Source organism: Methanospirillum lacunae (genome assembly GCF_003173355.1).
Lineage (GTDB): Archaea > Halobacteriota > Methanomicrobia > Methanomicrobiales > Methanospirillaceae > Methanospirillum > Methanospirillum lacunae.
On the sequence record NZ_QGMY01000011.1, the window covers coordinates 114,673 to 170,294 of the forward strand.

Genomic DNA, 55,622 nt, shown 5'->3' on the forward strand with positions numbered 1-55,622 from the left:
TGTTGACTTCCCACCCCCTGGCTCTCCGTATATCTGGGTAATCATCTTCTTCGGGTACCCTCCCCCGATCAGTTTATCAAGCGGGATACACCCACTTGACTCATGATACCGGTTTACTGGCGGAAGTCCTGCCTCTGGTGTTCCTTCTTCCATGCTTCATCCTCAACTGTTCTCATCACCTGTGTTACCGGAAGATTATGCTGCCTGGCAAATCTGCATACATGTTCATACTCTGCCTTCAGGGTATAACAGGATCCCTCAATGATGCCGTACTTTACCGGAAATTTACCTGAAAAATTGTCAACTGTGATTTCTATCTCTTCAATCCTTCGGTCTGCTATGAACCGGTGAACTGCCGGGATGCATCTGACTCCAAGCGTTCCGGTCTCTCGTGCAATGAGGATTGAAAGTCTCTCAGCATCACCAGGTCTGCATATCACTCTGATAAGGTGGCCGGGTCTTCCTTTTTTCATGGTAAGAGGGGTGGCACTTGCATCCCTTGCCCCTGATTCCATGAGTTTTTCCAGGAGATATCCGATAACCTCCCCTGGGACATCATCAACATTGGTTTCAAGGATATCCACCTCATCTCCCCCTGGCTCTTCGGGAACTGTAAGAAGCATCATCCTGAGGACGTTTGGTGTGTGCGGGTCATCTCTATCACCGGCCCCATAACTGGTTACATCCAGCCGGGCTGGTGGCAGTGAATGGATCCCTGAAGAAAACTCTGCAAGCAGTGCAGCACCGGTTGGAGTGCAGAGTTCGCCATTACCTCCTCCCAGGATTACCTGCAGGCCACCTGCAGCAAGTATTGCAGCAGTTGCTGGGGCAGGGACAGGGTACATGCCGTGTTCCATCCTGACCATTCCAGTCCCTGTTGCAACCGGAAACACCCTTACAAGATCAGGAGATATCGTATACATCGCCATACATGAACCAAGGACATCTGCGATAGCATCGTCTGCACCAACTTCATGAAAGTGCTCCATTCTTCCATGTATTGATTGTTCTGCAGAGGCTATCCGCTGAAAAACGGCTTCAGCCCTGGCAATAACAACATCGGGGGCAGATGAAGACCTGACCCTTGCTATGACCTCTTCCAGCGTCCTTGATGCAGGACCTGCATGAGTATGTATTTTTATAGACTGGATCCCTGCCCGTGATACAACTTCTATTGTAGGGGTTGCAACAACTGATTCCATCACCCGGATCACCGCGTCACGGTCAGCCCCAAGGCCGAGAAGAGCACCAAGGAACATATCGCCTGCAGCCCCGTGAAACGGGTCGATCGCGAGAATTCTCATGATTTGCTATACTTATAAATCCCCGGATATATGATTGTTAGGTAATAATGGTGGAATCATATCTTAAAGTTGATAGTGCATATCCCGGTGATCAGGGTGGAGGAAAAGCTCGCCTGGATCCTGAGACGATGCTCCAGCTCAGGCTCTCTCCCGGTGATATTATTCAGATCTTTGGGAAGTCCCCCACCGTTGCCAAGGTCTGGAGGGCCCAGCTCAATGACTGGAATCAGAATAAAATACGCATTGACAATTTTACCCGGACCAACGCAAACGTTTCAATCGGTGACACGGTAAAAGTCTCCAAAGTGGAAGAGGTTATACACGCAACAATGGTGGTTCTTGCCCCTCCAGAAGATCTTCCGAGAAATATCCCACCAGCTGATCCTGTCACGATTCATCACAATCTGATCGATTTTCCGATTGCCCTCGGGGATTCAGTACCCGTTCCTATCGGACTCCCGTTTATTCAGCCGCAGATGGTTTCGTACAAGGTTATCGAGATAGAGCCCAAAGAAGCCGTCATCATCTCACAGAAGACAGAGGTCATCCTCTCCGATAAACCGGTTAGTGGATTTGAGGGAATTAGTCAGGTTACATATGAGGATATTGGGGGTCTTCGGGAGGAATTGCAGCGGCTTAGGGAGACGATTGAACTACCGATGCGCCATCCCGAACTTTTCCGCAGGCTTGGTATAGAGCCACCAAAAGGAGTCCTCCTCTTCGGACCACCGGGAACCGGTAAGACACTCATTGCCAAGGCTGTGGCAAACGAATCTGGAGCACATTTTATTCCGATTGCCGGCCCCGAGGTAATATCCAAGTACTACGGGGAGAGTGAGCAACGTCTCAGAGAGGTCTTTGATGAGGCCGAAGATAATGCTCCAGCCATCATCTTCATCGATGAACTCGACTCCATAACACCAAAACGTGAAGAGGTTACCGGAGAGGTGGAGCGGCGGGTCGTTGCACAACTCCTGACCATGATGGATGGACTTGAGGAACGCGGTGAGGTCATTGTGATTGGAGCCACGAACCGGCTTGATGCAATCGATCCTGCCCTGAGGCGTCCGGGCCGGTTTGACCGGGAGATCGAGATCGGCGTTCCAGCTGAGCCTGATCGCCATGATATCCTGATGATCCACACCAGGGGAATGCCTCTTGCAGAAGATGTGAACCTTTCAGAGTTATCAGCACGGACACACGGGTATACTGGTGCTGACCTTGCCGCACTTGCACGAGAGGCAGCAATCCGTGCTCTCAGACGATATCTTCCTGATATAGATCTTGATGAAGAGGAGATCCCACAGGAGATCCTTGAAAAGATGGTTGTCACTTACAAGGATTTCAAACAAGCCCTTCGTGAGATCACCCCGTCAGGTATGCGTGAGGTCATGCTGGAGGTATCGCATCTCCAGTGGAGGGACGTCGGCGGTCTTTCCGGAGCTATAGAGGAGATCAGGGAAGCGGTTGAGTACCCCCTCACCCGGAGAGAACAGTTTGAGGATCTTGGGATCCACGCTCCACGGGGAGTGCTTTTATACGGGCCTCCGGGAACCGGTAAGACCCTTATTGCCAAGGCTGTGGCTAATGAATCGGGTGCTAACTTTATAGCTGTCCGGGGCCCCCAACTGCTTTCAAAATGGGTTGGTGAATCCGAACGTGCTGTCAGGGAAATATTTAAGAAAGCACGTCAGGTTGCTCCTGCTATCATCTTCTTTGATGAGTTAGATGCCCTGACACCGGCTCGGGGAACTGCAGGTGACAGCCATACGATGGAGAGTGTTCTCAACCAGTTCCTTACTGAAATGGACGGGCTTCAGGATCTCCGCGATGTTGTGGTGATGGGAGCAACAAACCGGCCTGATATTATTGATCCTGCCCTGCTAAGAACCGGCAGGTTTGACCGTTTGATCTATATCGGAGAACCAGATCTAAAAGATCGGGTGGAAGTGATGCAGATCCATACCAGGATGATGCCGATTGAAGGTGCAGCAATGGAGGATCTGGTCAATCTTATCGGAACTTATACAGAAGAGGATATTGAGCAGATAGCAACTGTTCTTAAAAAGGATTCGACTTATTCATCCGGTGAGATGGCAGAGATACTCAAGCAACATGGTTCTGGAGATGGATCATTAAGCAGAACTGTTCGGCGAAGAATGCTCCAGGAACTCTGGGTAAAACTTGGAGTACGGGTGAATGATGAGCCAGCGAACCAACTCTTCGCTGATATTGCTGCCAGAACTGCTGGTTTTGTCGGCGCAGATCTTGAGGGACTCTGCAGGGAGGCGGGTATCTTTGCAATGAGGGATCAGTCCGGGCAGGTCAGGAAGGAGCATTTTGAAAAAGCTCTTGGAAAGATGCACCCGACGATGAACGAAAACCTGATGGTAGCGTACCAGAAGATTCAGAAACATTTCAAGGGAGGCCTCCCGAAAGAAGTCCAGCCCCCTGAATACCAGTAATTTTTTCAGGTTGTCTTTGGTGGCCGCCAGATTACTGTATTTCCATCATGCCATATCGGAGTGAATCCCACCCCATAGTAAATATTGGGATTGGTGATGTGATATATACCATATTCTGGGTATCCTGTAATCAATAGGGTAGCCCCGTATTTTTTCATTACTTCTGCGGCCTCAGTGGGGTTTGTGGAGTATATTTTGGCCACATCGGCCACACGGGAGTCAAGGAGCGATTGATTCCGGAAGACAAGTTCCCTAGGGTAACTTCCCAGTATTGTTGGTATTCCGCTAAATGTTGAGACTCTTGAGAAGTATTTCTCAATACTGTCCTGATCCCCCACACGTGTAGTCACTCCTTCGGCAATAATCTCCCCTGGGGGCATTGTCTTGAGAAACTGAATTGCATGCATCTCTTCTGGCATATTTCTCTCAATCCACGATGCACCATCCAGTGTTATGGGATGTTCACCCGGGTTTGAAACTCCTAATATAAAAGCCGGTGTGAAAATAATCAGGAATATTAACCCGCATGTAATAATTTTCTTGCATATTCCTGCGTTGGTATCTGGATTCCACGTCTGAATTCTTGTTGCTATCATTATTGATGTGGAGATGGTCAGGAGAAACCAGGAGACAAAATAAAATTTGTAGGTGGTATTCATCCGATCAACACCTGTGCTATCAGCTATCGAAAAGAGATCGCAAAATATGAGGATAATCAGCCCTGCTGTTGCGAGTATATCTATCGGTGTGTGCATTTTCCTTCTAAAAAATCCAATGAGCGGGATTAATGCAATTGTAACCGAATAAAAACCAAATAATGCCGGAATAATACCTGGAATTAATAACAACGGGTGCTTTTTAAGCTCGGGAAATACTGCTACATATAATACAAATATAAAAAAACCAAAAACCAGCATAAACAAAAAAGGTTCTGTAGGGACTGGATTCCATATGATTCCTTTCGCTCCGTTATTCTCCATCATGAGCAGGAATGGGAGGTACAGAAGGATGGAACCCAGAGGGACCAGTATACATAATTTACAGGCCTGATCTACACAATCCTTGGGTATTGTATGAATGTTAAATTGAAAAATCCTAGTTTTACTTGAAACCTCCTCAGAATATCTGATAAAACAAAGTGTTACTCCAAACAGCACAAAAAGGGGAATATATATGAGAGCATCCCATGAGTGCATCGTTATCATACTTCCCAGACACAGAATGGAAAGTCCCATATATCCTATTTTTTCCTTTTTTTCCATGCTCCGATAGTGAAGGAAAAGATAGCAGAGTAAGAAGATAATTAACCCCTGATTTATCATTCCAAGGGCATATGCACGTGGACTTCCGATGAACAGTGCTGTAAGTGGGTTTTCGGTCACTGCTCCCGGAATGATCCGTAGTGTCTGATTTAAGAGTAAGATTAAAGGAAATTGTGCCATGCTCATCGGAATGATGAAGATGTACGTCAGAGGGTAGGAAATGAAAAGGGTGCTTAATGGGAGAAAACGATACCTGGTTAGAAAGAGGGAGGATGTTGCATAGATAAGGAGTGAAGTAATTGCAAAAACCGTGGGAATAATTAAGTTGTATACAACTGATGATGGTATCCCGGTGATAATACCAAGGCATGCATAAGGCCACTGTGAGAGATAATAATACCCGGTAAGCGTTCCACCAACATACCATGCATCAAGAGGGGGGATGTGTGGATTATGCATCATTGATGCAAGGTACATGTGGTCGGTGTACTTCTCAAATGAGATATCAATATCTGGATTATAAAGAACCTTGAGGGTTAGAAGAGAAAAAAAGAGGATTAAAAAGAAAAAGTACCATTTGCGGTTGATTGATAAAGCCTGTAGGGAGATTTTTTTCGAATAAATTCCCCCAAAAAATAGCAGAAGAAATGGAATTAATGCCAGTTGTATTGGAATACCGATAAGTGCAAGATACCAGGTAAAAAGTGAAAAAAGCAATATGGAAGAGGCAAATGAGATGGGAATTCGAAAACCATCCCCTATCCATCCCAGATATGGAATAAGAGATGATTGTAAGAAAAATAATAATAACAGCCATAGAATAATGGCCAGGATTTGAAGTTCAATTGGATAACCCATAATCAGGTGACTCTTTTTAAATATTTATGCCGTTAAGAGTATCCAGTATACTTTCTTCAGATGAATAGTCCAGAATTATATTCTTCATGCTGATGGGATTCTCCATATGGTCGTCTGGTTTTCATGGAATACTGGGGTAAACCCGTATGATGCATATATTCCAGGATTTTTCAGATTGTACAGGGTTATCTCCGGAATCCCGACATAAAGAAGTGTAGCATTATGTCTTTTCATTAATTCCTTTGCACGTTCTGGCTGAAGATACACTAAAACCGAATCTTCCCCACGTGAATTTGTAATCTCGGCTCCCCGGTACACTTTTTCCCTTGAGTAACTGCCCATAACTGATGATATTCCAGTGAATGCTGAAACACGCGAGAAATATTTTGCCGCATCATCCTGATCGTACGCAGAAGGGACAACTCCTTCAATAAGAATCTCACCTTGAGGAAGCGATTCGAGATAATCAAGGGCGTTGGCTTCTTCCTGCCCGATGTATTTACTTACAAACGCTGTTCCATCGAGAGTTGGAGTCCATAAAGGTCCGCTAGAAAGCAGTATTGCTGGGAATAATAGAATTCCTATGATGAGAAGAATTGATACTACTCTGTGTTGAATATCGGTGCGAATTATTGGGCATGTTTCTAGCATCTGGCCTAACAGCGTAAACGTTGAAATACCTAATAAAATCCAGGATGCAAAGTAAAACTTATAGGTGGTGTTCAATCGATCCGGAGATCCATTCTGCACCATCGCAAAAAAATCACAAAATACTATACAGGCAATTCCTGCTAAAGCCAAAATTTCTTCTATCTTTTCAAACCTTCGTGATATAAGGAAAATTGCCGGAATCATCACAATCGCTGCTCCAATAAAACCCGCCAGAGCAACGATAAGAGGGATCACAAGAAGAAGTGGCCTTCTGACGATATCATGTCTTAAATAAACGAGAAGAATCAGGATAAAAAATCCATGAACGAGGAGTAATTGAATAGGATCTGAAGGAGTCGGAAGAAAAGAGATCCCTTGCATTCTTTGGTTATTTAATTGAAATAAAAAGGGAAGGTAAACAAGTAATGAGGCAATAGGGGCGAGAAGGCTGATGAAACAGAATGCAGAGGCAGAATCATCCTTTCCTATTGTTAAATCCTTTAGTGATGAAACCAGGTGAAATATCCAGGTCTTTAGCCGTGTGTTGAAAGATTCTGAATCATGCAAATATTGTTGATACGAGATAAGAAAGCCTACAAAAACCGAAAGAGGGAGATATATAATTACGTCCCAACTGTGAAGAGGGATAAGAGTGCCCAGGCATAAGGCCAGGAGAAGGCCTATAGCGACTCTGGACCGTTCTCCCATATTTTTCCATGAATGGTACCCATAAATCAGTAAAAAAATGATCAGACACTGGATCATCATGGCTACCGCATACGGACGGGGACTTCCTATAAGTAAGGCAGCCAGAGGATTTTCTGTGACAGATCCTGTAATCATCCTGACGCTTCCGTCAAGAATAAACCTGAAAGGAGTATTATCTGCAAGAGCGATTGGGATAAGTGTGAAAAACCCGGGGTATGAGATTGCTAGAAGAGCGAGGGGAAGAAATCTATACCTGTTCATCAGCAGGGATGAACAGGAATAAATCATCACCGCTGACATCGCGAAAACAGTTGGTATTGCCAGATTGTAGATTACAGATGCAGGAATACCCAGTATAACTCCCGGTATCGCAAACATCCAGGCACCGAGATAATAATACCAGGTAAGGGTGCCACCTGCATACCACCCATCAACCGGTGGGATCTGAGGAGAATTCATCATCGATGAGAGAATCATCGAATCCATGAACTTCTCATACGAGATATCAATGGATGGATCATACCAGAGTTTTGCCAGTAGCGTCAGGATAAAGGTTCCAAAAAATATAACGTACCATATTCTCCCCGATATGAGATCCTGTAGACAGATGGTTCGTTTCCAGGCAGAGTACCCAATAAGCACAATAAATGGGATCAACATAAGCGAAACAGGAATCTGTAGTAACGCAAGATACCACGATATCAGTGTGGCAAGAAGCAATGATACAGGGAATGAAAGGGGAATTGAATGTTCTGGAAAAAATCTGCGAATGATTGGTAATACTGAAATCTGCAAAAGCAGAAGCAGGATCAGCCACTTAACAAGCATGAATAATTGAATTGATAATGGCAGGTTCATGGTTTTCTTTACTCCTCAATGGTATGGTTTTTAAAAAACAGAAGATATTTCCTCGTAGACTCCATTATAGCTCCAGAAGAAAGTTTCGAAGTTCAGGTTTTTGTGGATTGGATAGAACAATAACCTCATTTTTCTTAATAAGGGGAGTCCAGTTCTGGTATTTTCTAATATCAGCTTCGAAATAATTCGCGTATCCTGTTTTAGTTTCAATAATAACATAATCTGCATCTGGATGATATCCATACTGATATGCTTCCTTTCTCTGTGCAAGATGGGGTATCACATTATCCTGGGTTACAATGGCAGCATCGCCAGGAAGATGTGAGGTAATTGTATCAAGTAACTGAAACTTTTCTGAATGTGCCTGATCAAGGTAATCGGGAATAATCGTCGCATATGCAACGAACGGACTGACCACCACGAAACTGATGATTGACCCAACTAATAAGGCATAACCAATATACCGGGGCCAGTTCTCCTTTTGATCAAGATGAAGTCGCTTGTTTATCCGAAATAATCCATACAGAGTTGCGAGGATAATGATCGGCTGGAACATCCCCGGGTAGTGATATTGTAAATCAAGGAAAGAGTATGTGGGAGAGAGGAATACTTCGAGAAACTGGAATAATCCAACCAGCAACACTTCTGGAGCCGCAAATGGAATGAATAGGGATGGAGCAAAGGTTTCAGCAAATAATACTATCCGTTGTTTACCATAAAGAGGGAGATTCTCAATAAGGTTATGGGTATATTGCGATGAGAGTGTCGATGCAGGAGCGAAGTAAGGGATAATCACCGCCATTGAGAGTGCAGCAAAGCAAATGGCACAGATAATCAAAATAATATGACATGTCCTGAATGTGCCGGATCTATTTTCTGAAAAAAAGATTCCATACAGGCCTATCATGGCCGCCATAAGGGCCACATCTTCTCTAACAATAATGAGAAGAAGTCCCGCAATCAGGTACATCTTCCATCTGTCACTTATGAGTCCATACCAGCAGAGAAAAACAAGAAGGGGAACAAAACAGATTGTTGAGAAATTATACAGGTTTATTCCGTGTATTGCCGGGGATAACAGGTATATAAAAACAATAAGGTACGAAAATCGTTCACTCAGATATCTTCTTGAAATGTAATACAGTGGAATTGCAGCCAGACCCAGCAGGACGGTACTGATAAGAAGCAAGAAGAGTGGGCTTTGAAAGATCAGATAAAGAGGGAGCAGGAGAAAAAGGATGGGTGAATTATGTGCTCCGAATGAACAGTGATATATCGTATCTACAGTATTAGAAAAAAATTCACCCTGATGGATCGTTGTCCAGAATGATTGTTCAAAAATGGCAAGATCGTGAGTTGTGAGATACAGGGAATGAATTAAGGTCACAAGAATGCCCATTCCAATCACATATATTGCAACGAGAATCCCAACAATAATGAGAGGCGTTATTGCATTTTTCCCCGAAAAAAAAGGAAGATTTCCTGATTCCATTTATCTATTCATCCTGTAATTCGACTGAAGTATACATGTACCATGTTTCAGAATATATATTCTCAAGATCGGAGTATGAAAATATTATCCAAACTACAATGGATGACTCCTTTAATCATCAAGGTACAACTATGTATGGTCTGATATGTTCAATATCACTTCTTTTCTGGATATCCGTGTCCGGGAACATCCTGATAAAATAGCACTTATTCATCCGTCACGAAATATCACCTACTCCTGGAGAGAATTGCATGATGCAGTTCTCAGAGCAGCGGGGGGAATGAAAGGAATCGGATTATCACATGGTGATCGTGTTGTTCTTTTTCTGGATAGTTCTACTGATTACTTGATCTCATACTTTGCTCTCTGGAGGATTGGGGCAATAGCAGTTCCTGCAAATATTGTGTATCGTGAGGAGGAACTCCGGTACGTCATAGAAGATTCTGGTGCCCGGGCAGTAATCACCGACAGTAGTGGAAGGGAGATGGTTGAAAAATTAGCCCGAGTCCTTAAGATCCCTGAAATAATTATAGCCGGAATTAGTGGTGAGAATTCCCTCGATAATATTCTGCATTCTTCTCCTCTTCAGTATCCTCATCCATGTCATCCTGATGATCTGTCTCAGATTCAGTACACATCCGGGACTACCGGGAGGCCGAAAGGTGCCATGCTTACCCAAGGAGGATGGATGGCAGCACTGGAGGCGGAACGTGATGCACTCGAACTTACTTCAAGTGATATTTACCTGGGTATTTACCCGATGGGTCATGTTGGGATCAGCTGGGGAATCTCTGCTTTGAAACAGGGTGGGACATGGGTTATCCTTGAACGGTTCCAGTTAGAGAGATATCTGAATCTTGTGGAGGAGTATAAGGTTACAGTTCTTTCTGCCATGCCCCCTGTTATCCACAGTATCATGGAGACTTCCCGGGAAACAGATAAAAAAATTGCTACTGTGAGGAGGATAATCAGCGGTGGAGGACCAATGCACTCACCAACCTGGAGGGCATTTCACCAGAGGTTTAACATCCCCATCATCAATGCTTACGGTTTATCTGAAACAATAGTTGTTGGTTCAGGTACGGTTATCAGACCTGAACATTATCCTGAAGCTGATGAATATAACAGTGTGGGAACCCCTGTGGGATATACTGAAATTCGGGTGGTAAATGAGGATGATCCTGCGGTCACTCTTCCTGATACAAAAGCAGGTGAGATTGCAATTCGTGGTCCGGCTGTAGCACTTGGATACTGGCAGAAGCCGGAGGAGACTGCAGCAGTTTTTCTTTCTGACGGCTGGTTCCTCACCGGGGATATAGGATATATTGACAAGAACGGGATGCTGGTTATAACTGACCGTAAAAAGGATATGATCATCATGTCAGGCTGGAAGATCTATCCTACCGAGGTTGAAAATTCTCTGATTCTTCATCCTGATATCGCAGATATTGCAATTTTTGGCTGCCCTGATGAAGAAAAAGGGGAAATCCCGGCAGCAGCGGTTGTTCCAAAGAACGGACACACAGTCACCCATGAGAGTCTGGTGGCTTTCGCCAGGGAACATCTCGCGGGGTACAAAATTCCTCGAAAGACAGTTATTGTTGAGAGTCTTCCCCGGGTTGGGGGCTGGAAGCTGCTCCGCAGGCAGCTTCGTGAACAGTACTGTCTAACCTGATTCAACTGGTATTAGTTAATTTCGTAGTTTTTGGTGTCCGGTGAACCCTGACACCACTATCTGTCAGGAGATCATTGAAACTGACAACGAGGCCTGTGCTCCCCATTACATATGTCAGGTTTGAAGGAGTCGTGTTCTTTCCTGCCATTGACTGCATGATAAGAAAGTTCTCCAGAAGCTGGCTCTCCTGGCGAATTGGCTGATGGGAATCCATGATATAATTCCCAATACCGGCCATCAAGAGACCGCATATTACCAGGGCAGTTACAATTGCCACCCTTCCGGGTTCAATTCTCATGGTTACTTCAGGAGAATGATATTCCCCATTCCTCTTCTTCGTCTCTCGATCAGACCCATACTTTCGAGGATATCGAGCGTTCTACTAACATTTGATTTGGATAGTCCGGTCTTCTCTACGATATCGCTTTGGGGAATGAGCCCATCGGCATCCAGAATACTCTGGTAGATGAGCTGCTGGTCCTCTTTCAATGTGGGAAGTACTGCCTCCCATTTACGCCGTCGTTCCTCAAGAGGAGATGGTAATGGAACTTCTGGTTCTGGTGCTTTTGTCTGGACTGGCTGTGAAGAAGTGACAATATGAATCTGATCGTAAAAGAGCAGAGTTAATGCACTCGCGCAGACCACCAGGGATGCACAGATGATGATAGCAACATCGGTTATTGTGTATATATCACCGATATGTTCAGTCTGAATAACAAAGTCGGTTCCTGTACTCCAGATAACGAGAGGAGTAGGATTCAGGAGTTTCACCCCGAGAAAGAATACTGCTGATATTAGTACTGCTGCTGCTAGAACTTGCTGACCGTTCAGACCTGGGATATGCATAACTCCACCGATATCTCCTGTACTCAGACGTTACTCATGGGATAACATCAGTCTTTTCAAACAAGGGTAGTGACGAGTGATAATTCTTCTTCTCACTGGTGGTTATCAACGCCTGTTTCAGATCGTACTAGTGCTGCTGCTTCACAGAGCCGCGAAAGTTTGGCATATGCCACATCCTGCGGCAACATCCTGAGTCCGCAGTCTGGGTCTATAATGAGCCGTTCTGCTCCAAGCAACTCGACTCCTGTCCTTATCCTCTTAATGACGGTTTCTACGTCTTCCAGTTTTGCCGATGATGAATCCACGCAGCCAAACCCGATATACTTTGCGCAAAGATCACGGGATGAAAGAGATGAGAGGTTATCAGGGTCAACGCTCCCTTCAAAGTCAAGCACCTGAACCGGCATCCTGACATACTCATCGATGATCCGGGAGAGCGGACCACACACATGGAGACAGACCGGGACTGAAACCTGCGTGGTGATTCTCTCAATTGCATTTCTTCCAATGTCCAGGTCTGCTACCCCGGTTGAGAAGATTGGCTCATCTATCTGGAGCATTGTGATCCCGACCTCCCCGAGGGAGCGCGCTTCTACAGCAAGGGCTTCAGCGATATCCGGTACCAGTTCATCACGGGTCCGGTAATTCGGCGTGTCAAGATGGAGCCCGTAAGAAAGGGTGGAAGGACCGGTTACGATCCCTTTAACGTATGGATGCCGGGTTCTGGCGTACCTGGTATCTTTGACTGTTATCGGATGTCCGGATGGCATCACCTTTCCGATCACATCCTTTCCCCTGATCCCGGGGAGCTCGGATGCAAACGTTCCAATCATGTCTCCTCTCACCTGTCCGTCAGAAATTATTGTAATTCCTGCTGATATCTGTGCATCAACAGCCTGGCAGGCTGCTTCGTGGAATGGATCCAGCAGGCTCCTTAAGGTCCGCCGTGGCTCGGCAGGATAACTTCCGACTACTGTTGTCGGGAGGATCTGACCTGGGATGAAAGGTTTCATGATAGGTTTTCAGGGAACCACACGGTGGCGGTCACGTGGGAACAGTACTGCTTCTCTGACATTCTGCAGTCCAAGCATCGTTGCAACCAGCCGGTCTGCACCAAGACCCCACCCGGCATGCGGAGGCATACCATACTTGAATGGGCTTAAGTAGAATTCAAAGTTATCTGGATTCAGACCTTTCTTTGTGATCTGCGTGACGAGGAGATCATGCTGGTGAACACGTTGTGCTCCACTTGAGAGTTCCATTCTGGGGTGCATCATATCAAATGCCTTACAGATCTCGGGTTCGTTCTCGTATGGCATTGCGTAATATGGTCTGATTGAACTGGGCCAGTCTACAATGAAGTAATGACGCCCCATCTCTTCGCCGATGACCTTCTCCGCAGCGGTGCCGATATCATCGCCGAACTTGATCGGATCATTCATTCCCCTGCTTGCGATCTCGATGGCATCAGTATACGAAAGCCGGGGGAAGTTCTTCTCAGGAACAGCGAATGAGTCTATTTCAAGATCAGCAATCGCAGTACTGCAGTTCTTGTCCACGAAAGAGTAAACAGAACGCACAAGGTCTTCGAGCACCTGCATAACATCTTCATGGGTGGCAAACGAAACCTCGACATCTATTGAGGTTGCCTCATTCAGGTGCTTGGTTGTATTGTGCTCTTCTGCCCTGAATATCGGTCCGATCTCGTAGACCTTCTCAAATCCTGCAGCCATCATCATTTGTTTATAGAGTTGCGGGCTTTGGTTGAGAAACGCCTCTTTCTCAAAATATGCGATTGGGAAGAGTTCAGTGCCTCCCTCGGTTGCTGCAGCAACAATCTTGGAGGTTGTTATCTCGATAAAATCATTGTCAAAGAGGAAATTTCGGGTTGCGTGCTGGACAGCACTGCGGATCTTGAAGACTGCGCTCACACGGGGCCTGCGTGCATCAAGGAACCGGTTATCAAGCCTGGTGTCTAGTTCTGCAGGAACCTTCTCGGCAACATCGAGCGGGAGCGGGGTTGCAGCCTTACTGACAACCTCGATAGCGTCAGGAATAACCTCACGGCCACCAGGAGCCTTTCCTTCCGGTTTGACGGTTCCGGTGACCCTGACTACTGACTCACGGGAGATGTCCTTGAGTGCCTCAACAACCTGAGGTGTAGCCTTCTTCTTAGGTACAGTGACCTGGATGATTCCGGTCCGGTCTCTGAGGAGGAGAAAAGCAAGGCCTCCGAGATCACGGATCTCGTGTGCCCATCCGGTAATATCTGCTGAGGTTGACTCAGGAGTGATGGTATTGATAGGGACTCGCATATGCAACCCTAGTACTTGCACATACAGGGCCAAAACCTTTGGTGCCGATCCTGACCCGCAGAGACAGGGGATGATACAAAGCCCTTATGCGTTCATGCCAGCGAGGTACTAATGAGAACCATGAGTGCGTGTGTACATGACCCGGATCTCTTTACAAATAAGGGTTCAATCCTCATCACCGGAACCAGGATCGGAGATCGGAATGTTGACATTTTTATTGATGAGACCGGCACGATTCGCGATATTGGTGAAGGGGTATCAAAAAAGTGCAGGAGCGAGGCAGAACACCAGATATCAGCAGAAAAGACTCTTGCCATTCCCGGGCTTGTAAATGCCCACACGCATGCTGCCATGACCCTGCTTCGGGGATATGCGGATGATATGCACTTGCAGCAGTGGCTTTCTGAGAAGATCTGGCCACTAGAAGCGCATCTCACAGGCGAAGATGTGTATTGGGGAACAAAGCTTGCCTGCCTTGAGATGATCAGGAGTGGAACCGTTGCGTTCAATGACATGTACTTCTTCATGGAAGATGCTGCACGAGCGGTTGATGAAAGTGGGATACGTGGGGTTCTCTGCCATGGATTCATCACCTTCGGTCTCGCTGAAAAGTTCGAGTCAGAGGTGAAGGCAACAGAGAACCTGGTCTCCCATATCAGGGGGATGAACAATCCGCGCATCACTCCGGCAGTTGGGCCCCACGCCCCATACACCGTGCCACCTGAACATCTTGAGTGGTGTGGGTCGTACAGTAAGGATGAGGATATCATGCTTCACATCCACCTGAGTGAGACCGAGCAGGAGGTGATTGACTGCAAAAAAGCTCATGGGGTTACCCCTGCTGTCCTTCTTGACCAGTGTGGATGCCTGTCAGAGCGAACTCTCGCTGCTCATGGCTGTTGGCTTGAGGATGAAGACTGCCGGCTCCTTGCAGAACGAGGATGTCATGTGGCCCATAATCCGGTAAGTAATATGAAACTCGCAACCGGCCGGGCAATGCCATATCCTTCTCTTCGAAGTGCCGGGGTAAATGTGGCCCTTGCAACAGACGGGTGCTCCTCAAACAACAACCTGGATCTTTTCGAGGAGATGAAGGTCGCCGCAATAGGCCAGAAGTTCTTCTGGAAACAGGATACTCTCCTTCCTGCTGAAGAAGCCCTTTCCATGGCAACTTCATGCGGGGCTAAAGCCCTGGGAATACCTGGCGGATCGATAGTAGTGGGACAGGCGGCAGATATCGTGCTGGTATCACTAGATCATCCCTCAATGGTTCCGCTCCACAATCCGGTTTCGAACCTGGTATACTCGGCATCAGGATGTCAGGTCAGTACGGTACTCTGCAATGGCAGGGTATTGATGTATGAAAAGGAGATCCCGGGAGAAACCGCAATCCTTTCTGGCGCAGCAGATGCAGCAGCAGGTCTTCTGAACCGTGCAGCACAAAATACGTAAGGGTGCAGGCACTATCCTGCCAGATCCCATTTTACACACACATCACGACACGCATCAGACCGGCATCCGATCTAAAATGAGATCAATAATCCCTTTTGAAATGTCAGGGCTCGTCATCAGGGTATCACATCGTATGGCACCAGGTACATCAACCGGATCACGGATATCCTGAACAAAGAGATCGACAAATTCTGCATACGCTGCGTACACACCGGCTGAAGTCGGTTCAAATCCCCGGGCAACCATGAGATCCCTGGCTGGCCCGCTCACCGGTTTGTCGCCGATAAATGGACTGACCGCAACCACCGGTTTTTGTTTGAGCAGATCAATAATTCCGTTGCACTCGAGAATTGGTGAGATGCTAGTTATCGGGTTACTCGGGCCGATGATGATGAGATCGCTCTTCTTCATGGCTTCCAGTGCTCCGGTGGAGGCATCTGGTCTCCTCTCAGGAACCCTGAGCACCTTACTGATTTCCACACTTCCCCTGTGTTTGACCCAGTACTCCTGAAAATGAATGATCCCGTCTTTGGTTTCAATCATCGTGGTGTATTCCTGGTCTGTCATCGGGATGATTGTTGCATGAACTGACAACCGTGAACTGAGATCACAGGTTGCCTGCGAAAGTGTCATCCCTTCCTTGAGCAGTTCTCCTCTGAGAAGTTCAACAGCCCTGTCTTTGTCTCCGACTGCGAGGTATGTGTCAACTCCGATGGACCTGAACTGTTCATGTGTCACGAATGTATCCCCGTCAATTCCCCACCAGGTTTTGGTGTTGAGAATCCCGGCAAAGAGGTACATCACCGTGTCGATATCAGGAGAGATATGTCCGCCCTGGTACCAGAGGTCTTCTGCCGTATTGACGATGACAGCGATATCTTTGTCGTTCAGGGCCAGTCTTGCACCCTGTAGAAGTTTAGGTGTCCCCGTTCCACCAGAAAGAAATGTTACAGTTATAGTATCTTCCCATGATAGACTCATCCCGGAAGAAACTTAAAACTGCCATACGAATACCATCACAGACAAAGGCCGGTGAATTATAAAAGCGATCAAAGACCCGGTGCATGGGTACATCCAGGTCGAGCCTGAACTGCTCCCCCTTGTTGATTCACCGGAAATACAGCGGCTCCGGTATGTCCGCCAGCTCGGGTTTTCATTTCTGGTCTACCCCGGAGCACATCATACGCGGTTTGAGCACTCTCTTGGGGCCATGCATCTTGCATCCCTGATGTCAAAGCAGATTGAACTTGCAAAAGAGGATCATCTGCTTGTTACGACTGCTGCTCTTCTCCATGATATCGGTCACGGCCCGTTTTCTCATGCTATTGAAGGAATTGCATCAGAGTCACTAGGAAGATCACACACAGATGTCAGGGATCTGATAACTAAAAGCAGTCTTAATGATGAACTTGAGCGAATTGATGTAGATCCAGTCGAAGTCTGCCTGATGATAGAGGGAACACATCCCCTGGCGAGTATCATTCATGGCGATCTTGATGTGGATCGGATGGATTACCTGCTTCGTGATGCACATTACACTGGTGTTCCATATGGGACAGTGGACTCCGGGCGTCTGATCCGTGCCACCCGTCTTTCTAATGGGGAGATTGTCCTTGATGAGAGTGGTGTGCAGGCTGCTGAATCACTTCTTATTGCAAGAACCCTGATGAGGCCTGCAGTGTATTATCATCATGTGAGCAGAATTGCAGAGAAGATCTTTTCGACTGCGGTTTATGAACAAAGTAGAATTGATCCAACCGGGATCATGGAAAAGATGATACGGATGGATGATGCCGCATGCATGCAAGCCCTCCTTTGTTCTGAGTATTCTGATGTCAGGCACCTGGCTGAAGACCTTTATTACAGGCGTCTTTTTAAACGTTCACTCTATCTTGGCAAAGAAGAAGTATCAGCCTCTTTAAGACTCGCTAACGATTCGAATGAACGTGAACGAGAACTTGCAGGACGGATCGCTGAACAGGCAGGAGTAATGCCACGGGAAGTTCTTGTGGACATTCCTGCTTTTCCCCGTGATATGTCTATAAAGGTTCAGGTACAGGACAGAGACAATCTTCTGCCTCTAGAGGAGGTGTCTCCACTGGTAACAACCCTAAATGAGACCCGTCGTACCCAGTGGCGGGTTGGTGTGTATGCACCCGAACCTGTAATCAATGAAGTCAGAATGGCTGCCAGGGAGTTACTTCACATCAGGCCGCTGACACGTCAGAACCGGCTTATCTGATTTTTAAATAATTTAAAAATAGGGATTATGCAGCATTTGCTGCAAGAATTCCATCTGCTGACATGTACAACCAGTAACCGTTGTATGGTCCGAGCATGGTATTGTCGTTGCTTCCCTTGATGATCATTGTGTTATACCGCTGTGATGATCCATCAAATCCGACACAGTTAACCCAACTATTCTGTACTGATAAGAAGGTGTACTTCGCCTCAATTGGAGTTACTCCGGTAAATCCTACTCCGTTCCATCCTTTCTTCAGTTGTTTGGTTGGCGGGGTCTGAACCGGGTTTGTATCATATTCCAGTGGGATCTTATCGATTCCGCCTGAATAGATCCAGAATGCATCAAGCGGTCTGATGATTGTTCCCGGGTTGACAATATTCCATGCATGACTCATTGAATCATACTGAAATACACTGTGACCTTTGACATCCACATGACTGAAAATGCTTGCTGTATCAGATCCTGGTGCAAGTTTCTTCGGAACTGACACAAAGTTCCAGCCTGGATAGAGAGGTATTACCTCTGTTGGCTTTTTACCAACTGTGATGAATGCTGTCTTGGTTTCAGTATCTGTGCATCCCTGCTGGTTGCTTGCAGTAAGGGTCACCGTGTATGTCCCTGGATCTAGATAGGTGTGTATTGGATTTGCGATGTTATCGCACCCTCCACCCGAGCATGACACATCTGCATCCATTGGAATTGGACCTTGTTTATCTCCGAAGTCCCACTTCCACATGGTTGGGTTCCCTGTTGAGAGATCTGTAAACTGAACTTTCAGTGGAGCTTCTCCTGATACCGGGGTGGCGCTGAAGTTAGTATCAATGCTGCATGCCGGAACTACGACAACGAATGACTGTTTTGAAATTGTATCTGTGCATCCCTGCTGGTTGCTTGCAGTAAGGGTAACGGTGTATGTTCCTGGCTCGCGATATGTGTGAGTCGGGTTTGCGATGTTTCCGCATCTTCCACCCGAGCATGACACATCAGCATCCATTGGGATTGGTCCGTCTCCAAAGTCCCAGTTCCACATTGTTGGGTTTCCTGTTGACTTATCAGTGAACTGGACAGTGAGAGGTGCTGACCCGTTGGTTGGGGTTGCTACAAAGTCTGCTTTGATGCTGCATGCCGGAACTACAACAACAAACTGACTCTTGGATATTGTATCTGTGCATCCCTGCTGGTTGCTTGCAGTAAGGGTAACGGTGTATTTTCCCGGTTCTAGGTATGTGTGAGTCGGGTTTGCGATGTTACTACATCCTCCACCAGAGCATGATACATCAGCGTTCATGGGTATTGGTCCGTCTCCAAAGTCCCAGTTCCACATTGTTGGGTTTCCTGTTGACTTATCAGTGAACTGGACAGTGAGAGGTGCTGACCCGTTGGTTGGATTTGCCACAAAGTCTGCTTTGATGCTGCATGCCGGAACTACAACCACAAATGATTGTTTTGAGATGGTGTCCGTGCATCCCTGCTGGTTGCTTGCAGTCAGGGTAACGGTGTATTTTCCCGGTTCTAGGTATGTGTGAGTCGGGTTTGCGATGTTACTACATCCTCCACCAGAGCATGATACATCAGCGTTCATGGGTATTGGTCCGTCTCCAAAGTCCCAGTTCCACATTGTTGGGTTTCCTGTTGACTTATCAGTGAACTGGACAGTGAGAGGTGCTGACCCGTTGGTTGGATTTGCCACAAAGTCTGCTTTGATGCTGCATGCCGGAACTACAACCACAAATGACTGTTTTGAGATGGTGTCCGTGCATCCCTGCTGGTTGCTTGCAGTCAGGGTAACGGTGTATGTTCCCGGCTCACGATATGTGTGAGTCGGGTTTGCGATGTTATTGCATCCTCCACCAGAGCACGAGACATCAGCGTTCATGGGTATTGGTCCGTCTCCAAAGTCCCAGTTCCACATAGTCGGATTCCCGGTTGACTTATCAGTGAACTGGACAGTGAGAGGTGCTGACCCGTTGGTTGGGCTCGCTACGAAGTCTGCTTTGATGCTGCATGCCGGAACTACAACCACAAATGACTGTTTTGAGATGGTGTCTGTGCATCCCTGCTGGTTGCTTGCAGTCAGGGTAACGGTGTATGTTCCCGGTTCTAGGTATGTGTGAGTCGGATTTGCGATGTTATTGCATCCTCCACCAGAGCATGATACATCAGCGTTCATGGGTATTGGTCCGTCTCCAAAGTCCCAGTTCCACATTGTTGGGTTTCCTGTTGACTTATCAGTGAACTGGACAGTGAGAGGTGCTGACCCGTTGGTTGGGCTCGCTACAAAGTCTGCTTTGATGCTGCATGCCGGAACTACAACCACAAATGACTGTTTTGAGATGGTGTCTGTGCATCCCTGCTGGTTGCTTGCAGTCAGGGTAACGGTGTATGTTCCCGGCTCACGATATGTGTGAGTTGGGTTTGCAATGTTATCACATGCTCCACCTGAGCACGAGACATCAGCGTTCATGGGTATTGGTCCGTCTCCGAAGTCCCAGTTCCACATTGTTGGGTTTCCTGTTGACTTATCAGTGAACTGGACAGTGAGAGGTGCTGACCCGTTGGTTGGGCTCGCTACAAAGTCTGCTTTGATGCTGCATGCCGGAACTACAACAACAAACTGACTCTTGGATATTGTATCTGTGCATCCCTGCTGGTTGCTTGCAGTCAGGGTAACGGTGTATGTTCCCGGCTCACGATATGTGTGAGTTGGGTTTGCAATGTTATCACATGCTCCGCCTGAGCACGAGACATCAGCGTCCATGGGGATCGGCCCATCTCCGAAGTCCCACTTCCACATGGTTGGGTTCCCGGTTGACTTGTCAGTGAACTGGACTGTTAATGGTGCTGACCCATTGGTCGGGCTCGCTACAAAGTCTGCTTTGATGCTGCATGCCGGAACTACAACCACATACATCTGCTTTGTAATTGTGTCAGAACATCCGTACTGGTTGCTTGCTGTGAGGGTAACGGTGTATGTTCCTGGCTCTAGGTATGTGTGAGTCGGGTTCGCGATGTTTCCACATCCTCCACCGGAGCATGATACATCAGCGTCCATTGGAATCGGCCCGTCCCCGAAGTCCCATTTCCACATGGTCGGGTTCCCGATAGACTTGTCAGTGAACTGCACAGTGAGCGGTGCGGTACCACTGTTTGGAGTACCCACGAAATCAGCCTTTATGGAACATGGATTTACAGTAATTGTCTTTTCCTTTACTCCTTCACCACAACTCTGGCTTGATGCAGCAAGACGAACAGTATATGTACCGGGTTTTGTGAAGGTATGGCTCGGGCTGGCTACCATATCGGATGATCCATCCCCAAAGTCCCATGCCCACATGGTTGGGTTTCCTGACGAGAGATCTGTGAACTGCACAGTCAATGGAGCAATTCCTGTGGACGGAGTATAACTGAAATCTGCACTGATGTTACAGAGTCCTTCAACTGTGATATAATCCTCCTTTACCTTGGTACTTGTTCCTCCAAGGGCAGTGCTTGCATTGAGAGTAACTGTGTATTTCCCTGGTCTCTGATATGTGTGATTCGGGTTCTGGATTTTACTTGTGGAACCATCCCCAAAGTCCCATTTCCAGAGGTCTGGATTCCCTATAGTACAATCAGAGAACTGGACATCAAGCGGAGCATATCCGTCTGTCGGATGCCCGATGAAGTCTGCCGAAATTGGAGTCGGATCACGGACAATAATGTATGCTTCACGAACCTTGGTACTAGTTCCGTTTGTCAGACTGGATGCCACCTGTTTGACAGTGTATTTTCCTGGCCTTGTATAGGTATGAACCGGATCAGCGACTGCTGATGCGGTCCCGCCATCTCCAAAGTCCCATGCCCATGCTGATGGCCTTCCGCTGGAAGCATCAAGGAACTGAACTCTCAGTGGCGCGTCCCCGGTCGTTGGACTGCCTATAAAATCAGCAATTATACATGGACCGCCATTCATCGGTCCGCAAGAATCAGGAGTCGTTGAACTCCCGCTTTCAGCCTGCACCGCTCCTATACATGGTGAGGCCAGCAGAAGCGTGACCGCAACCAGAAGGAGGGCAATATTATGGAGTAATCTCATTCTATCCCACCACCAGACAATCCGACGGGTGTCACTCAAACACCCACGTAACTCCTACCTCATCTCTCAGGAACTTAATAGTATCCATTCGATAATAATCCCTTACCCCTCTTCAGACGGTTAGGGCCTTTTAACGGCTTGAAATACTTCCTGACCCGATGATGCATAAACCTTGTTTTCGTGTCAGGTCTCTGGTTCAGACCATGACAATTGTACTGTAAAACAAAAATTATGCAGAGATGGCAGCGAGGACACCATCTTCAGACATAAACAGCCAGTACCCATTGTATGGGTTGAGTTTGGTATCATCGTTGCGTCCCTTAATGATCATCTCATTATACTTCTGAAGGACCCGGTCAAATCCAAGGCAGTTAACCCATTTGTCCTGGACTGAAAGAAGGGTGAACTTTGCCTCAAGGGGTTCAAATCCGGTAAATCCAACAGCATTCCATCCTCTCTTCAATTCACGAGTCTGTGGTATCTGAAGAGGATCAGAATCAAAGGAGAGTGGCACAGAATCAGCCTTCTTGGAATAGAGCCAGACTGCCTCAAGAGGCTTGATCTGGTTTGACTGGTTCAGGGTCAGCCACTGTCCCCGGACTGAGTCATACTGGAATATGCTGTGCCCGTCAACTTCTATATGTCCGAATATTGCTGCTGTATCCTTTCCTGCAACAAGTTTCTTCGGCACTGAAATGAAGTTCCAGCCAGCTGATATTGGAATTGAATCAGAGGTTGGAATATTCTGCACATTAATGTAGTTAACTTTTGTCTCAGTATCAGAATTCTGGGCATTACTTGCAGTCAGGGTGACTGTGTAAGCTCCGTTTTTAGTGTATGTGTGTCTTGGGTTTGCTATAGAGTTGCAGTTTCCACTGGCACAGGATACATTCGTACCACTTGCATCCATCGGGATTGGCCCGTCTCCAAAGTTCCAAACCCACATAGTTGGGCTACCCACACTCTTGTCTGTAAATTGAACAGTAAGTGGAGCTGCTCCTGAAGTTGGAGCTGCAGTAAAGTCAGCATTGAACACAGGGCCCGGGATACTACTTACTGTGATGTAACCCTGTTTAACCTGTGTATCTGAGTTACCATACTGGTTAGATGCTCTGAGTGTTACTGTGTAGACCCCGTCGCGGGTGTATGTGTGTTTCGGGTTTGCAATTGAGTTGCAGTTTCCGCTGGCACATGACACATTTGCACCACTTGCATCCATTGGAATAGGCCCGTCTCCAAAGTCCCAGTTCCACATGGTTGGGTTTCCGGTTGTCAGGTCTGTGAACTGGACTGTGAGTGGAGCAGGTCCTGATGTCGGGCTTGCAGTGAAGTCAGCCTTAAATCCGGGAACCGGAGTGTTGCTTACCGTGATGTAGGCTTGTTTAACCTGAGTATCTGAATTACCGTACTGGTTAGATGCTCTGAGTGTTACTGTGTAGACCCCGTCGTGGGCATATGTGTGTTTCGGGTTTGCAATTGAGTTGCAGTTTCCGCTGGCACATGACACATTTGCACCACTTGTATCCATTGGAATAGGCCCGTCCCCGAAGTCCCAGTTCCACATGGTTGGGTTTCCGGTTGTCAGGTCAGTGAACTGGACTGTGAGTGGAGCAGGTCCTGATGTCGGGCTTGCAGTGAAGTCAGCCTTAAAGGACGGTGTGGTTCCTACGGTGATGAATCCTGTCTTTACCTTGGTATCTGAACTCTGCCGGTTGCTTGCCGTGAGGGTTACGGTGTAAGTACCGGAAGCCCGGTATGTGTGGGTTGGGTTTGCTATGGTGTTACAGTTTCCACTTGCACATGACACATTTGAATCATTTGCATCCATTGGAATTGGTCCGTCTCCAAAGTCCCATATCCACATAGTCGGATTTCCAGCTGAAAGATCTGTGAACTTCACTGTCAGCGGAGCTGCTCCTGATGTCGGGTTAGCAGAAAAGTCTGCAATTATTCCGGATGGTGCCGAGGAGAAGTCGAGATCCTTTCTCACAATCCTCTCACCGGATCGTGCAATCACCTGTGTTTCAGGTGCCCGCTGTGTTCCGGTCCAAAATGAGATGGTTTTTCCAACATCAGCCTCTTTGATCGGAACTATGAGACGGGCATCCTCTGGAGTCTCGCCCGGTCCTCCGTATGAACCTGCGTACCTTGTGACATAGGTGGTAACCGGAACTGAATCGATTCTGGCCTCAATAGGTGTCCCTGCGGGAGCTGATTTCCCGTCAAACTGAACATATCCGTAAAATTCATACGGTGAGAGTGGGTTTGCCTTTGTGAAACTCAGATCCTGTTTGAATCTTCCGCCACTCGTGATCTGGAAGGTCTCTGCAGACTTGTAATCTCCCTGCCAGAATGATACGTGTTTGCCGAGATCATTCTCTGTGATTGGGATCTTTAGTGCAGGATCCTGGTCCCCGGCACCGCCATACATACCGTACTGGGTTGTTGTAATCTCTCCCCTGATGACATCGTCGATCCTGGCAGTTATTGTTGTCCCTTTTTCTGCTGCCTGACCATCAACAAAGACAGAGCCATAGAAACAGAGGTCTGCCTGGGGTTTTGCATTGGCAAAGTTAAGAGTCAGTTCCTGAGTAGTGCCACCTGCATTTATTGGAATAGTGGGTGTTCCCTGAACTCCATCAGCCCAGAATGTAATAGTCTTCCCGATATCTGCCTGTTCGATGTTTACAGTTAACTTTCCACTATAACTATCCTGACCGCCGTAATATCCTTCTTTAGAGACTGTGATGGAACCCTTTGTTTTACCATTCACCTTTGCCAGAATCTCTGTTCCTACAGGAGCCGGGAGGTAGTTGATGGTGACTGGTCCGTAAAACTCATATGATCTAAACGGTGTGTTCGGTTTTAATGTGTACAGGAAAACATCCCAGTTTCCAAGTCTGTCATCCTGCCAGGCAACCTTGTCAACACAGATATCAGGCTTGATCTGGTTCCCCGGACCCGGGCTCACCACATAGGTGGCCGGTATCTGCAGGTTGACCATGTATATGTGACTGGTCCCGTTCTGCTCAACCCGTGACCAGACTACATTGCTTCCTGATACAGATGGATCATGGTCATCCACATCATCGTAGGTGATTGCGGTCGTGAGATCCTTCTTGAGATTGTACATGAAGATATCCCATTTACCGCTCCTATTGTCTTCCCAGACAACAAGGTCTCCGGATATCCGTGGTTTCTGTTGGGTTGCAGGATCCCGGGTTACCTGAACAAGTTGCTCGGTCTTGACATTGTAGGCATAGATATTCCAGTCTTCCTTTCCATCGTCAAGCTGCTGGTAGACAATCCAGTCACCATCAACATCGGGGTTCGCCTTGTCCATCTGGTTCTGGTCGATATAGACCGGTTTTCCTGTTGAACCTGCTTTAATAAACCCGATATCCCGGTTATCATGACCATTATAGTCTTCAAATGCTACGAGTCCGTTTGATATTGCTGGGCGGAACTTGTTGCTTGTTGAGGAATATACTGCTTCTTCCTTACCTGAAGAAATATCATAAGAATAGATGTCAGAGTTACCGCTGCGGGTATCATCCCAAACGATCTTTCCGTCTGAAATATCTGGATCATTCTGGTCGCAGGCAACGTTTGATACTGTCTCACGTTTGCCATCTTTTGTATCATAATACCAGACTTTTCCCTGACCAGCACTATAACTGACCCATGTGAGATATCGCTCATCGAGCCTGGGTTCCCAGTCAAATATCGAATCAAACGTCAGTTGTTCTTCAGCTCCCGGAACCTGTGTGGCAGCTTCCTGAATGCTGAAGGTTGCAACCGGTTCAAACTCTGCTGCCAGTACCGGTCCACAGAGTATTAGCAGAGCAAAAAATGCTATAAAACCTGTCAAAACTTTCATGGTTTTCATCCCGTTTTACAGAAAAATGAAACAGGTGTTCAGATACCTGCTGCAGCCAGATCTCCATCATCACTCATGTAGATCCAGTATCCATATCCCGGATAGAGTGATCCCTGGGAACTGTCTGGGACATTCATAATCGTATTCTGGAATCTCTGGGATGCAGAGTCATATCCGATAACATATACCCACTTATCCCTGATCGACAGAAGGGTGTTGTATGCTGATATTGTGTTGAGGTTAGTAACACCAAAGGTGTTCCATCCTTTGACCAGTTTTTTAGTCTGCGGAATCTGCAGTGCATCATCAGCAAAGTATAGGTTTAGTGCATCCTTCTTGGTTGAATAGATCCAGAACGCATCAAGCGGCTTGATGGTCATATCGGCAGTTACTGTGCTCCAGGTTTTTGCACGTGGGTTGTAACTGAAGATACTGTGTCCACCTACGTCTATTCTTCCGAATACTCCTTTTGCACTGTTCATTCCGTCAACAAGCATCTTCGGGGTGGATATAAAGTTCCATCCCGGGTTCAGTCCGATCTGTGCACTTGGAGGAGTGACTGCCCCGACTGCGATATAATTCTGCTTGACTGCTGTCTTGGACTGTCCATTCCAGTATCCGACCACCTCACCAACAGAGTACAGTCCATCATGCTGGTAGACATGAACAGGATTGGAGTCAGTGGATGTTGTCCCGTCGCCAAAGTCCCAGTAGTGTGATTTTGGATTCCCTGTTGATTTGTCAAGGAATTTTACTGAAAGTGGAGCGCTTCCCTGTACCGGAGTTGCTGTAAACTCAACGTAACCAACTGGTTGAGTTGAGAAATTTAGATTTTTTGGCAGAATGAGACCGTTCACAATTAACTGTGTCTGGTCTGCTTCAGATCCTGTATCGGTCTGGAAACTGATCTTCTTACCTACATCACCCTGGTAGATTGGAACCTCAAGGTACGGACCGTTTGCAGAACCATACTGCCCGGCAGAGCTTACTGTTATCTGGCCACGTGCCTGGCCGTCGACAACAGCATAGATGATCCGTCCGTTATCAAGAGGGGAACCTCCAATGGTAGCCATACCATAGAAGCAGTACTTGGATTGGGATGGAGAGGAAGAGGAACTGAATGTCAGATCCAGGCGCTGGGTTATTGTTCCTTCTGCTGATACCCCGCCGGTGGATCCAAGAGACATGAGGCTAACGCCTCCAGTTCCGGTGTTTGTGCCTGTGCTTGTCCCAGTACTTCCGACCAGGTACTGCTGGGATGTTGTATACGTGGCCCCATTGTATGATGCCGTGAAGGTCATGTACTGACCTGCATCTGATGAGTATATTGGGACGGTTAGGCCTGAATACTGACCCGGTGAACTTACAGTTGTCTGTGCTCTGCCAACGTTGCCCACAAGAGCAGTGATGATTGTTCCGCTCGAGGCATATTGGTTCCCGATTAAGGCAGTTCCACTCAGAACATACTGATTCAGGGTGGATGAGGATGATGTAAACGAGAGATCAAGATTCTGTGATATCACCGACTCTGCAGATACAGTTCCGACTGACATCAGGCCCACTCCTCCACTACTACGTGAACTGACCTGAACCTGCTGGCCTGAGGAGTAGGTAATTCCGTTGTATGTTGCAGCGAATGTGATATACTTCCCTACATCGGGTGAGTAGACAGGGACATTAAGCCCTGAGTACTGGCCTGTTGTATACACTGAAGCTTGCCCTCTGACTCTTCCGTCAATCAATGCATACAGGGTAGTTCCACTTGGAGCATTCTGTGAGTTCAACTTTGCATTACCTGAAAACTGGTAACTGTTCACTCTCGAACCATACGATGAACTCAGATCCAGTGACTGGATTCCCCCATCTTTTCCAATTACCAGCGTCTGATCGATCGGTACACCGTCTACGTAGAATGTGAGTTTCTTTCCAACATCACCTGAGTAAACCGGAACATCAAAGTATTTGCTGCCCTGTGCCCCGTATGCTCCGTCTTTGTCAACGGTGAAACTGCCACGGACATCAGTTGACCCCTCAACCATAGCCGTGATTGTTGATCCAACGGGGATCGCAGTTCCTGCGTTGGTTATGGCCCCATAAAATTGGTACTTACCAGTCTGTGTTCCCTGAACAGGGCTGGATATGATACTGGTAGTACCAGAAACGTTTAGATCCAGCATCTGGGTTCCCCCGGCTGTCGTTATTACGATGGAGTTATCAGCGGGTGCTCCATCAACGTAAAACGTGAGTTTCTTTCCTACATCGTCGGAGTAAATCGGGATATTAAAGTATTTTCCGTCCTTTGATCCATATGCCCCATCCTTGTCAAGGGTGAAACTGGATCTGGCAGTACTTTCACCATCAACCATTGCAGTAATTGTCGATCCAAGGGGTATCGGATTTCCTGCACGATAAGCAGCACCGTAAAAGTAGTAATTTCCACTGGGTGTCCGTCCGGTTCCTGTACTGATTCCCGAGCCACTCAGTTGCATGACGTAAATGTTCGGGTTGCCTGAACTGTAATCTTCCCAGGCAACGTAATCCCCGTATATGGATGGTGCTTTCTGATCAAACTGATCGTTGCCGAGGTTGTATATTCTTCCGGTGATCAGGTCGAGGAGCATGATATCTGCGTTACTTCCTGAGCGATCCTCCCAGGCAACGAGAACACCTGAAACATCCGGACTATATGCATTTCCTGTACCTGAAAGGCGGACTTCATGCAGATTTCTCAGATCCATTCCGTAGATATCGGATCCGCCATTGCGGGTATCTTCCCAGACAACAATATTTCCGCTGATCTTTGGATTCTTCTGATCTGAACTGTCTGATGTCAGTTGGTATTCCTTTTCGGCACTGATATCATACATATAGACATCAGCATTTCCATTTCTCCAGTCTTCCCACACGACATAATTTCCTGATATATCGGGCTTGCTCTGATCTCCGAGATCATTACAGATCAGGTTTACCTTGTTGCTGTTTACGTCGTATTTCCCACTGTTCAGATCAACCTTACGGCTGTTGAGATCTGCAAGAGCAATGTCTGCATTCCCTGAACTCCAGTCCTGCCAGACGACATATCTCCCTGAAATTGCAGGCTGATTCTGGTTAGATGTACTCGGTGAGACCTGGAAAGAAGTCTGACTCTGAGTATCATACACGAAGATATTCTTTATCGAAGTGCCAGGGGATGCATCCTGTTCATAGGCTATCATTCGGTTTGATCCGTCAGGGTACGTCTGCTGCTGACTTGACGGATTTACGATCCCCGATGATCCGGTGCTGAAATCATACTTCCCTACCTGGGATGATCCCGCATTCCATTCCTCGTACACGACCCCATTGTCATAGACCTTTGGATGAACACGTTTCAGCTTGCCGGTTGTGATCTGTTTCTTTGATCCTCCGCACTGGTCTCTCGTGAGGATATACTGAACAGATCCAAGTGTTAGTGTGTTCTTCAGAGTGTATGCATCAGGATCTGATGCCGCAGCCATAATTGATATGCCACTGGCATCGCTCTGTGCTGCCGGATTAACCGTGTCGGACTGTACGGCCGGTGTTCCGGTGGTGAGTGTCAACTCTGCTATCACTGCGGTCCCGCAGAGACAGAGAAGAATCACCGTCATATAGGGCAGATATCTCCAAATCTTCATCATTACTCCTCCCATCCGCATAGTCCACTAGGTAATGGCCAGGTGGACTGATCACTAGATATATGTGCTAATCTTTACGCTAAGCTCTATAAAATACTATCACTCCTAATCGAAGCCTGAATCTCGCTTTAATGTTAATTTAGCGCTCGTATGGAATTATTCTTAATCTTGTGAATATTATTAAGGCGATAAATCGGAAATGGGGTTTATTTCCCTAACCCCCCCTGGTGCGCAGGATATGCGCGACTCATGAAGGGTTCTGGTGATTCTATTAATGCGTGGAATGTGAGATGCGATTATAAAAAATTCCCGATTTTTTTCTATGCCTCATTTTCATTGATAATAAGAACTTCTATATTTCAGGTGCGTATTTCATGCATTGGTACTAAACGATAAGTACGGGCGGCCACCTGCCATGGGATTAGGGTGACTAACTCTGACAATGGCTGCTGCATGGTTCAGATATGACCAGAAAATTTGTTATCGGGGTGTCGGGGGCAAGTGGCATGATCTATGCATCCCGGCTTTTGCATCATCTCTCACCGGTTGCCGAGGTTCATCTTGTAGTCAGCCCGGTGGCAGGAGAGATCGCTGCCCATGAGGGGGTCTCTCTCTCCGGGTTTCCTGTCACTCTCCACCGGTTTGATGATCTTGCTGCACCAATTGCAAGTGGATCGTTCAGACATGATGGTATGGTCATCGTTCCGTGTAGTATGAAGACCCTTGCCTCGGTGGCAAATGGAATAACCCCAAACCTGGTGACGCGTGCAGCTGATGTCACCCTGAAGGAACGCAGACCTTGTATTCTCCTGCTCAGGGAGAATCCGCTCTCCCGGATACATATCACCAATATGCTTACTGCCCATGATGCAGGAGCGACTATCATGGTAGCAAGCCCGCCTTTTTACAGCAGACCGGTTACCATAGAAGATCTGGTGGACGCCGTTGTCTCCCGGATTATTGATCATCTCGGTGTTGAGATCGAGATAACAAGCAGATGGAGTGGATACGAATGAGAACCTGTATTGATCTGATGAGGAACAAAGGCCTGGTCATTGACATTCATGAACCTGTCTCCTCTGAGTTTGAAGCACCGAAGCGATCGTTTGGAACAGACAAACTTCTTTTCTTCCACAATCTTGACGGAAAGAAGGCAGTGATGAATGTCACCGCAAGCAGAGAGGCCCTTGCCCTGGCTCTCGGGGTGAGTGCCGATAAGATGGTTCCCCATCTGGCAGCCTGCCGGTATGATGGAAGAGTTGTTGAAGACGGGACCATCTCATGCTTAAAACCGGATCTTGACCAGATCCCAATCATGAAGCATTACCCTCTGGATGCAGGAAGGTACGTCTGTGCAGGAGTGGTCTTCTCCCGGTACAACGGGGTAGAAAATGCATCAGTACACCGGATGCTTCAGTCCGGGAAAGACAAACTGGTTGCACGGCTTGTTGAGGGAAGGCATACCCACACTATGCTGAAGCAGGCCCTGGCAGACGGAACGGAGCTTCCGGTTGCGATTGCGATAGGACTCCATCCCCTGGTTATGTTTGCAAGCTGCAGCAGGGTCCCGGTCGGGATGGAAATGCCTTTTGCTGCAGAACTACTCGGTGGTGAGATTAAAGTAAAGACTCTCAGTAACGGAGTCCGTGTTCCTGATGCAGAGATCATCCTTGAAGGGTTCATCGGCAGCGAGACTGCTAAGGAGGGACCGTTTGTTGACATCACCGGAACCTATGATCCGGTCCGGACCCAGCCGGTGATCAGGATCACCGGGATGTACATGAAACCTGATCCGATCTACCACGGGATTCTTCCCGGTGGTGATGAACATAAAATCCTGATGGGTGCTCCATATGAACCACTGATCTATAAAGCTGTAGCAGGAGTGACCGGAGTTACCGATGTGGTGCTTACAAAAGGTGGCTGCGGATACCTTCATGCAGTTGTCCAGATCAGAAAACGAACCCAGGGAGACGGGAAGAATGCAATACTGGCAGCTTTTGCGGCACATACATCACTCAAGCATGTGGTCATCGTAGACGAGGATATCAACCCGTCTGATCCTCTGGATGTTGAGTATGCCATTGCAACCCGGGTGAGGGCTGATACTGATACAATTATAATCTCAGGTATCAGGGGTTCTTCACTTGACCCGACAAGGATTGGCGACGGTCTCAATGTCAAGATGGGAATTGACGCCACCATGGAGATGGGCAGGGAAGATGAGTTTATCAGGGCAACCTGGGAGCAGTAATGTTTCTGACCGCTGAAGAAGAGGCAGTCCTTGCGGGCGAAGAGGGACCAACCCGCCAGCAGCTGATGGAGATCCTGGTTGCGATGGGAAAGGTCTTTGAGGCAGAGAAGATGGTTCCCATCCGCAGCGCCCAGGTGTCAGGTGCATCATACAAGACGATTGGCAGATGGGGACTTGAATGGCTCTCGAGTCTTGATGCCAAAGCCAGTGTTCCTGCAATCCTCAACCCTGTTGGTATGGACCGGATCAGGTGGAAAGAGATGGATATCGATCCTGTCTTTGCCAAAAACCAACTTGATGTGATTGCAGCCTACGAACGGCTTGGTATCAGGCTTGAATGTACCTGCACACCCTACTACCTGACAATCACAGAGTATGGTGATCATCTCGCCTGGTCTGAATCATCAGCGGTTGCGTATGCAAACTCTGTCATCGGAGCACGGACTAACCGGGAAGGAGGCCCTTCTGCTCTTGCAGCTGCAATTCTTGGAAGAACTCCCGCGTATGGTCTGCACCTTGTTGAAAACCGGACCCCGGTGTTTACCTTTCATGTAGAAGGTGCTCCTGAAAAGACTGATGAGTCCTGGTATGGTGCCCTCGGGTATCTTGCCGGAAAGATTGCAGGAAACCGGGTGCCAATATTTACAGGAATCAGACCCTCACGTGATCAACTCAAAAACCTGGGAGCAGCAATGGCAGCAACCGGGGCTACAGCCCTGTATCACGTCCAGGATATCACTCCTGAAGCCCGGGTGTTCAAGTTTGATACTACATCCCTGGAATCGATAACCATCACTGCATCAGAAGTTGCAGATGTGTATTCATCAGCTGAACCGGATGCTGTTGCCATCGGCTGTCCACACTGTTCAGATGAAGAACTCACAAAGATAGCGGAAAAACTACAGGGGTGCAGGGTGAAAAAACCGCTTTATGTTTTTGCTGCCCGTGATGTCATCACACGATCCGCAAAGGCGGTGGGGACCATTGAGAAGAGCGGTGCGAAGGTGTATGCAGATACCTGCATGGTTGTCTCTCCTGCACTTGAACAATATAAGACCATCATGGTCTCGAGCGGAAAGGCACTTTCATATGTCCCAAATATGTGCGGTGCAGCCTCTGTCATTGGGACACTTGATGACTGTCTCTCTGCGGCCTGCCGATAGACCTGGCAATTACCCTTTTCTTGGGCATTGAGTTCTGGCCGGTGCAGTTTATTATCCTGGCGTCAGATATGCTTATACCAAGATCAGGTATACGTGATGAATCAGGAGGGAGAGACCTATTACGATATCCTGAATCTCCATCCAGATGCATCTCTCCAGGATATTACAACAGCGTACCGCAAACTTGCAAAGATACTTCATCCTGATGTCTGTGAAAGCCCTGATGCTGATGAACTCTTTAAAGTTGTAAACGAGGCGTACCAGGTCCTCAAGGATCCCAAAAAAAGGGAAGCATATGATGCAAGCCTGGTTGTTGCCGAAGGATCTCTGTATAGTAAATATCACCAGGGAAGACAGCGGTATCGTGATCCTCATACCTGGTATCACTCTCATCAACACCATGGATCGTATAGGCGACCGGTTGACGAAGAACCACCAAAACCGCCTGAAAGTACCATCCCAAGAATTGTTCAGGTTGTTCTTTTTTATCTGACCCTCCTCATGGCTGTACTCATATTGGCCCAGCTCTTTTTGATCCCCTGGATTAATGGAGTGAACAGCACTGATGCACGAAATTCCCTCAATGAAGGAAACAAGTGGATGCAGCAGGAGGAGTTTCAGAAGGCAATCGACAGTTACCGTGATGCAACTGCAAAACTTCCGACGTTTTACGAGGCCTGGCGGGCGAAAGGGATTGCAGAACTAAAGAAAGGGGATGCCCTCACAAAACTGGGCCAGCCGGGTGCCGAGGGATACTATCGTGATGCAATCAGGTCTTTTTCAAAGATCCCTGACAGGAACCCTGAAGATACTGCAGTGACAAAGGCGATTGCTGAAGCATACCTGAAACTGAATGACAGGAATTCAGCCATCAGTGTTTTGAACCGGGCACAGGAATCAGGCCATTGGGATGCTTCTATGAGCGACCTGCTGCGTGAAGCAAACTCCCAGCCCGGACAGCAGAGTCCGAGTCCCTCTGCCTGATACTTCATGCCATATAGAATCCGGTCATATCTCTATAAAGCGAAGAGCCATGGCTGACATCTCTCCTCACATGCAGAAGTACTATGATCGCCTGAATGCCGGATTAGCGAGGGCGATGGAAGTTGCGGGACAAGCCAGGAAGGTAGGGATAGATCCTGAAACGGTCGTAGAGATCCCGATAGCAAACGATCTCGCAGACCGTGTTGAAGCACAGGTGGGGATCAAAGGAGTCGCGGCATGTATCCGTGACCTTGAGTCCCGGATGTCACGTGAGGAGGCATCCCTCAAGATCGGTGATGTGTTTGCAACACGAAAGTTCGGCGAGACAGACAACGAACAGATCCTGGATCATACAATACGAACCTCAATGGCCCTGGTAACCGAGGGTGTGGTGTCTGCACCTATCGAAGGGATCGCCAAGGTTGCAATAAAAAAGAATGATGACGGGACCGAGTATCTCTCGATCTATTATGCCGGTCCTATCCGGAGTGCTGGTGGAACGGCACAGGCACTCTCTGTTCTTGTAGGTGATTATGTCAGGAGTCTGCTCGGACTTAACCGGTACATCCCACGGCCTGAAGAGGTTGAGCGGTATGTCGAGGAGATAAGGCAGTACAACTCGATCATGAGCCTGCAGTACCTCCCGTCTCCTGAAGAGATCAGAATGATCATTCAGAACTGTCCGGTCTGTATCGATGGGGAACCAACAGAGCGGGAGGAGGTCTCGGGGTACCGCAACCTAGAGCGTGTTGAGACAAACACGGTCAGGGGTGGAATGGCTCTTGTCATTGCTGAGGGGCTTATCCTGAAAGCTCCCAAAGTGATGCGTAATGTGAAGAAGATGAAGATGAGTGGGTGGGACTGGCTCGAAAACCTGATGCAGTCCACTACTCCTTCAGGGTCTGATCACGAGGAGAAAGAGGTTGGTATCCATCCAAAAGACAAGTTTCTCCGTGATCTTATCGGTGGAAGGCCGGTCTTTGCATACCCGATGCGAAAAGGAGGATTCAGGCTGGTGTACGGGAGATCGCGAAACACCGGTCTTGCAGCCGGTGGGCTTCACCCTGCAACTCTTCACATCCTCGGGGATTTTCTTGCAGTCGGAACACAGATGAAGACTGAACGGCCTGGAAAAGCCGCTGGTATTTCACCGGTTGACTCTATCCAGGGGCCCACCGTCAGGCTGATCAACGGGGATGTGCTCAGGATTGATGATGCTAAGCAGGCACGTGAAATTTCCCCGCAGGTTGCTTCAATCCTTGATGTGGGAGAGATTCTTCTCAGCTACGGCGAGTTCATGGAGAATAACCATGTTCTTGTCCCATGTGCCTACTGTGAGGCATGGTGGCACCTGGAAGGTGGGGTTGGTCATCCCACAAGCGAGGAGGAGGCTCTCTCCTGTTGCGAGGCTGGAGCATATCTCCATCCTGACTTTACTCTCCTCTGGGATGATGCAAAGCCGGAGGAGATCAGGGAACTTGCCGAATACATAAACAAACACGGATCACTCGCTGATAATACCCTGAAGATTCCCCAGGATCATGCCATCAAGGAGATCCTTGAGAATATCCTCTGTCCGCATCTTGTCCGCGACGAGATGTTTCTGATAGGACCGGCATATCTCTTCTGCAGATGTCTCGGGCTTGATGAGAACCTCTCCATGACACCCTCCTGGGAAGGAGAGATTCCCGGTGTCAGCCTTGATCTCGTTATGCATCTCTCCGGACTCAGACTCAGGTCAAAGGCAGGTACACGGATAGGGGGACGAATGGGACGGCCTGGCAAATCAAAGCCGCGTGAGATGAAACCTGCTCCCCATGTACTCTTCCCGGTCGGTGAAGGGGGAGGCTCAAGGCGTTCTCTTCAGGAGGCTGGAAAGCACACCTACAAGGCAAATACTGACGGGGGAATCCTTCAGCTTGAGATGGGAGTTCGTCGTTGTCCTGCCTGCAGGACCGAGACCTATCTGAACAAGTGCAGTTGCGGAGCACATACTATCCCGGTGATTGCCTGTCCCCGCTGTGGCATTGAAGTGGGAGAGGGAACCTGTCCACAGTGCGGGGTCCCCGGAACCTGTGTTCGTGAATACACGATCAATGTCAAGCAACAGTACCTGAAGGCACTCGAAAATCTCGGGGTCAGAGAGCAGGTTGGAGATCTGGTGAAAGGCGTCAAAGGCCTGGTCTCAAGACTCAAGCCTGTTGAACTACTTGAGAAAGGAGTCCTCAGATCCCTCAACGAACTCTTTGTCTTCAAGGATGGCACGGTAAGGTTTGATATTATCGATATGCCTCTGACTCATTTCCGCCCTCGTGAGATCAGTGTCCCGGTCGAACGGCTGGTTGAGATAGGGTATACCCATGACATCTATGGCAGGGAACTGACTGACCGGGAGCAGATCCTGGAGCTCCCTCCCCAGGATATCCTGGTTCCTGAAGGATGCGGAGACTACCTGCTTGCCTGCACCAAGTTCATAGACCAGCTGCTCGTGAAGGTGTATGGTCTTGAACCGTTTTACAACTGTGAGAAGAGGAGCGACCTCATCGGCCATCTCATAATCGGACTTGCTCCCCATACGAGTGCAGGAGTGCTTGTCCGCCTGATTGGATTTTCAAAGGCAAATGTCGGGTATGGGCATCCCTTCTTCCATGCAGCAAAACGGCGGAACTGCTTCTTTGGCGATACCCTGATAGAGATCGGGGATGAGACCGGGATCCATGCCGTTCCGATCCGACAGTTCGTACTTGAACGGCTCGATCTCTCACAGGCCGGTGTTGACAGTATCGGGACTTTTTACGCAGATCCGACCCGGCCTGCCTATGCCAGAAGTATAGACACCTCGGGTATGCCCCATATTCGCAAAGTAACTTCAATCTCGGTGCACCGGTCTCCACAGAACCTGATTAAATTCGTAACTGCACGGGGAAAAGAACTCATAGTCACACCCGACCATGCGATGCTTGTCTGGGATGTTGATTACCTGCGAAAGATCCGTGCCCTGGAGGTGAAGGTAGGAGATGCAGTCCCTATCTGGGAAGGTGGTGTGGTCATATCTGACCGCATTGCCACGATCGATTATGTCCAGTCTCCTGACGAAAGGGTCTACTGTCTAACTGTAGATCGGGATCACAACGTTGTGGCGAATGGTATCTTCACCGGGCAGTGTGATGGTGATGAGGATTGTGTCATGCTCCTGCTTGACGGGCTGATCAACTTCTCCCGGGCATTCCTTCCCGAGACCCGTGGTGGATCAATGGACGCTCCGCTCGTGCTCAGCAGCAGGATCGACCCGACTGAGATCGACAAGGAGAGTCATAACCTGGATGTCTGTGATGGATATCCGCTTGAAATGTACCTCAAGGCACTCGAGTATGCCCACCCGAAGGATGTTGAAGGTTTAATCGACCGTGTTGAGAAGCGGCTTGGGAAAGAGAATCAGATAGAGGGGTTCTTCTTCACCCATGATACCTCTGACATCTCAGCCGGCCCGCTTGACACTATGTATACTCAGCTCCAGTCGATGGTTGACAAGCTCAACTGTGAACTTGAACTAGCAAAAAAGATCAAAGCGGTTGACGAGCATGACGTGGCTGAACGGGTTTTGCAGACCCATTTCATCCGTGACCTTCAGGGGAACCTTGGGGCATTTGCAAAACAGAAGTTCAGATGCACAAAGTGCAATACCAGTTACCGCCGGATGCCTCTTTCAGGAAAGTGCCGGTGTGGCGGAACGGTGATCCCGACCGTACATGAGGGTTCGGTGAAGAAATACCTGAAGATGTCACAGGAAATCTGTGAGGATTTCAATATCTCCGAATATACAAGGCAGCGTGTTGAGGTTATCAACATGAACATCGAGTCAACCTTCGGCGAAGAGAAGATAGAGCAACTCGGGCTTGCTGATTTCATGTAATTTTCCGGGTTTTCAGTTTATTACCCAAGACTCCTTTATAGTATCAGGTTAATTCTCGTACATCAGATGTACGATCTCACGGCTCTTAGAGAGGAGTTCCCGGTCCTTGAAGAGGTCATCTACCTTGACAACGCTGCAACTACCCAGACTCCGGTCCGGTCAGTTGAGGCTATCTGCGATTTCTTTTATGAGTATGCCGGAAATTATGGGAGGGGCACACACCGGCTTGCCAGAGAGACAACTATCAGGTGTGAGGAGAGCAGAGAAGAACTTGCGACATTTCTCGGAGCTTATCCTGAACAGATCATCTGGACCGGGAATACCACAGGGGCAATAAATCTTGTTTCACAGGGACTTGCATGGAAGAAAGGCGATGAAGTGCTCTGCACTGCCCTTGAGCATCACTCCAATCTTCTCCCCTGGATGGCGCTTAAGAAACGGGGAGTGAAGATTGGTATCATCCCCCATGAAGGAGGATATGTCGATCCCGACTCTGTGAGTGATATGATCACCGGAAAGACCCGCGTTGTTGCAGTCACCCAGATGTCAAATGTCACCGGGACTATTCAGCCGGTTGACGAGATAGCTGACATTGTCCATGATGCCGGTGCAGTCATCGTGGTTGATGGTGCACAGTCGGTTGGACATATTCCGGTTGATATCACCAAGATGGATTACCTGGCTATAGCAGGGCATAAAGGTCTCCTTGGTCCACAGGGAGTTGGTGCCCTCTATGCCGAGGATCCTGCAACGTTGTCAGAAAGCCAGTATGGTGGCGGAACAGTCACCTCAGTCTCATTTGAGGAAGTAACACTCCGTCCTGTTCCTGCACGGCTTGAGCCAGGAACACCAAACATTCCGGGAATTATCGGGATGGGTCCTGCTATCAGACTGGTCGATGAACTAGGCGCTGAAGCGATCGCCGATCATGAAGAGGCACTGGGGACTGCTCTATTTGATGCCCTGGAAGAGATTGGCCTGGTTGATATCTTCAGCCCGAGAGGAACTCCGGTTCTCTCGTTCGGTGTCCAGGGTCTACACCCGGATCTTGTTGCAACCCGGCTTGATGATATGGCAGCAATCTGTGTGAGGAGTGGTATGCACTGTGCAGAACCGTATGCCCGATCTTTCTGCGACCAGGGAACCGTCAGGGCGTCGGTTGCCTGTTATAATACAGAGGAGGAAGTCATGATTCTCGCAGACACACTTCGGGAAATGCTTGATGAATGGGATCCGGATTCTGAACCTGATTATGTCCCGGAACCTGATCCCTGGGAAAAGAGTAAGTGTCCCTGATTTCTGCAACCGGGAAGATTATCACACGTCAGAATGAAGAGTACCGTATGAAGTACGTTCTGGTGCCAGGTATTCTGGTACTCATCTGTATATTATTCATCACTCCTACGCAGGCCGGCCCGGTGAACCTTTCAATTACCGGAGCATCCGAGCAGGGGGGGTATATCTCCACTGACATTCTCTTCTCTCCGGGAACAGCGGGTATGGACGGGTATCTTACTTTGTGGTTCAATACCCCGGATGGAGATTGTAAGAACGCAAAGCTCCTCACCTGGAAGACTCTCTCTTCGGGAGCTGAACCCGGGACAGTTCACATGGAATCAGCGGTTCCTGTTGATGTGACTCCGGGAACGTATACAATCTCTGCGATCTACGGGACCGGGACATCATTTCCATCCTCGTGCGATAAAGGAACTTCTGCATCATCCACCGTGGTTGTTTCAACCCCGGGTCAGGCCGGTCATGATATGGCAGGGAAACTTGCAGCAAGTGGTGCATCATCTACTGGTCCCAAATATGCAATAGACACAATATCTGGTATTGACACGGCAGTACGGGTAGAGCCTGGTTCAGGGATTAAACCGGGAGTGACAATACGAAACCTTGGTGCTGATGATACCTCTGCGGGCCAGGTGGAGGTGCATGCCTTTCTCGGCGGCAATGAACTGATTCCGGTGGATGCAGTGATCAGCCCGATGAAATCAGGAGAAGCTAAAGAAGAGAGCCTTTCTTTTACGGTTCCCGGATATATCCCGCAGCAGAGTTACCCGTTCTTTTTGATTATTGATCCACGGGGCGATCATGGGCTTGTTGATCCTGAATCGAACCTGAAACGGACCGGTGGAAAGATGAGTGTTGCAATTGAGGATCCCGGTGTCGGGTGCGGGTGTCACCAGTAGGGCTCACGTACGGGTAACTTACTAATATTTCACAGAACAACAGTTTAGGGTCAGCGTGGTGTGGATACCTATTCACACTATTCCTATTCTTGTGCGGGGATAGCCAAGTGGTCAACGGCGAACGCCTCAAGAGCGTTTCTCATAGGAGTTCAGGGGTTCGACTCCCTTTCCCCGCATGAATCCGCCCAATCGTGTTCATATGTTGTTATCCGGATTCAACGTCTGTGTACTCTTTGGTATCGATCTTTGTGACAAAGAACCCTTTGTAGATCTCCTCCTCATGGTTCCGGGTGATAACCCGGATGAGCAAAGGACCTGACCATGAAACAGTCCTCATGTTCTTGACGGAGGATGGCCTGTTGTTCAGGTCTGTAATGCTCGGATAATTCATTCAGGTATCTCACCTGGATGGTTCTTCATCGCGGCTCTGTAATCATCTGCGACATATCGGAATTTTTCGGAAGGAATGCGGAACATTCCACCATGAAAATGAGTGCTATACCGGTCTCTAAAGAAGTATATCTTAGTAATAATAATTATTTTAGTACATACTACGGAATATGTGAATGTATGGAGTAGGGATTTGTGATCACATCCTGGCATGTGACCATATATGTGAATTCTGAAGTTCCGCCAGGATAGATCCATGACCCGGATCTGACGGTATATGGTCCCCTGTTTTACATTTAGAACGAGATACGTCCGAAGACATGTTCCGCTCTATTCCCGCAGAAGAAATATTACCTCCGTAGGGAGGTGATCGCTCCGCTCACATCATGACCTGTGATTATACAGAGAACGAGAAGGGTTTGGTACTGGTCATGAAGAGATGGGTTCAAAGGGTGAACCACCAAGATTGGGAATCTGCATGAGAATGAGTTCCCGGAACAGGTCAGGATTATTTCTATCCGGTTATTACCCGGTTTACCGTGGACCCTAGGCAGGATATGGGGCAGAATCCTCATCGGGGTGGGGAGCGAGCAGCGAAGCTGCAAGCGAAAGAGGACTGGTGGAGTTCTTCAGTCTTGCATCGTCTGTGGAAGGAGACCTACCATGTACAGACAGTATCTCGCTCACCAACTACGATGTTGATTCCCCGGACAATGCTGGAAACCTGGGCAGAAGGAATCGCCGCATTAATTTTCAACCGCTTTTCCAGCATCATCATGAGTCCGGATACTCCGGTCCGATCGCCTGATTCGTCATATACAGATCACCACCTCCTGAAAGATATTGGTCTTGTCGGGCCGAAAGGCCCGATTTAAAAAAGAGTACCTGACTTATTTTAAGCCTGTAATCACAGGGTATTTTCCAGTTCCGCTGCTTCCTGCTCACGGCCCTGGAGGCGGTATGCAGCAGCGAGGACCGGGATTATTTCATCCAATGGTAGTGCCTGCTTTTTGAGAAGTTTCTCACAGATACCAACGGCCCGTTTCGGTAATCCCGCTTTATTCATGTATGCTGCACTGAGAATCATTGCATTCTCTTCAGGGTACCCGACTGACACCGCCCGGTCAATCAGAGCAAGGCATCCCTTTACATCCCTATTCATCAGCCGCTCATATGCCCTGATGAGATGAACCCCGTCATGATTTTCTCCCTCCTCCATGAAATGACGCAGGGATACGATATCATCAAGCCGGCCGGATTTCAGGGCCATGTCAAAGATAATTTCGACATCCTCGAATAATACATGGTTACGGACATATCCCGATACCAACTCGAACGCCTCATCATACCGGCTTTCTGAAAGCAGTGATTCAAGTTCATGGTCTTCTTCCCAGCCTTCATCATCCTCATAGCTGTCATACCGCCAACCGGGCCTGAACTTATGAAAATCCGGGATTTTTCCCGGGACTATCCCCTCAGATATATGCAGGTCCGGGTTATCCTTGAGGATTACCCGGATAAGAGATGAGGCCTGCTCCTGGAACTCGGTCAGCATGATCCATTCAAGGGGTCCCAGGATCAGGTCATCACGGTGAAGAACAATACTCCTGATCTCGGCTAGGAGGTTGGAGTCTGGAATCCCTGCCACCATTCCCTGGATTAGCAACTGCCTGACGAGGTATTCCCTTGTACTATCACGGAGGTCCTCGAGGATCTCTTCAGCCCCTTGGCGAAGGATATCAGTAGTAAAGAGATGTATGGCAAGAAATTCCTATACTATTTTTGTAGCAGTTCCTGACATGAGAACCGCTATCCAGAGACCCGGAAGTACAGCCTCTCCCCCCTCATCACACATATAGGGAGTAAGGTATCCTTCCAGGAAATCGCCGTTATAGAGGTGGAGAGACCTGATAAGTGAGTACGCTTCCTCCTCCCTTCCGGGTATGATATTATCCCGGATAAGGAGACGGACCCCTTCAATCCGTTCCCGAAACGGATGATACGTAAGCAAAGAATAATCATCAGGATCCTGGACAAAAGCAACATCGGCACGGCTATCCCCAAGTTTCTCTTCCGAGCAGGGCAGCCCACCGCAAGGCCGCCTCCCCTTCATTTCCGATCCTTCCGGCAGCCAGAAATCCATATATTTTATCCTTGAGTGATTCTGAAGTCCCGGGCACGTATGAACGGAAAATTTCCTCTGAGGAGATGGTATCTCCAACCCGGCGGCAGTGATCTGCATACCGGAACCTGAAGATCGGATAATCCATGATACGGGAGTCATGTGAGATCAGGGAGATTGCAGCCTGATCATCATGGAGGGAAGTCAGCAGGGCTTCAAGTGAGAAGAATGCAGGATAAAAATCATCATCCTCTTCAATCAGGCCCCGTACATCTGTACAGATATCGGAGATTTTTTTTGATCCTGACTGGTCTCCGAGGAGATCAAAGCCATCTGATAAAACCCTGACATTATCCTTGTTACCAAAAAAGGAGTGCATATATCCAATGCAGATATTTCATGAATACTACTTATGCAATCCCTTGTGTCGGGATTGATTGGAAGAGGTTGTCCAGTGTGAAGAATCTCACTGGACAACCTCCCGGGAAGAACCCAATCATATGGCGGGTATTTATATCCCACCCTCTCAAAAACGATGATAACGCATGATCTCAGTCAATGGAGCAACTCTCCAGGAAATAGAGACTATGAGGATAACGTATCTCAGTTCTCTTCCTGAATTTCAGGATTTATATCTGGAACTACAGATCCCCTATGCTGATGTAGTGATTCTCTCTCATTGTGGGACCATTATCGGCTATGCGATCATGAAGGGGGGAGTGATGCTTGAATTTTTCGTAAAGGACACTTTCGGGTCTGATATTAATTTACATTTTCCAGAGATTGTCAAAACCTGCAATGTTGAAAGAATACTAGTTCAATCGTTTGATCAGGTATTGATGAAATGCTGCTCCCGGATGAACTCGTATCACGAGGTTGGTCTCATCTATCGTGATTTCACTCAAGTAACAATACTCAGGGATCCAGATATCTCGTTTCGGCTGGCAACCCTTCAGGATCTGTCGTTTCTTCAGATGCAGGAGGATGAGGTTTTTGAACCAAAAGATATGATCTCTACTGCAATCGAGAAGAGTGAGATCGTTCTTTGCCTGAGCGGGGAAATGATCCTCGGTTGTGGATTTATTACCCGGATTCACCCGAAATGGGCGTATTATGATGTCGGTGTCTGGGTAAGCCCCGAATTCAGATTGCATGGGTATGCAACCCGGATCTTATCCTGGTTAAAGGACACCTGTGTTAATAACTGCTGGATTCCGGTATGTGGCTGTGGAGTCGAGAATATTGGTTCGCAGCGGACAATTGAAAAGAACGGATTCATCAGTAATCACCGGCTCCTCTCTTTTAATGTCGGTCACCATGATAACCTGACCTCCCGAACGACGAGGACTTCCTCTACTGTCTCACCCTCTGAGTGACATCCCGGAAGAGCGGGGCAACTGATAAAAAAAATCGCCATCTTCGGTGTCTTCTTCGACGACGACTTTCAGATTCATACGGTCATAGTCAGGTGTTGAGATTTAATAGTTTCCGCTATATGGAAATGTGAAAGAGAAAAGAAATTACCTGGATGCTCTAGTCGATTTGTGATTACAATATTTTTCTATCAGTGCTAAAAAAAGAAGTCATTCGTATTGATTCATGGGTTCATAATGAAAGAGTTCAAAAGGGGATTTTATACAGGATTAACATTACAGTTAGCGATAGGGCCTGTATTTTTCTTTATCATTAATTTGACTCTACAAAAAACAATTTTTGATGGATTTGCAGGTGTTCTGGCCGTCACAGTTGTTGATTATTTTTTTATAATAATCTCAATTCTTGGAGTCGGTACATTACTCAAAGAAACTAAATTTAAAAGAGTTTTTGGGTATGTAAGCTCTGTTGTTTTGATACTATTCGGAAGTCTCATTTTAAAAGGAATATTATTCAGCACTGTTACAGTTTCAAAAATATCATCGGGAGCAGATATCCTGACAAGTTTTGTATCAGTGTTTTTGATTACAATTTCCAGTCCGATGACAATTATTTTTTTCACAAGTCTGTTTACTGCAAAGGTAGTTGAATACAACTACTCAAAAAAGGAGTTAATTTCTTTCGGATTCGGCACTGGCTTTGCGACTTTCATATTCATGGGATTATCTGTAATTATTTTTTCCTTTATTGGCAGTTTCGTTCCATTAATTATTATACAAATCCTCAATTGTGTTGTTGGTATGTTATTAATCGGGTATGGTATTCAGAGATTAGCCATAAACATAAAAGAATGAGACACCCGGTATGATCATAGATAACTTCGCGATCCTTTTCTTTTATGCATAGGTTACGAAACCCATCTGACATACCTGAAATAACTTTTTTGACATCTCCGGATGATAGTCGAATTACAATGGAGAAAATATTTCTAGATTATTCCCTTTTTGTATGATATGATTGTCTTTGATACACCGGGTCCCGAGAATACATCTGCTATTGTAGGTATTATCAAAAAAGAATCACACCGGTGTGATTACATCGTGGTTGCCTCAATTACCGGATCAAGTGCCTTACAGATCGCGGAAACATCGCCGGGAAGACCGATTATCTGTGTGACCTGTCCCCAGGGGATGTACTGGGAGGTGGATCAGATGAACCATGATCTGTTTGCAACAAATCCCGGACTCAGATCAATTCGTGATGAATGGATTCGGGATGGAAAGAAACGGATTCCCATGGAGATAACCGCTGATAATCAGAAAAAACTGGATGCACTACAGATCCCGGTTGTAAAGGGAACGATTCCCTTTTTTGGTCCAAGTTTTTCAATCCGGCTTCATCTACAGCAGGTAACATCCCTGGATATTATTGCCAAAACTCTGGAATTGATCTCACCCGGAACCCTGGTCTGCCTGGAAAGTGTTCTGATGGCTACCGATGCCGGGGTAATACCGGAAGGAGTCAGGGTGATGGCCTGTGCCGGCACCGAACGGGGACTGGATACCTGCTGGATTATCAGAAGTGCGGCTTCTGCAAACCTTTTCCATCCTGAACGTGGTGCACGGCTGATTGAACTTCTTGCAAAGCCGGGTGTCGCAGAAACACCTGATATCTCGATTGAATATCTCCGGTAAATGAAAAATTTGTGAATATTAAAACCGGTTTATTATCCATCAGTTTTGATTAGATATTCCTGTTGGACCGACCTGATCCGGGTTCCAGGAATCATTCTGAATAGAGGATGTATAGAGGATCATTTGGGACAAACTCTTCTATCCGGATGAATATGTGTGAACTCTATTGAGGATCTTCTCATCTTTTCTTGAGGGTTGGTTCACCTATATGACAGTATTAAATCAAGGGACGAGAAATAAGGATACTACCTGCCTGAATCATTATTGTTCTGGATACATTATGACAGATATTGTCCTGGTGCACGGGGGAAATATGTCTACCCGGACATGGAACCTTCTCACAACCGGAGATCCGGTTGTTACCGAAGATGGGAGACTGGGAGCCCGGTACTGGGAAGGAACGATTGCTGCACTCTCAAAAGAGCATCACCGGGTCTTTGCACCCTCTCTCACTGACGAACTAGTCGGAAGTCTGAAAGGACACATTGAAGAAGTAATCGCTGTTATCAGTGAAAACAACCTGCACCATGTCATGCTTGTCGGGCATAGTTATGGTGGAATGGTGATCACCGGGGTGGCTGCAGCGATGGTGGATAATATCAGTCATCTTGTGTACCTGGACGCAGCAGTTCCCGATCCCGGTGATTCTCTGTATTCACTTCTGAAACAGGGGCTCCGATCATCTGGAGAGCAGGTTCTCATCCCGGACCCGGCACCTCCATACGTGGAGACCCTGGATTTTGATCCACAGATTATCCGGTCAATTCCAAAGACCTATATTTTCTGTACAAAAAGTGAATATCTGGCCGTAACAGGTATCGCCAGAAAAAAGATCGAGGCCAGTCCGGATAGCTGGGAGTTTGTGGAGTTATTGTCATCACACGTTCCCATGGCTGATAAGCCTGATGAGATATACCGCCTGTTAATCGGGATAGCGTCCGGGATTGATGTTTGAAACTAGCTAAAAACCCCAATTGTGAGATTCTAGTATAAATATTCTCTATAAACACCGTTATGAGAATTTGGGGTTTTTACTATTCTCATAAATAAAAAAGAACAAAATTTGATAATCTATGAGTGTAGATAATTTTTCGAGATGTATGCATGTTTAATAAACTAATATACTTTGATGAAGGATCTGCTATAGATTATCTTTACATAAAACATGGTGGTCAAATAAATCATTTAAAAGAAAAAAAAGAAGAAACTGATGAAAAAACTGTATTAGATGCCCAAGGTCAAATGGGTTTTGGAACAGGGATTTTATCGAACTTAATGCCCTTTTTGAAAGCAAATCTTGAGGTAAAAGGGGGTGTTGAATATAATAAAATTGGGGAATCAATAATTAGAACATTTGTTACCAACACTATTTTATCTGACTTTACTAATGAACCCGATCTGGAAAATTCATTTATCAAACTAGAAGGATACAAGTTGAAGGCTTATCCCAATTCATTTTCTTATATTAAAATGTATTCTCCTTACTTTAGTATGTTTAAAATTGAAACATTAAACGATATGCCGATAATTTTCCAAAAAATTGATGAGGCTTTAGAAAAAGGTAGGGGATATTATGAATTAATAGCAGAAGATTCTGAAGGTACAAAGATACTTAAATTTAATTTAAAAGCATTTAGAAATAATTATTCTCTCGTTGATTTGACTAAAATGGATTTAACATACTTTGCAGTGAAAGTGGGAAAGATGAATGTTCATGATTTAGATCCTAAGAATGAATTTAATGTTACCCCTAATTTTGGAAGTAATGATATTGCTGATATTATTCATGAAGAAGATAATATTGGATTGGATTCAACATCAGATAACAATTTGTTAGATGTATATGATGTAATATTGGCAGGAATCCAACAATAATGGAAAAAATTGTTTTATATTACGGTCCTAATATCGGATTTAAGAAGTACATTCAAGAAGAAACTGATGAATCTGACATTACAACTACCCTCTCATCAGTAGTTAGAAAAATCGATGAATTTAAAAATATTTTCAAATTTATCTCTGAAAATCCTGACGAATCAAAAATCCAAGATATTCAACTTATTAGAGTTGGTAATCTAATTTCTTCTTCAGATGAATATGCTGGTATTCAAGAGCATGCAATTTTAAATTTTGAGATTTTACTTTCTAAACTTGAAATAAAAAACATATATTTTCAAAATCCTCCAAAGCACATATCAGATATATTTAATGCAAGTTATCCCGATATTACAGAGATTGAAAAATATTGCTATGTACCGATCGATGAACGAAAAATATATACTATACACGAAAATTTTGATAAGAGGATTATTGGTCAACCAAAGGCAAAAAAATCATTACTAAGATCATTAGTTCGCCTTACTTATCAAAAAAATAAAAAACCACTTGTAATCCTTTTTTATGGCCCCTCTGGTGTTGGAAAAACAGAAACCGCAAAATATTTAGCAGAAATATTAGGTGGACAATTATTTAGAAAACAATTTTCAATGTTTCAAAATAATGATTATATATATTATTTATTTGGAGGAGAGCATTCTAAAAATAGTTTTGCGAAAGAAATTCTTGAAAGAGAAGCGAATGTTCTCCTATTAGATGAATTCGACAAAGTAAATCCATTATTTCACAGTGCTTTTTATCAATTGTTTGATGAAGGGATATTTGAAGATCAAAATTACAAAGTTAATGTCGGAGATGCAGTTATTATCTGTACGTCAAATTATTTAGATGAGGATGAAATAAAAAAACAATTGGGGGACCCAATTTATTCACGAATAGAAGCCTGTATAAAATTTGATTCATTATCAACTGACAGTTTAAAAGGAATTATTGAACAGGAAATAGAGTTTGAGTGGAAAAAATTGCGCCAGGTAGATAAAAAGAAAATTGATAAAAATGAGGTGAAAAGCCACTTTTGTAATCATTTATCTAAATTTTCTAATGTACGAATAATTAAAAGTTCAATTAATTTAGCCATTTCAGAAAAAATATTAGAACGAATAATTGAAAGAAAAGGTAAATAATAATATCATCCTCCACTTCCAACCTTAACTTTCTTCATATATCCACCCGGAATCGATTCATCTAATTTCCACACAATACTCATTGGCCTACTCCCTGAATACCTTTCATATTTCGCAGTTCCTAAACAAAGAAACGGTTGAGAAACATTCTGAATCTTATTAAATTCTCTCACAAAGAGCAATACTCGACTCCCTTTCTCCTGGTGATGAATATATCTCTGACCAGTTGGAGAGGATTCTGATGTGGTACTCTGGGATTGCCAATGAAACAGAGTATCATTGATGGCATAATCGTGATACATCGTTGTCGATGAGAAGAATTTATCACTCTTATTCAACGTAATAAAGAACACATCGAGTTTCTTATCTTCAAAATAAACAACTCCTTCTCGTTTTCCTTTAGTACTCCAATGATCAGGAGAATAATGTCCAAGTCCAGCGAAAATCTGATCCCGTGAGTAGTACCCATGAAGTGAGAGTCCACAATCAAATCCTAAATCTAGCGGTTTCTCAACATACTGAATCGTATCCTCCAGATAATCCAATATTGAGAGAACTTCTGAAACCATCCATTCACGCCTGAATAGTTCTTCAAATCCAGACATAAGAGAAGAATATCTCATCTCCTGAAGAGGCTTGGAATAAACCGAGTAATAGAGCATATTCAGATGAGATTGATATCCGATTTTTCTTCCCTCGACAAAATTAATATCCTTTTCCTGAAGAATCTGTCTGATAAAAAGAATAAATGAAACTGAATTGATATGACCGATTTTTCGGGCAATTGACATCATCCATCTCTCCTCTTCCGGACTAATTCGCTCACAAAGACCTGCTTCAGCACACAATCCTCGAAAACTAGATTTACTAAATAGTGCTTGTAAATCCAACCCATAATGCTCAAGAAATATCTTTAATGAAAGTGGCTTTCCGGTTTCTTCTTCAAACCGGGATATCTTTTCGACTAGGACATTTCTTCGGAGAAGTGAACGTTCAATATGTGAGAGGACGGTTTCGCGTGCAACCTTCTCAAGAGTAATGAAACAACCACGAGGAAGAAGATATACTCCGTTCTCGACCTGTTCTGATATAGGGGTGGTTCCTTCAGCGGTCAATGCCTTGAACTTGGTATCAAATCGGTAATTCGTATGCTGCCGACCAACAAAATCCAGAACCGTGAGACATTCCTTTCCTTCACAAATTCGAAGGCCTCTTCCGAGCTGTTGAAGAAAAATGGTCATACTTTCGGTTGGTCTGAGAAAGAGAACAGTATTCACTTCCGGAATATCAACCCCTTCATTGTAGAGATCAACGACAAAAATAAACCGAATCTCCCCATTCACGAGTTGTGATTGAATTGAATTCCTGGTTTTCTGATCACTTTCCCCGGTGAGGTACCCAGAAGGGATACCAATCTCATTAAAAGTATTACACATGAAGACGGCATGGTCAATACTGACACAGAATCCAAGACCAATTACTGTGTTGATATCTGTTACATATCGATTAAGGGACGTTGCGATATGTTCTGCCCTCTGGAGATTTCCTGTGTATCGCTTCGATAATGTCTGTTTATCGTATCCTCCCTGTGACCAACTTACATCTTCAAGATTAACAGTATCTGTTATCCCAAAATAATGAAAGGGAGCGAGAAGATTTCTATCAATCGCTTCGGGAAGACGGATTTCTGCGGCTATCTTTCCATCAAAGTAAGCAAGAATATCAAGCTCATCCATTCTCTCCGGTGTCGCCGTCAATCCAACAAGAATCTTTGGATGGTAATATTGCAAAAGGGTTTGATACGAGGCTGCAGCCGCATGATGAAACTCATCAACAATGATATAATCGTAATAATCAGAAGAAGTTAGGGTATTGAATTTCGTGCTATTGAATGTCTGAATCGAGATAAAGCAATGATCAATATGTGGTGGAATTATTCCCCGAATACAGAGATCACCAAAGTTTGGATCCCGCATGATCACCCGAAACCGACTGAGGCTCTGCTTTAATATCTCCTCCCGATGAGCAACAAAGAGAAGGCGGGCATGTGGATTTCCATTCCGAACGAAATTTCGAAAGTCAAATGCCGATATGATTGTCTTTCCTGTCCCTGTTGCCGCAACAATCAGATTACGATATCGACCATGAACCTCTCGCTCTACAATCAGTCGTTCTAATATCTCCTTCTGATAGAAATATGGAACAATATCAAACAGAATTGGAAGGTCATCATCTCCAGATTTTCCTTTTTGTCGATTCAATGCCTCCTGTAAGATAGACTTGTCATTTTCTTTATAGGGAACGAATTCCGGATTATCCCAATAACTCTCAAATGAGATACATATCTTTTGGAGAATGTCTCCTGCATCCTTTTCTGTAAGTTTCACATTCCACTCAAGACCACTAGTTATTGCAGGATTTGAAAGATTTGAAGAGCCAACATAAGCGGACGAAAACCCAGATTTACGATAGAAATAGTATGCCTTCGCATGTAATCTGGTCCGCTCAGTGTCATAGGAGATACGAACCTCTGTATTTGGGAGGGTTGAAAGGAATTCAATAGCCTTGAGATCAGTTGCCCCAATATACGAGGTGGTGATGACCCGAAGATGTCCATGGTTGCAGAAATTGGAGAGTTCATCCATCAACAATCTGATGCCGCTCCATTTGATGAACGAAACAAGCATATCGATCCGATCTGCAGATCCGATCTCTGCTTTCAGCTCCTGAAGTAAACTGGGTTCATTATGTGATCCAGTAAAGAGGCTACTTTGAGAGAGGGAGGATTTTGGACGAAGAAATGAAGATGACCTTCTTTCATCTCCTCTTCTATCCGTTACCGATAGGAGAATTTCTCCTTCAGGAGATATCTGGCATTTATTCAGAGATGCTTCGCCAGTCCAGATCGATAACAGATTGATGATCTCATTACAACGATCTATCTGATCTTTTACCGGCTGGTTTTTTTCTTCTAATACAGTGAGGGATTTTTTGAGCACAGGAGTAAGGTAATGAGAAAGGAGAGAGGGAATATCTTCAGATTCATGAATGGAGATGGCATCGTATTGTTGATCAGTACTTTTTAGGTTCTGCAAATACTGATTAATGACCTGCTCATAAAGGCCTTGAGGCAATCTTTTCATGGTTTGATGGAGATTTGATGGATAAATTAACTAATTATTCGAAAATCAGTCTCATTTCTAGAAATGATAATATCCACCTGTAATAATGAGATGATGCTGTTGAGGGTATTATGGATTTTTAAATGAACCGGGAATTTTAAACTCCTCAAAAGCGGTCCAGATACTAACCATGAATTGATCCAATAAAAAAAGGAGTAATTTATCCTTTCTGATAATCGTACTCCACAGTCCCGGGAAGAAGTGTTAAATCACTGACAAAATGTACTCCTGATACAACTTTTTTCACCGGGAGATCAGCAACCGGTGCCAGGGCATGCCTGAAAAGCTCAAGATCTGTCGGACCGGTCCAGGCACCGTGGACCGTAACATTACCTAGATGATACTTTACTAATTGGTGGATCTTCGGGCTGCCATCCACATCAGGAATGACTTTTATCAGGTAATTTGGAGTATCTTCAAGATATTTTTTGATATCATCGGTGGGCAGAGCCTGCCATTTGTATCCCATCGTACCCCTGGCAACTTCGAGTTCTCCATAAAAGAGCCTTCCAACGAGGGTGTCTCTGCTTACCGGATCAACTCCCAGTGAAGGACGACCTAATTTTTTGGGAAATCCCCATATTTCCCTTCCTGCTAGAATGGCAGGTTCATTATCCAGGTACATGGAGAGAACAAAGAGCCCACGGGTTCCGTTGAATTCAACCGGGATAACCTGTCCTGATTCGGTATAATCGCCAAGCCCAGATGAGTCCGGCATTCTGATGAACTCATACTTCACTACCGGCTCTGTCACCTTCAGGGGATATGGGACTACTTTTTCCAGGGCAGCAGGATCTGTCTCATACGTAATAATGAAATATTCCCGGTTATTGAACTGGTTCGGGGGGGCAGGATATGCAGGACTGTTGATTGGCATGCCCAGTGTTTTATTATCGATCTTTTGTTCTACAGAAGCAACAGTTGTGGTTGTGAGCTGAAGCAGTATCAGAATCAACGACCCGGCGAGGAATATCTGCATGACTGGATCCATACCCCTCTATGTGCTCATGTGATAGATGAAAGTATTGGGTGGATTCCTGGTATTTTTGTGCGTACGGTGAATGATACAGGAAGGTGAAATTGTAGTATTCTTTGGTGTAAAACATGAACTCTTTCAGGCATGTTTCACGTAGGGTCTTTATCCTTCTTTCATGAAAGGACAGAACCTGTTCCCACAACCCGGACATAGAAATCGTGTACTGGTCACTGCTGCTAGAGCTAAGCACACCAGGAAGATGAACATCAGAACTGGTGATGCGAACAATGAAGGGATGGGAGGCAGGAATAGTATGGCAAAAAGAAACCCGGAGATGACGAGATTTCCGGTAGTATATGGTCTAGGAGCTACTTTCCACAATTGTGCGAAATATCCGGGGAGGATGTGAACACAGGTGCCTTTGATTGGGCATAATGCACAAAAAAACCGGGTAATAAATATTCCTGCGATAACTGCCAGAAGGAGATACCCACCTGCCATGTATTGTGATCGTAAAGCGATGGCATAAAACCCGTCTAGTACGGCAGCAACTCCGAGAATCAGGCCAATAACTCCAAATGTTGTCTTATTCATACTAGAATTAAGCCATCAGATTAAAAAAATGATCCCTTTGAATCCCGGTTTTGAGCCGTGAAACCGATGATCATCAAAGGATGGTTCTGAATATTCTCCTCAGTATGACACGAATTCAGCCTGAGATATCGTAACTGGCCTAATCAGAGTATCATCTATCCAAGTTTCCCGGATAATGGTTCATTACCTGGAGTTCTCTGATTGATGGATGATATCTGGTTTGTTCTAGGATAGAAGGAACGATTGTCCGATTTGAATAATATTTTTTCTGGGATATGTACTTGGTATGATACAGTTTTTGGAACGACTGATAAGACGTATATACTCTCCTCCCTAACGAAAGGTCGTCTCTGATATGTGAGAAACATTTTCTTATTATATTGAAAATGTATCCCAGGAAATTATTTCGGGATTGCAGGACATCGATAATCAAATCGTATCAAATTTAGAGGGGGAAACACATGAAATCAGTTCATAAATTCTACATCCCATTTTTCGTCATTATCCTGTGTGCTTTTGTGGTAACTCTGGTTACTGCTGATGGGTACGGAGTACTTGATTCAGGAACAGCCGGATCTGCAAATGTCATGAGTTCGTCATCAGGGGTTGGAGAAAATGTGATGAATACCTTACCTTCTGTAGGCGAATCGGGAAATGTTATAAACCCGTCTTCGGTAAATCTGAAGAATAGTACTATCCTCAATACCTTACCTTCAGTCGATAACAATGGGGATGTAATAAATCCATCAACTGATGGTCTGGCAAATGTCATGAATTCGTTACCATCTGAAAAAAAAGCAGACCCTGGATCAAACGATCTGAAGGTATACTATCTGAATACGAGTCATGGCGATGCAACATTGCTTGAATCCTCAGGTCATTTTATGATCATCGATGCCGGTGACACCCGGGACTCTTCTGCAGTTATTAATTATCTGGATACCACTGGTGTCAAAACGCTTGATTATGCCATTGCCACCAATCTTGATGAAAGCGCTATCGGTGGAATGACAAATATTATGGAAAAATTCCCGGTTTCGATATTCAGCGGTCCAAGCAATTCTTTTTCATCCCCTACGTATGACGAGATCAAAACGATGATAGACGAAAAGGGAGTTGGCTTTGAACAGGCTGCTTCAGGTGTCAGTCTTCCCTTTGGAGATACATCTGTTCAATTCATAAGCACTTCGACTTCAGAAATAAATGCTTCTGATAATGCCTTATCTGTTTTAGTGAAAACCGGTAGTGTGACATTCCTCTTTACCGGAAATCAAAATCTTGGTCTGTCACCAGCAACTTTCTGGGCTGTTCCCAATAAGGATGTTCAGGGTTCTCTTGCATCATTATCTGAGATCGCTCCGGAGGTTCTGGTTATCAATCCAGGAGATTCAGGAATTAATAATACAACTCTGGATACTCTCAAAAAATTGAAGATTGATCCTTTGCTGACCAATGTCGATGGGAATATTGTTGTTACATCAGATGGCAATGAGTATCAGATCAGTACCGGTTCGGGAAAAAGCTTCAAAAAACCGGTTCCCGAAGGTACCCCTACATATCAGGCGTCACCGGTGACGAATGTAACCTCTTCTGATGCTCATTTACTAAACGGAGTAGCAACGAATTCCGTGATATGAGGAGCATACCGATTCACCTTTTTTTGTCATCCCCCTGATGAATTCAGATAACATTTCGTAAAATTATCCTAATCATCCAAAGTGAACTGTCTTCGTACTACCGATTACCCTCGGAGACAATGGCGGTTGAACTGGGTTAGTCGGTCCATTCTGGTCTGGTTTTTTCTTTGATCTCGGAGAGGAGGTAACGGATGATTCCATGAATGGGAAAGGCGACGAGGTCCGGTCCTTCTGAAGGCTTGCGAACCGCTGGAAAAGGACTTTGGGGATGGTAGTTTCCTGGTTAATATTGTGATATTTTTTTTATTGACCTTTGTACCCTGACTTTGCCACTTTGACTTTCAAGTCTCAATGAGCTCATCCACTAACACGATCAAATTTG

At 46.2% G+C, this 55,622-nt stretch carries 39 protein-coding genes and 1 tRNA gene (1 of these 40 running past the window's edge); 20 read left to right on the plus strand and 20 right to left on the minus strand.

All coding sequences use genetic code 11. From position 1 onward, the window contains the following. Together radB and larC are read right to left on the minus strand one after the other, a co-directional pair. Positions 1-153: the 5' portion of a DNA repair and recombination protein RadB gene (gene radB, locus DK846_RS14545; RefSeq protein ID WP_109969721.1), read on the minus strand. 582 nt of this gene lie to the left of the window's left edge; only the first 153 of its 735 coding nucleotides appear in the window; its start codon is at positions 151-153; its stop codon lies beyond the left edge, outside the window. Further along, positions 114-1,304, minus strand: coding sequence for a nickel pincer cofactor biosynthesis protein LarC (gene larC / locus DK846_RS14550; protein ID WP_109969722.1), 1,191 nt, complete (start codon positions 1,302-1,304; stop codon positions 114-116). The genes radB and larC overlap by 40 nt, the downstream gene beginning before the upstream one ends. A 47-nt stretch (positions 1,305-1,351) precedes the next feature. Here larC and DK846_RS14555 point away from each other — a divergent pair, with 47 nt between their 5' ends. After that, positions 1,352-3,769 carry a CDC48 family AAA ATPase gene (locus DK846_RS14555; RefSeq protein WP_109969723.1) on the plus strand — a complete coding sequence of 806 codons (2,418 nt, stop codon included), beginning with the start codon at positions 1,352-1,354 and terminating at the stop codon, positions 3,767-3,769. A gap of 5 nt (positions 3,770-3,774) precedes the next feature. On the opposite strand, the gene DK846_RS14560 is transcribed toward DK846_RS14555, so the two are convergent. The 3 genes from DK846_RS14560 to DK846_RS14570 form a co-directional block, all read right to left on the minus strand. Beyond that, positions 3,775-5,889: a DUF2298 domain-containing protein gene (locus DK846_RS14560; protein ID WP_109969724.1), complete on the minus strand. Its 2,115-nt coding sequence runs from the start codon at positions 5,887-5,889 to the stop codon at positions 3,775-3,777. 84 nt (positions 5,890-5,973) lie between these two features. After that, complete coding sequence (locus DK846_RS14565) at positions 5,974-8,106, minus strand: DUF2298 domain-containing protein (protein ID WP_109969725.1); 2,133 nt, start codon at positions 8,104-8,106, stop codon at positions 5,974-5,976. A gap of 64 nt (positions 8,107-8,170) precedes the next feature. Next, a complete protein-coding gene (locus DK846_RS14570) occupies positions 8,171-9,598 on the minus strand; it encodes a DUF2079 domain-containing protein (RefSeq protein ID WP_109969726.1) in 1,428 nt (475 codons plus the stop codon). 145 nt (positions 9,599-9,743) lie between these two features. Between DK846_RS14570 and DK846_RS14575 the strand changes: the two genes are divergently transcribed. After that, the gene (locus DK846_RS14575) at positions 9,744-11,273 is read left to right on the plus strand and encodes a class I adenylate-forming enzyme family protein (RefSeq protein WP_109969727.1); all 1,530 of its coding nucleotides are present in this window, start codon (positions 9,744-9,746) and stop codon (positions 11,271-11,273) included. A 1-nt stretch (position 11,274) separates the two neighbouring features. Here DK846_RS14575 and DK846_RS14580 read toward each other — a convergent pair whose 3' ends face one another. The 4 genes from DK846_RS14580 to aspS all read right to left on the minus strand — a co-directional run bounded on the left by DK846_RS14580 (position 11,275) and on the right by aspS (position 14,434). Further along, positions 11,275-11,571, minus strand: a complete 297-nt coding sequence (locus tag DK846_RS14580; protein ID WP_109969728.1) for a hypothetical protein — start codon at positions 11,569-11,571, stop codon at positions 11,275-11,277. A gap of 2 nt (positions 11,572-11,573) precedes the next feature. Further along, positions 11,574-12,119, minus strand: coding sequence for a helix-turn-helix transcriptional regulator (locus tag DK846_RS14585; RefSeq protein ID WP_109969729.1), 546 nt, complete (start codon positions 12,117-12,119; stop codon positions 11,574-11,576). A 92-nt stretch (positions 12,120-12,211) separates the two neighbouring features. Continuing rightward, entirely contained in the window at positions 12,212-13,132 is a 921-nt protein-coding gene (locus DK846_RS14590; protein WP_109969730.1) for a methionine synthase, read from the minus strand. Between the two features lie 9 nt (positions 13,133-13,141). After that, entirely contained in the window at positions 13,142-14,434 is a 1,293-nt protein-coding gene (gene aspS / locus DK846_RS14595) for an aspartate--tRNA(Asn) ligase (RefSeq protein ID WP_109969731.1), read from the minus strand. Between the two features lie 120 nt (positions 14,435-14,554). On the opposite strand from aspS, the gene DK846_RS14600 reads away from it, so the two are divergent. Beyond that, positions 14,555-15,886, plus strand: a complete 1,332-nt coding sequence (locus DK846_RS14600) for an amidohydrolase (RefSeq protein WP_109969768.1) — start codon at positions 14,555-14,557, stop codon at positions 15,884-15,886. Between the two features lie 54 nt (positions 15,887-15,940). Here DK846_RS14600 and cofD read toward each other — a convergent pair whose 3' ends face one another. Then, positions 15,941-16,867: a 2-phospho-L-lactate transferase gene (gene cofD, locus DK846_RS14605; RefSeq protein ID WP_109969732.1), complete on the minus strand. Its 927-nt coding sequence runs from the start codon at positions 16,865-16,867 to the stop codon at positions 15,941-15,943. A 79-nt stretch (positions 16,868-16,946) separates the two neighbouring features. Between cofD and DK846_RS14610 the strand changes: the two genes are divergently transcribed. Continuing rightward, positions 16,947-18,128 (plus strand): HD domain-containing protein, encoded by a 1,182-nt coding sequence (locus tag DK846_RS14610; protein ID WP_245926570.1) that lies wholly within the window; start codon positions 16,947-16,949, stop codon positions 18,126-18,128. A gap of 25 nt (positions 18,129-18,153) precedes the next feature. On the opposite strand, the gene DK846_RS14615 is transcribed toward DK846_RS14610, so the two are convergent. From DK846_RS14615 to DK846_RS14625, 3 genes are all read right to left on the minus strand, one after another. Further along, positions 18,154-22,245 carry a PKD domain-containing protein gene (locus tag DK846_RS14615; RefSeq protein ID WP_146201241.1) on the minus strand — a complete coding sequence of 1,364 codons (4,092 nt, stop codon included), beginning with the start codon at positions 22,243-22,245 and terminating at the stop codon, positions 18,154-18,156. Positions 22,246-22,435: 190 nt separating this feature from the next. Next, positions 22,436-26,086, minus strand: a complete 3,651-nt coding sequence (locus tag DK846_RS14620) for a PKD domain-containing protein (RefSeq protein ID WP_181391805.1) — start codon at positions 26,084-26,086, stop codon at positions 22,436-22,438. 38 nt (positions 26,087-26,124) lie between these two features. Beyond that, a complete protein-coding gene (locus DK846_RS14625; RefSeq protein ID WP_181391806.1) occupies positions 26,125-29,745 on the minus strand; it encodes a PKD domain-containing protein in 3,621 nt (1,206 codons plus the stop codon). A gap of 461 nt (positions 29,746-30,206) precedes the next feature. Here DK846_RS14625 and DK846_RS14630 point away from each other — a divergent pair, with 461 nt between their 5' ends. From DK846_RS14630 to DK846_RS14665, 8 genes are all read left to right on the plus strand, one after another. Further along, positions 30,207-30,758, plus strand: coding sequence for a UbiX family flavin prenyltransferase (locus DK846_RS14630; RefSeq protein ID WP_109969737.1), 552 nt, complete (start codon positions 30,207-30,209; stop codon positions 30,756-30,758). Then, on the plus strand, positions 30,755-31,996 hold the full coding sequence (locus DK846_RS14635; RefSeq protein WP_109969738.1) for a UbiD family decarboxylase: 1,242 nt from the start codon (positions 30,755-30,757) through the stop codon (positions 31,994-31,996). Before DK846_RS14630 ends, DK846_RS14635 begins: the two co-directional genes overlap by 4 nt. Further along, the gene (locus tag DK846_RS14640) at positions 31,996-33,159 is read left to right on the plus strand and encodes an aconitase X (RefSeq protein ID WP_109969739.1); all 1,164 of its coding nucleotides are present in this window, start codon (positions 31,996-31,998) and stop codon (positions 33,157-33,159) included. Before DK846_RS14635 ends, DK846_RS14640 begins: the two co-directional genes overlap by 1 nt. A 96-nt stretch (positions 33,160-33,255) precedes the next feature. Then, on the plus strand, positions 33,256-34,143 hold the full coding sequence (locus DK846_RS14645; protein WP_109969740.1) for a DnaJ domain-containing protein: 888 nt from the start codon (positions 33,256-33,258) through the stop codon (positions 34,141-34,143). A gap of 49 nt (positions 34,144-34,192) precedes the next feature. Further along, positions 34,193-38,056, plus strand: coding sequence for a DNA-directed DNA polymerase II large subunit (locus DK846_RS14650; RefSeq protein WP_109969741.1), 3,864 nt, complete (start codon positions 34,193-34,195; stop codon positions 38,054-38,056). A gap of 66 nt (positions 38,057-38,122) precedes the next feature. Next, a complete protein-coding gene (locus DK846_RS14655; RefSeq protein ID WP_109969742.1) occupies positions 38,123-39,352 on the plus strand; it encodes an aminotransferase class V-fold PLP-dependent enzyme in 1,230 nt (409 codons plus the stop codon). Further along, the gene (locus tag DK846_RS14660; RefSeq protein WP_109969743.1) at positions 39,343-40,251 is read left to right on the plus strand and encodes a hypothetical protein; all 909 of its coding nucleotides are present in this window, start codon (positions 39,343-39,345) and stop codon (positions 40,249-40,251) included. The genes DK846_RS14655 and DK846_RS14660 overlap by 10 nt, the downstream gene beginning before the upstream one ends. A 93-nt stretch (positions 40,252-40,344) precedes the next feature. After that, positions 40,345-40,427: transfer RNA gene (locus tag DK846_RS14665), tRNA-Leu, on the plus strand. 29 nt (positions 40,428-40,456) lie between these two features. Here the strand turns inward: DK846_RS14665 and DK846_RS14670 are convergent. Further along, the gene (locus DK846_RS14670) at positions 40,457-40,642 is read right to left on the minus strand and encodes a hypothetical protein (RefSeq protein ID WP_109969744.1); all 186 of its coding nucleotides are present in this window, start codon (positions 40,640-40,642) and stop codon (positions 40,457-40,459) included. A 556-nt stretch (positions 40,643-41,198) separates the two neighbouring features. Between DK846_RS14670 and DK846_RS14680 the strand changes: the two genes are divergently transcribed. Then, positions 41,199-41,516, plus strand: coding sequence for a hypothetical protein (locus DK846_RS14680; protein WP_109969746.1), 318 nt, complete (start codon positions 41,199-41,201; stop codon positions 41,514-41,516). 32 nt (positions 41,517-41,548) lie between these two features. Here the strand turns inward: DK846_RS14680 and DK846_RS14685 are convergent, their stop codons facing one another. The 3 genes from DK846_RS14685 to DK846_RS14695 all read right to left on the minus strand — a co-directional run bounded on the left by DK846_RS14685 (position 41,549) and on the right by DK846_RS14695 (position 43,142). Further along, a complete protein-coding gene (locus tag DK846_RS14685; protein WP_109969747.1) occupies positions 41,549-42,292 on the minus strand; it encodes a hypothetical protein in 744 nt (247 codons plus the stop codon). Positions 42,293-42,412: 120 nt separating this feature from the next. Next, positions 42,413-42,754 carry a hypothetical protein gene (locus DK846_RS14690; protein WP_146201242.1) on the minus strand — a complete coding sequence of 114 codons (342 nt, stop codon included), beginning with the start codon at positions 42,752-42,754 and terminating at the stop codon, positions 42,413-42,415. Then, complete coding sequence (locus DK846_RS14695; protein ID WP_109969749.1) at positions 42,696-43,142, minus strand: hypothetical protein; 447 nt, start codon at positions 43,140-43,142, stop codon at positions 42,696-42,698. Before DK846_RS14695 ends, DK846_RS14690 begins: the two co-directional genes overlap by 59 nt. A gap of 166 nt (positions 43,143-43,308) precedes the next feature. On the opposite strand from DK846_RS14695, the gene DK846_RS14700 reads away from it, so the two are divergent. The 6 genes from DK846_RS14700 to DK846_RS14725 all read left to right on the plus strand — a co-directional run bounded on the left by DK846_RS14700 (position 43,309) and on the right by DK846_RS14725 (position 48,851). Beyond that, positions 43,309-44,139 (plus strand): GNAT family N-acetyltransferase, encoded by an 831-nt coding sequence (locus DK846_RS14700; RefSeq protein WP_109969750.1) that lies wholly within the window; start codon positions 43,309-43,311, stop codon positions 44,137-44,139. A 234-nt stretch (positions 44,140-44,373) separates the two neighbouring features. Next, a complete protein-coding gene (locus tag DK846_RS14705) occupies positions 44,374-44,991 on the plus strand; it encodes a LysE family transporter (protein ID WP_109969751.1) in 618 nt (205 codons plus the stop codon). A gap of 159 nt (positions 44,992-45,150) precedes the next feature. Further along, a complete protein-coding gene (locus tag DK846_RS14710; RefSeq protein ID WP_109969752.1) occupies positions 45,151-45,831 on the plus strand; it encodes a pyruvate kinase alpha/beta domain-containing protein in 681 nt (226 codons plus the stop codon). Between the two features lie 280 nt (positions 45,832-46,111). Further along, positions 46,112-46,786, plus strand: coding sequence for an alpha/beta fold hydrolase (locus DK846_RS14715; protein ID WP_109969753.1), 675 nt, complete (start codon positions 46,112-46,114; stop codon positions 46,784-46,786). A gap of 149 nt (positions 46,787-46,935) precedes the next feature. Then, complete coding sequence (locus tag DK846_RS14720) at positions 46,936-47,706, plus strand: DUF6414 family protein (protein ID WP_109969754.1); 771 nt, start codon at positions 46,936-46,938, stop codon at positions 47,704-47,706. Continuing rightward, positions 47,706-48,851: an AAA family ATPase gene (locus DK846_RS14725; protein ID WP_109969755.1), complete on the plus strand. Its 1,146-nt coding sequence runs from the start codon at positions 47,706-47,708 to the stop codon at positions 48,849-48,851. The genes DK846_RS14720 and DK846_RS14725 overlap by 1 nt, the downstream gene beginning before the upstream one ends. A 5-nt stretch (positions 48,852-48,856) precedes the next feature. On the opposite strand, the gene DK846_RS14730 is transcribed toward DK846_RS14725, so the two are convergent. The 3 genes from DK846_RS14730 to DK846_RS14740 all read right to left on the minus strand — a co-directional run bounded on the left by DK846_RS14730 (position 48,857) and on the right by DK846_RS14740 (position 53,603). Continuing rightward, a complete protein-coding gene (locus tag DK846_RS14730) occupies positions 48,857-51,946 on the minus strand; it encodes a DEAD/DEAH box helicase (protein WP_245926571.1) in 3,090 nt (1,029 codons plus the stop codon). 247 nt (positions 51,947-52,193) lie between these two features. Beyond that, positions 52,194-53,012, minus strand: coding sequence for an acetoacetate decarboxylase (locus DK846_RS14735; RefSeq protein ID WP_109969769.1), 819 nt, complete (start codon positions 53,010-53,012; stop codon positions 52,194-52,196). Positions 53,013-53,171: 159 nt separating this feature from the next. Beyond that, the gene (locus tag DK846_RS14740; protein ID WP_109969757.1) at positions 53,172-53,603 is read right to left on the minus strand and encodes a hypothetical protein; all 432 of its coding nucleotides are present in this window, start codon (positions 53,601-53,603) and stop codon (positions 53,172-53,174) included. Positions 53,604-54,064: 461 nt separating this feature from the next. On the opposite strand from DK846_RS14740, the gene DK846_RS14745 reads away from it, so the two are divergent. Then, on the plus strand, positions 54,065-55,240 hold the full coding sequence (locus DK846_RS14745; protein ID WP_109969758.1) for a ComEC/Rec2 family competence protein: 1,176 nt from the start codon (positions 54,065-54,067) through the stop codon (positions 55,238-55,240). The last annotated feature ends 382 nt before the right edge of the window (positions 55,241-55,622 follow it).

Bases quoted from the DNA above. Each gene is read 5' to 3' on its own strand.
- DK846_RS14585 (WP_109969729.1), bottom strand. From the start codon at position 12,119: ATGCATATCCCAGGTCTGAACGGTCAGCAAGTTCTAGCAGCAGCAGTA.
- DK846_RS14735 (WP_109969769.1), bottom strand. From the start codon at position 53,012: ATGCAGATATTCCTCGCCGGGTCGTTGATTCTGATACTGCTTCAGCTC.
- DK846_RS14635 (WP_109969738.1), top strand. From the start codon at position 30,755: ATGAGAACCTGTATTGATCTGATGAGGAACAAAGGCCTGGTCATTGAC.
- larC (WP_109969722.1), bottom strand. From the start codon at position 1,304: ATGAGAATTCTCGCGATCGACCCGTTTCACGGGGCTGCAGGCGATATG.
- DK846_RS14580 (WP_109969728.1), bottom strand. From the start codon at position 11,571: ATGAGAATTGAACCCGGAAGGGTGGCAATTGTAACTGCCCTGGTAATA.
- DK846_RS14720 (WP_109969754.1), top strand. From the start codon at position 46,936: ATGTTTAATAAACTAATATACTTTGATGAAGGATCTGCTATAGATTAT.
- DK846_RS14575 (WP_109969727.1), top strand. From the start codon at position 9,744: ATGTTCAATATCACTTCTTTTCTGGATATCCGTGTCCGGGAACATCCT.
- DK846_RS14650 (WP_109969741.1), top strand. From the start codon at position 34,193: ATGGCTGACATCTCTCCTCACATGCAGAAGTACTATGATCGCCTGAAT.
- DK846_RS14705 (WP_109969751.1), top strand. From the start codon at position 44,374: ATGAAAGAGTTCAAAAGGGGATTTTATACAGGATTAACATTACAGTTA.
- DK846_RS14645 (WP_109969740.1), top strand. From the start codon at position 33,256: ATGAATCAGGAGGGAGAGACCTATTACGATATCCTGAATCTCCATCCA.
- DK846_RS14560 (WP_109969724.1), bottom strand. From the start codon at position 5,889: ATGGGTTATCCAATTGAACTTCAAATCCTGGCCATTATTCTATGGCTG.
- DK846_RS14700 (WP_109969750.1), top strand. From the start codon at position 43,309: ATGATCTCAGTCAATGGAGCAACTCTCCAGGAAATAGAGACTATGAGG.
- DK846_RS14685 (WP_109969747.1), bottom strand. From the start codon at position 42,292: ATGGTGGCAGGGATTCCAGACTCCAACCTCCTAGCCGAGATCAGGAGT.
- DK846_RS14690 (WP_146201242.1), bottom strand. From the start codon at position 42,754: ATGAAGGGGAGGCGGCCTTGCGGTGGGCTGCCCTGCTCGGAAGAGAAA.
- DK846_RS14670 (WP_109969744.1), bottom strand. From the start codon at position 40,642: ATGAATTATCCGAGCATTACAGACCTGAACAACAGGCCATCCTCCGTC.
- DK846_RS14745 (WP_109969758.1), top strand. From the start codon at position 54,065: ATGAAATCAGTTCATAAATTCTACATCCCATTTTTCGTCATTATCCTG.
- DK846_RS14570 (WP_109969726.1), bottom strand. From the start codon at position 9,598: ATGGAATCAGGAAATCTTCCTTTTTTTTCGGGGAAAAATGCAATAACG.
- DK846_RS14695 (WP_109969749.1), bottom strand. From the start codon at position 43,142: ATGCACTCCTTTTTTGGTAACAAGGATAATGTCAGGGTTTTATCAGAT.
- DK846_RS14725 (WP_109969755.1), top strand. From the start codon at position 47,706: ATGGAAAAAATTGTTTTATATTACGGTCCTAATATCGGATTTAAGAAG.
- DK846_RS14715 (WP_109969753.1), top strand. From the start codon at position 46,112: ATGACAGATATTGTCCTGGTGCACGGGGGAAATATGTCTACCCGGACA.
- DK846_RS14630 (WP_109969737.1), top strand. From the start codon at position 30,207: ATGACCAGAAAATTTGTTATCGGGGTGTCGGGGGCAAGTGGCATGATC.
- DK846_RS14620 (WP_181391805.1), bottom strand. From the start codon at position 26,086: ATGAAAGTTTTGACAGGTTTTATAGCATTTTTTGCTCTGCTAATACTC.
- DK846_RS14555 (WP_109969723.1), top strand. From the start codon at position 1,352: ATGGTGGAATCATATCTTAAAGTTGATAGTGCATATCCCGGTGATCAG.
- DK846_RS14655 (WP_109969742.1), top strand. From the start codon at position 38,123: ATGTACGATCTCACGGCTCTTAGAGAGGAGTTCCCGGTCCTTGAAGAG.
- aspS (WP_109969731.1), bottom strand. From the start codon at position 14,434: ATGCGAGTCCCTATCAATACCATCACTCCTGAGTCAACCTCAGCAGAT.
- cofD (WP_109969732.1), bottom strand. From the start codon at position 16,867: ATGAGTCTATCATGGGAAGATACTATAACTGTAACATTTCTTTCTGGT.
- DK846_RS14710 (WP_109969752.1), top strand. From the start codon at position 45,151: ATGATTGTCTTTGATACACCGGGTCCCGAGAATACATCTGCTATTGTA.
- DK846_RS14565 (WP_109969725.1), bottom strand. From the start codon at position 8,106: ATGAACCTGCCATTATCAATTCAATTATTCATGCTTGTTAAGTGGCTG.
- DK846_RS14625 (WP_181391806.1), bottom strand. From the start codon at position 29,745: ATGATGAAGATTTGGAGATATCTGCCCTATATGACGGTGATTCTTCTC.
- DK846_RS14640 (WP_109969739.1), top strand. From the start codon at position 31,996: ATGTTTCTGACCGCTGAAGAAGAGGCAGTCCTTGCGGGCGAAGAGGGA.
- DK846_RS14740 (WP_109969757.1), bottom strand. From the start codon at position 53,603: ATGAATAAGACAACATTTGGAGTTATTGGCCTGATTCTCGGAGTTGCT.
- DK846_RS14600 (WP_109969768.1), top strand. From the start codon at position 14,555: ATGAGTGCGTGTGTACATGACCCGGATCTCTTTACAAATAAGGGTTCA.
- DK846_RS14680 (WP_109969746.1), top strand. From the start codon at position 41,199: ATGGGGCAGAATCCTCATCGGGGTGGGGAGCGAGCAGCGAAGCTGCAA.
- DK846_RS14590 (WP_109969730.1), bottom strand. From the start codon at position 13,132: ATGAAACCTTTCATCCCAGGTCAGATCCTCCCGACAACAGTAGTCGGA.